The following is a 57671-nucleotide window of genomic DNA, read 5'->3' on the forward strand; positions in this document are numbered from 1 at the left end:
GCCGTGCAAGGACTTGACGTTGGCCGAGTAGCCACCGATGGTCCGCGCCGGGGTGTCCCACACGGCATTGTCCAGCACACCGGCCAGGCTCGGGGTTTCGTCGATGAAGCCGCGCAGGCAGGCGTCGAGGTCATCGGTGCGGCCCTCGAAGTGTTCCGCGGCCGCGACCACGCCCACCGAGCAACGCCCGCCGCTGAAGGGGATGGTCCAGAACCATACGTCGCGCTTCGTCGGATGGGTGGTGATGAGGATCTTCTCGCGATCGAAGGTCGGGCTGTCGATGCGATCCTCGATGTGGGTGAACACCGCTTGGCGCACCGGGAAATTCGACGGCGCCTCAAGGTCCAGCAGGCGCGGCAAGACCCGGCCGTAGCCGCTGGCGTCGAGGACGAAATCCGCCTCGACCCGGTACTCGCTGCCGTCTTCGCGTTGCACGCCCAATTGCGGCTTGGCGAGGGAGAAATCAACCTTGGCGATGGCCTGGCCGTAGCGGATCTCCACGCCTTGCAGGGCCGCCTGGTCGGCGAGCAATTTGTCGAAGTCGGCGCGCTGGACCTGGAACGTGGTGGGCTTGCCTTCGCTGAAGGTGTCACCGAAATCGAAGGCGCTGTAGCGCTCGCCCCAGGCGAACGCGGCGCCGTTCTTGCGCTGGAACCCGGCGGCGTTGACCGCGTCGAGCATGCCGGCTTCTTCGACGAAGTCCAGGCAATGGGACAACAGGCTTTCGCCGATGGAGAACCGCGGGAAATACTGGCGCTCGATGACCAGCACATCGTGGCCCTTGCGCTTGAGCAGCGCGGCGGCGATGGCGCCGGACGGCCCCGCTCCGATGACGACAACCTGTCGACGTTCCATTTCAACTGTTGACACGGGGGCTCCTGGCCGAGACGGCAATCGAGGGTATACGGTGAAAACCGGCCACGGCCGGCAATAATGTGGCGATCAACCCCATCAGCATCAGGGCGAAATACAGTGCCGGGCTGATGAGGTTTTGTTGCAGCAGCAGGTTGAGGAAGACGATTTCACTCAAACCGCGAATATTCAGCAAGACACTTTCTCGCCAGCGACTGGCGCCGGCGAACGAGGCGCCGGCCCAACCCAGCCCCAGCCAGTTGCCCAACAGTTTGCTGGCAATCGGCAACAGCAGCAACGCCACGAGCTGGACCCAGCCGAGGCTGTCCATGGCGCTGTGCACGTTGATCTGCACGATACCGAACGTCAGGATCAAGGGGATGGCCAGGTAGGTTTGCAACCTTTGCATCCATTCGGCGCCGAGGGGCAATACCAGCGGCACCTTGAGCGCGGCCATACACAGCAGGTAGCCGATGCCGGCGATGAGCGCATTGAGCCGGTAATGCTCGGCCACCACCAGCAGGGCAAAGAACAGGCCGCTGTGCAGCAACGGTTGGCGCAGGCCCACCAGTCGCAGCAGCAATGGCACGCAAGCGCCGGCCAGCGGCAGCAACAGGCTGCCCAGGTGCAGGCTGCCCTGGGCCAGGGCGAACAGGCTCCAGCAGATCAGGTCGATCAGGATCGCAGTCTGTACCAATCGGCGAGTGGCGTCGGGTGGGTAGGCGATGTGGCGCAAATACAGGTACAGCACCGGTATCGCCGTGATCGAAAACAACAGCCCCACCGCCAGCGAGCTGATCCATGGCTGGGGTGGCAGCAGCCAGGTCGCGGTGGCCAAGCCGCAGGCGAACGGTACGCCAAAGCTTGGCAAGGCGATCTTGAGGCTTTGGCGGTCCAGGCGCAGGTCGATCACATCGCTGAGGATGTGCCCCAACAATAAGGCGAAGGCGAGGCTGTAGAGATTCTTCAACCATACGGGCGAGACCAGTTGCGCGCCGTTGAGGTGCCAGCCCGGTTCGATCCAGAAATACATCAGCAAGGGCAGGCCGAACGTTGCCAGCAGCAACTGGCTGACAATCGGGATCAGCCCGAAGCGGCGCCCGGCCACCGTCGCCAAGGCAAACAGCGCCAGGGCCATGAGCCAGAACAGCAGCGTCATCATTGCACCGGCTCCGCAGCGCGGTTCGCATGGGCCTGTTGCCCGGCCCATGGCGCGAGCAGGAAGCTGAACGCCAAACCGAGGCTGACCGCCAGGCCGAAATTACTTACCGCCGGCGTGCTCGACAGCGCCAGCAGGCCGAACGACAGCCAGGTGGTGATCGCCGCCAGCAGCGTGCCCAGCAGACTCACAGCGGCTCCGCCAATCTGTTCACGCATCAGGATGGCGTAATCGACACCGATGGCCGTCACCAGCAACAGGCCGAACAGGCTGAACAGCGTCAGCGGCTGGCCCAGCCAGCCCAGGCTCGCCAGGCTGCACAGCGCGGCCAGCAGCGGCAGGGCGACGATGCGCAAGGCGCCGCCGACGCCGAATGGCCAGATCAGCACCAGGACGATCAACACGCAGGAGGCCAGCTTCAGTTCGGCGGCGCTGACCTGCGTGGCGGCAAACACCCGGTTCAGGTCACCCAGGCGATCCACCAATTGGACCCCGGGCAGGTCCACCGCCTGCACCCGCAGCAATGCGGCATCGTTCAAGCCCTGCAGGCTGACCACCGCCGCCACGCCTTGCGCCGTCGGGCCTAGCCAGAGCGTGCGATAGGGTTCTGCCAGCGGGCCGGTCAGCGCAGCGTCGATGTCGGTCACTGGCAGGGCCTGCAATTGCTTAAGCTCCGCTTGCAATGCGGCAACCGGCACGCCGACGTCCAGCAGCGGTTGCCAGAACGCCGGCAGCCGGCCCAGGGCCTCGCGGACCTTTAATTGTTCGGCGGGCGGGCTGACCAATTGATTGAGGGACAGGTAGCCCTGGAGTTTTTCCAGGCCGATCAGTTGGTCGAGCCGCTCATTGAGGGCGGTCTGGCGCTCCAAGAGTTGCGCTTGGTCATCGGCGCGAATCAGGAAGAACTGGCTGGTGGGCTGGAATCCGGTGATGCGGGCGACATCGCGGGCTTCGTCGGTCAGGTGCTGGGGCGTGCCGATCCACTGGCGGATGTCGTTTTTCGTGGTCAGTTGCCAGAGACCGCCCGCGCAGAAGATCAACAACAGCGTCAGCAGGACGGGTGTGCGCACGCGGGCCAGTAGCGCTTCGCGGCACTTGAGCAGATTTTCGCAGAACTGCAGCGGCCACTGGGCGGGGCGCAGGTCTGTCTTACCCAGCAGCGCCGGCAACAGGCAGACCGCCGTCAGGTAGGCGCCCACCAGCCCGGCGGCGGAGAAAATCGCGATCTGGGTCAGGGCCGGGAACGGCGTCCAGGCCAACGCCAGGTAACCGATGCAAGTGGTCGCGAGGCTCAGGCTCAGCCCCGGCAAGGTCACGCGCAGGGCCGGCCAGCTACGCCACGGCTTGAGGCTCCAGCTCTTGGACAGGTAGTGCAGCGGGTAATCCACTGCTACGCCGATCAGGCTCGAACCCAGCACCAGGGTCATGACATGCATGCGTCCGAACAGCGCCACGCAGGCCACCGCGCCGAACAACATGCCCACCAGCACCGGCACGAACGCCAGCCACACGGCAAAGCGTCGGAAGGCCAGCAACAGCAGCAACAGGATACCGACTGTTGCGCCGCCGCCGACCCAGGTGATTTCCCGCGACGCCTGTTGCTGTCCGCTGGCAGCGTAGAGCAAGCCGCTGGCCGCCAAGAGTTGGCCCTGGGCCTGGCTCGCGTGTTCGCGGCTGCGTTGTACCCGTTCGGCCACTTGCAACGGCAGGTTCATGTCGAACGCATTGCCCTGGGTACGCGCCCGCAGCATGACCCAGTGCTTGCCGTCGGCTTCGGCGACCAGCGCACTGCTACCGACGTCCAGTTGTATGGCGCCGCGTTGGGGCTGGCTGTTCTGGATACGCCCGGTCAGGCCGAGCCAGTCGTCCTGGCTTGGCACCAGGCTGAAGCCGCTGAACGGGTCGAACAGGGCCTGTACCCGTTGCTGGATAAAGGCCTGTGGTTGTTCGATCAACTGTTGCCGGTCCGTTGCCGACAGCATGGCCAGTCGGCCATCGAGCAATTGCTTGCGCAGCGCCGGCAGGTCGGCCTGGAGCGTCCATTGGACCTTGTCGAACAGGCCGCTGGCCTGCCATTGCTCGCCGAGGGTTTGCGCCAGGGCGATGGCTTGCTGGCGATCGGCGTGGCCGACCAGGACCAGCACTTCGCGGTTCAGCGGTTCTTGCATGCGTTGTTCAGCGATGAGTTCCAGCGCATCCGGCGATGTGCCCGGCACCAGTTCCATCAGGTTCGCCGACAGCGGTGCACCGTTGCGCCATTGCCATCCGGCAAGCGCCAGCACCGCCAGCAGCAGGATCAGGAACAGCCGCGGCAGCCTCTGTTCACTCGGCAAAGTCATGTTGCTCCGCTTCGCTCAAGGGTTGCGTGCTGGTGGTGTCCTGCATGCGCAGCACGGTGCTGTCGCCCTGGGTTTCCAGCAGTTCGATGCGCTGGACCAGCTCGCCACCGTCAATGTTGATCTGGTTGAAGACCTGCTTGAGCAGCACCGAACGCGGGGTCAGGGTGAGTTTCCACTGTTGCGCCTCGCCCGACAGGCTCAGTTCGAAGTCGCGCTGCAGGCCGCTGCTGTCACCCTGCAGTACCGCCAGGAACAACCGGTTCTGCTCGGCGCCGGCACTCTTGTTCGGCAGCATCTGCCAGGCATTGCCGTCCCGTCGCGCGATGCCTTGGGCGGTGATGCGGTAATCCTGTTGCAACGGCGTCTGCAGCAACCACAGCAGGCCGTGGTTTTTCGCCAACACGAAGCGGCCCTTGCTGGTGAGGGGCTGGGGCAAGGCGCGCAGGTGTTTTTCCTGGATGAACTGGCCGTGGATCACGTCCGGGCGGGCCAGTTGGTCGCTCAACTGCTGTAGATCGAACGCCTGGGCCAGCGGCGACAGGCTGCATAGCAGCAGCCAGGTGAACAGGCGCTTCATGACAGTTTCCTCTCGACCGCTTCGACAAACACCCGTGGCGAAGCCAGCAGCATCTCGCGAGTGGCCATGTCCACCGCCACTTGCACGGAGCTTGCACGGGTGAAGCGTTCGCCGGTTGCGGCGTCACTGATCAGGTAATTGATCTTCAGCCGGTTTTCCCACTCCACCAGACTGGCACGCACGGTCAGGGCCTGGCCGAACACGGCACCGCGTACGTAGCGCAACTGCAAGTCGATCACCGGCCACGCATGCCCCGATTCGAGCATGTCGTTGTAGTTATGGCCGATCAGGTCAAGCAAGGCGCAGCGCGCCACTTCGAGGTATTTGACGTAGTGGCCATGCCAGACCACGTTCATCGAATCGACATCGAAAAACGGCACCACGATCTGGGTGTCGACGTGCAGAACGCCTTGGCTACGCATGCAGCCTCCAGTGTTGTTCGGCGATGCGTTGCAGGCACAGGCGCAGTTCGCCTTCCAGGGCGCGGTCTTCGATGACCGGCGGGAAGTCCTCGGCCAGTTGTTGGTGCATGGCGGCGAGGGCCGGCGGCAGCGGTCGCGCGTCTTCGGCGCGGCTGCGCAGCCACACGCCCTGGTTGGCGGCCAGCAAGGTGGCGGCGGCGACTTGCTCGGTCAGTTCCAGCACACGGATGGCGTCCCGGGCGGCGATGGTGCCCATGCTCACCTTGTCCTGGTTATGGCACTCGGTGGAGCGCGAGAACACGCTGGCCGGCATGGTGTTTTTCAGGGCTTCGGCGGTCCAGGCGCTGGTGCCGATCTGCACGGCCTTGAAACCATGATTGAGCATCGCCCGCTCGGCACTGGCGCCGGACAAGTTGCTCGGCAGGCCGTGGTTGTAACGCTCGTCCACCAGCAGGGCGAGCTGACGGTCCAGCAGGTCGGCGACGTTGGCCACCAGGTTTTTCAGGCTGTCCATGGCGAAGGCGATATGCCCGCCGTAGAAGTGTCCGCCATGAAGCACGCGCTCGGCTTCGGCGTCGATGATCGGGTTGTCGTTGGCGCTGTTGAGTTCGGTTTCGATGAACCCGCGCAGCCAGCCCAGGCTGTCAGCCAAGACCCCGAGCACATGGGGCGCGCAGCGCAGCGAATAGCGATCCTGCAGGCGGTGCAACGGCGCGGTCGGCGCGTCGATCGCCAGGTCCTTGCGCAGCCACGCGGCGACTTGCATTTGCCCCGGGTGTGGCTTGGCGGCGAACAGGCGCTCGTCGAAGTGTTCCGGATTGCCTTGCAGGGCGACGACGTTCAGCGCGGTGATGCGGGTCGCCAGTTGCAGCAGGTAGTCGGCGCGGGCGAAGGCCAGGCAGGCGAGGCCGGTCATCACGGCGGTGCCGTTCATCAACGCCAAGGCTTCCTTGGGCCGCAGCACCAGCGGTGTCCAGCCCAGTTCGCGATGCACATCGGCGGCCAGGCGGCGTTCGCCACGGAACATGACTTCCCGTTCACCGGACAACGTGGCGGCGACGTAGGACAGCGGCGTCAAATCGCCGCTGGCGCCCACCGAGCCTTCTTCCGGAATCAGCGGCAGGATGTCGTGTTCGAGAAAGGCCTGGAGCCGCTCCAGCAGCTCCACTCGCACCCCCGATACGCCGTGGCACAGCGACTGCAAACGCGCCGCCAGCACGGCCCGGGTCGCCTGGGCGTCGAGCAGTTTGCCGAGGCCGCAGCCGTGGAAGGTGTACAGGTGACGAGGCAGGGCTTCGACGTGGTGCAACGGCACGGCCACCACGCAGGAATCACCGTAGCCGGTGGTCACGCCGTAGATGACGCCTTCCTTGTCCAGCAGGGAATCGAGGAATTGCGCACCCTTGGCGATGCGCTGGCGGAACGCCGGGTCATCCTGCAACTGCGTCGGTGCCTGACGGTTGGCCAGGGCCAATACATCTTCAATGCGCAGGGGGCGTTCGCCGAAGGTTACCGGCTCAAGAGTGGGCATCGTCATCGGTCTTCCAGAAAGGGTAAAAGTTGAACCACTGTTGCGGGCCTTGGAGGCAGTACTGCGCCAGGCGCTCGGCATAGCGAGCGGCCCAGTGGGCGATCACTTGTTCGCGGTCGTTGCGCTTCCATGCCACCGCATCGGCGAAGGGTTCGAGGGTGACGCGATAACGTCCCTCGTGCTTGAGACACATCAGCAGGTTGACCGGGCATTTCAGCAGCCCGGCCAGCAGCCAGGGGCCTTGCGGGAAGGCGGCCGGGTAGCCCATGAAGTCCACGGTCACGCTGCGCCCGCCATGCAGCGGGACGCGGTCGCCCGCGATCGCCAGCCACTCGCCGCGCTCCAGGCGTTCGCTCAGTTGCAGCATGATCACCGGGTCCAGCTCGCTGACCTGGATCAGCCGCAAGTGCGTAGCGCCGGCCTCGCCCAACAGACGGTTGAACTGCTCGGCGTGCTTGGTGTGCACCAGCACGTTCATGGTGACCTTTTCGCCCAGCTCGGCCAGGGCCCGGCACATTTCCAGGTTGCCCAGGTGCGCGCCCACCAGCATCTGCCCGCGTGCGTCGCGCAGGTGATTGCGCAGCAAGGCCGTGTCGACGATTTCGATCTGCTCGATGCTCAGCTTGCCATTCCAGACGTCAAGCTTGTCCAGCAGGGAATCGGCAAAAGCCATGAACTGGCCGAAGACGCGCCGGTGGGACGGACGCAGTTCGGGGCGGCCGCTCCAGTCGGCGAGGCGCTGCTGGTATTGCCAGGCTGCGTGCCGGGCGCTGCGACCGAACACGAAGAAGTACAAGACGATGCCGTACAAGACCGGGGTCAGCAGCCGACGGCCCAACACCTTGGCGGCAACCGCCGTGAGTTTCATCAGCCAGAAACTGCCGCGTTCCTGGCGGTCCGCCCAGTGCTGTTTGTCTGTGCTCATCGGCGCCACCGTTGCCAGAGAATCATTGGCAAGCGCACCAGCATGCCGAAGAACAACCGGGTGTGCATGCGGGAGATCAGCACGTTGTCGTGGAACAGGCGAAAGTGCGAAACGCCGTCCAACGGGTAATGCACACGAGTCTGCAGCCAGCGCATCGGCTGGTTGCGCCAGGCCAGGCGCACGAGGATGTCGGAATCGAAATCCATGCGCTTGCCGATGTTTGCCGAGTCGATCAGTGCCAGCGTCGGCGCCAGGGGATAGACGCGGAAACCGCACATTGAGTCGCGGATTTGCAGGGACAGGCTGTTGATCCAGACCATGACGTGGGTCAGGTAGCGCGCGTACAGGCGACCTTTCGGTACGCTGGCGTCGTACAGCGGGTAGCCGCAGATCAGCGCGTCCGGGTGGGCTCGGGATTGTTCGATGAAGGTGCGCACATCGCCAAGGTCGTGCTGCCCGTCGGCGTCGACCTGCAAGGCATGGCTGAAACCCAGGCGCGAAGCTTCCCGCAGCCCGGTCATCACCGCGCCGCCCTTGCCCTGGTTGACTGCCAGCCGGACCAGGTGAACCCGTTCGTTTTCAGCCAATTGTTCGAGCACCGCCGCGCAGGCCGGGCTGCTGGCGTCGTCCACCAGCACGCAGGGCAAGCCGTTGCCGAGCAGCGTCTGGACCACCGTCGCGATGGCGGTTTCGTGGTTGTAGACCGGGATGACGGCGCAGGGGTTATGCATATTCTGCTCCCTCCACGGTTTCACTGTGCACAACCTTCCTGTGGCGAGGGGATTTATCCCCGCTGGGTTGCGCAGCGACCCCAAATTCTGTGCTGCGCCACAGATTGATGGCGAGCGCTTCGCACTGGAGCGGGGCGGTGCGACGTTTCGCTAAATCCCCTCGCCACAGGGGAGTGGCGGCTACACGTGCATTATTCATCGGCCATCCCCAACACAATCCGCCCACTCGAACAGGCCGCCGTGTCATTGCGGTAAGCGAAATACAACTTGCCGCGCTCACGGTCGAAGCGCAGGTGCAGCTGGATTTCATCGCCGGGGCGCACCAGTTGCTGGAACTTGAGCACTTCCATGCCAACGAAGCGTGGCGGCAGGTCCAGCAATTGGCGGCCCAGGTTCATGGCCCAGTCCACTTGCACCACGCCGGGCAAGACCGGCGCCGTGGGAAAGTGACCGCTGAAATAGGCAAGGTCGGGCGGCACCGTCAGGCGCAGGTTCCATTCGCCGTCGGTTTCAATCTGTTCAAGCACCTCGGGGGTTTTCGGACGCGGCGCCATCAGCACGGCTTCGACTTCGGCCTGGGGCAACTTGCCTTGTGCGTTCAACGGCAGTTGCCGCAGCCAGCGCCAGCGTCGGGGCAGGGCCAAGGTTTCACAATGCCCGCTCAGGTGTTGGCGCAGGGCTTGGGTCACGGCCCGCCGACCCAGATTGCGCAGGGCGAGCAGGCCGGTTTCGCTGAGCACCAGCAGGGCACCGAGGGAGGCACGATTTTCCTGCACGACGCCTAGCCGGGCTTCGCTGACCCATTCGTGGGCCGTCAGCGCCTGTTCCAGCATCGGCAGTGAGATGCGTTTCTCTTCGAGCTTGACGATGCGATCCAAGCGACCGAGCAATTCAAAACGCCCGTCTGCGGCGATCCGCACCGCGTCGGCGGTATGTTCCACATGACCGGCCGGCAGATAAGGCGAGGCAATCAGCAAGGCGCCGTCGCTGTCCTGGCTCAGCTCGACGTCGGCGAAGGGGTGCCACAAGTCGCCGCCCTGGCGCCAGGCGATGCCACCGGTTTCCGAGCTGCCGAAAATTTCCGTCGGCCATTGTCCCAGGCGCTGTTCGAGGCTCTGCGCCGCCTCGGCAGGCAAGGCACCGCCGGAGGAAAAGACCCGGCGCACACTGCTCAGGGCCGGCCAGTCGAGATTGTCACCCATGCGCTTGAGCAACGCGGGGCTGGCGACCCAGGCGAACGCCGGGTGCTCGCGACTGGCGCGCTGCATGTCTTCCGGGAAGGGCAACTGACGACGAACAAAAGGGCGTCCGGCGCACAGCGGCCAGAGGACCCGGAACAACAACCCGTAGATGTGTTGGGCGGCGACGCTGCCGATCATGCAGGCCGGATCAAGGTCCGCACCCCATAGCCGTTCCAGTGCCTGGACTTCGTTGCTCAACTGACGCAGGGTTTTCTCGATGCGCTTGGGCTCGCCGCTGGAGCCGGAAGTGCACAGGCTCAGCCAGCAGTGATCAAGGTCCAGCTCGGCCGCTTCCAGCGGAGCCTGCCGGAGGTCACCTGCTTGGGTGTCGCCGGGCAGGTCGGTCAGCCACAGGTCGACGTCAGCCGACCAGCGCTGGCGCGTCTGCGCCTGCAGGTCGGCGGGCAGCAGCACGCGCACCCCGGCGCGCCAGGCAGCGAGCAGCGCGGTCGCCAGGTCGGCGGCATCTTCGAGGTGCACCGCAATATGCCGCACGCCTCGGGCCCGCAGGCCGGCGGCCAGGCACAGCGCGTCATCGCGCAGTTGTGCGTGATTCAACGCCGGTTCCACGGCTACAGCGCGGTCCGGCAGGGCCTCGAGCAACATCTGCTCAAGTGTCATCCAATTCATGGGCGGCCTCTTACCCGTTGTCGTATGAGCCATTCAATGGCAAACATCAGCCCCATCAATCCGTAGGAAATCAGGCCGGTGTACAACATCCACCAGCTCAGCGGCGCCCAGAGGGTCAGGGCGGCAGCGAGCAAACCGTTACACAGGAAAAACACACACCAGGCCACCGTGACCTGGCGGGTATACACCACTGCCTTGGCCGGCAACTGCGGTTCGCGCAGGCGGGCCAGGCGTTCGACCATCGGTGGGCCATATTTCAGGCTCAGGATGAACAGACCCAGCATGAACACGCTGATCAACACCGGATACCAGCGCAGCAGGAGCGGGCTATCGAACACTGCAAGCAATATGCAAAAAATGATCGCCGTGACCGCCATCCAGCGACTGCCGGTCCCGCCCTTGCCGAGCAGTGCCCGGGCCAGCCACAGGCCGCCCAATAGCAGCCCGAATTGCCATGGCGCGAAGTGCTCCATGCCGAAATACACTGCAAAGGGGTACAACAGGCCCGCGAGCAGCAGGCCAAGGCCAATCAGCCGGCTCATGCGGCCGGTTGGACCAGTCGATAGACCGCCTCGACCACGTCGTTGACCGTGCGCACCGACTTGAATTCTTCGGCGGCGATTTTCTTGCCGGTCTGGCGCTTGATGTGGTCGATCAGGTCCACCGCATCAATGCTGTCGATTTCCAGGTCCTGGTACAGGTTCGATTCCAGCGTTACACGCTCAGGGTCCAGTTCGAAGAGCTCGACCAGGGCATCGCGCAGGGTGTTGAAAATATCGTCACGAGTTTGCATGGTCGGTCTCAGGCGCTTTTTGCAGTGACGAAGGCCGCAAGGCTTGCCACGTTGCTGAAATGGTTACGGGTGTCCTTGGCATCGGCGTCGATCTTGATGCCATATTTTTTCTGGATCGCCAGGCCGAGCTCCAGGGCATCCACTGAGTCCAGGCCCAGACCTTCGCCGAACAGGGTCTGATCGTCGCCGATGTCGTCGATACCGATGTCCTCCAGGCCGAGGGCGTCGATGATCAGCTGTTTGATGTCACGGTGCAGATCGCTCATCTTCGGCGAGCTCCTTGATGAAATAGTGATGCAGAAAATCGTTGAGCCGGCGTGACGCCTGCGGTGCAGGGCCCAGCGCGGCGAAAGCCTGTGGGTCTATATCGGCCCCAACGTGAAAACTGAAGTGCACGCGGCGATGAGGGATGCGATACCAGGGTTCGGCCTTGGTCAGTGTGGTGGGGCTGACCTTGATCGTGACCGGCGTCAGCACCTTCGCCCCTCGCAGGGCAATGGCCGCGGCGCCGCGATGAAAGGCCGGCGCATGGCCTGGCTGGGTGCGCGTGCCCTCGGGGAAGACAATCAGGCATTGGCCGTCCCGCAGGGCGTCGCTGGCGGCGTCGAGCATGTCCATGCTGCCGTCGTTGCTGATGTATTGGGTCGAGCGCAGCGGGCCATGGGTGAAAGGGTTGTCCCACAGGCTTTGCTTGACCACGCAGTTGGCGTCGCGAACCAGCCCGATCAGGAAGACCACGTCGATCAACGAGGGATGATTGGCGATGATCATTTGCCCCGGGCGGCCGAGTTTCTCCGCGCCGTCGATCTGATAGGTGAGCACACCGGTACGGGCCATGAACCGGATAAAGAACCAGAACAGGCGTCCAACCGTGCGGCGAGCCCGCTGGCGACGAGTCTGTGGATCGGCGGGCAACGCATTGAGCAGGGGAAACACCAGCAACCGCAGGCACAGCCCGCCCAACCCGAAGAGGGCGAAGCTTGCAGCGGTCGCGAACAGGCGCCAGTAGTAGGCGTCGCGATGTTTACCGGTCACCGGTTGCGTTGCCAGGTCCATAGACGATTCTTCCAGGCATGTTGGCAGGTGGTGTCGTTGCTCAGCAGCGTACGCAATAGATCCAGGGCGTGGGGCCAGTCGCTGCCGGCCATTGGTGCTGGTGCGCTGGACAGGTCCAGTTGCCAGTCGTCACCGCAAGTCAGCAACAGTCCCACCGCATAGGGAAACGGTACGTCGTCGACCCAGGGGGCATAGACCTGGGGTGGTTGTTCTTCGGTGATGACCAGCAGCACCGCTGGCGCACCTTCATTCAATAGCGCGACGGCTTCCAGCATGCCGTGCTCCAGGCCGTCACCCGTGGCTGCCAGGGCGGTCATCTCGCTGGTTTCGCCGCGCATGATCGACCACAGGCCAATGACTGCGTTGTGCACCGACAAACTGAATTGGGTCGGGGACAAGGGCTGGTCGGCGGCCAGGTCCTTGAGAATCTCAAAAGTGCGCGGGGTTTCGCCGTGACGAGAAATAAAGACCAACGGTAGGTCCGGTCGCCCCTCGGCCAGTGGCCAGGCGACACTGAAGGCCATGCGCGCCAGGCGGCTCAGGCGGCGGCGCTGCATGGCGGGCAGGAACGACACGTCAGGGGCCGCGTCGCTGGCGGCCAGCGCGACCGGTTGTCGGCTCCATGCCTGCCAATCGTCCACGCTTTCGAGCCCAGGGGCCCATGCGCGCCATTGGGCGATATTGAAATTGATCACAAACTCATCCCACCCCTGCGGGCTTTTATTGTCACGGTTCAGTGGTTTGACCCGCGTCCAACCCTGCATGGCCTTGCGACCCAAGTGGCGCGCATTATCCCGGTGCGGTTGGCTTGTAGCAAATACTGGTTACATTTTGTCCGGGGTAATCCGTCGGTTGGTCAGGTTCGGCTCCGGCACGCACATTGTTGCGATTGTGTCTGTCAGTTCCTTCCGGCAATCGCTGGGGTAATTGACGCTTGGTTGTCTGAAAAAGCCACCAATGCGGTAATCCATCCGTGTGCAAGGTAGCGAAGCGGTGTCTTGGGCAACTACACTCGGTCATCTTTGATGCACGGAGGTTTTGACATGCGGCGTGTGGTGTTCAATCAGAAGGGTGGCGTGGGCAAGTCCAGCATCGCCTGCAATCTGGCGGCCGTGAGCGCCAGCGAGGGTTATCGCACGCTATTGGTCGACCTGGACGCCCAGGCCAACTCCACTCAATACCTGACCGGCCTGACGGGCGATGATATTCCCATGGGCATCGCCGACTTTTTCAAGCAGACCCTCTCATCGGGGCCCTTTTCGAAAAAGAACAAGGTCGATATCTACGAAACGCCTTTCGACAACCTGCACGTCATCACCGCCACGGCGGAGCTGACGGACCTGCAGCCCAAGCTCGAGGCGAAACACAAGATCAACAAGCTGCGCAAGCTGCTCGAAGAGCTGGACGAGGATTACGACCGGATTTACCTGGACACCCCGCCAGCGTTGAATTTCTATGCAGTTTCAGCGTTGATTGCCGCTGATCGCGTATTGATCCCCTTCGACTGCGACAGTTTTTCGCGCCAGGCGCTGTATGGCCTGATGGCGGAAATCGAGGAACTCAAGGACGACCATAACGAAGCGTTGGAAGTGGAAGGAATTGTCGTCAACCAGTTCCAGGCCCGCGCCAGCCTGCCGCAACAGATTCTCGATGAGTTGATCGCCGAAGGCTTGCCGGTGTTGCCCGTGTACCTGAGCAGTTCAGTGCGCATGCGTGAATCGCACCAGGCCAGCCTGCCACTGATCCACCTGGACCCGCGGCATAAACTGACCCAGCAGTTCGTGGAGTTGCATAGCCTGCTGGAAAGCGCCTGACTGATCATGCAAATCCCATGTGGGAGCGGGCTTGCTCGCGAATGCGGTGTTTCAGGCACATAAATGTCGACTGACACGCCGCATTCGCGAGCAAGCCCGCTCCCACGCTTATCCCATGGCTTCAAATCCCCTGGCTGCGCAGCCAACTCATCAACTGCGGCAACGGAAACGCCCCGCTCTGGCGCGCAACCTCCCGGCCATCCTTGAACAGAATCAAGCTGGGAATCGAACGGATCCCCAGCTGCGCCGACAACTGCTGATTGGCCTCGCTGTCGAGCTTGGCCAACCGGCATTTGCCCGCCAACTGCGCGGCGGCCTGTTCGAACACCGGCGCGAAGGATTTGCACGGTCCGCACCAGTCCGCCCAGACGTCCACCAGCAACGGCAGGTCGCCCTTGATCTGGCTGGCGTAGTCGCCTTGCTTGAGTTCGAAGGGTGTGTTCAACAGCAATTGCGCCTTGCAGCGACCGCATTTGGGCTGGTCGCCGAGGCGTTCGGCGGGGATGCGGTTGAGTCCGTTGCAGTGGGGGCAGGGGATCAGCATCGGTCAGTCTCCACGGAAAATCATTAGGCATGGATTGAACACTATATAGAAGCCGCCACGAAACCTTGTGGGAGCGAGCTTGCTCGCGATGGCGGTGTGTCAGCCAATATTGCATCGACTGTCAGGGCGCTATCGCGAGCAAGCTCGCTCCCACAGGGGTATTGGTGTTGCTGATTATTTGCCGTTGGTCAGCGTGTTGTAGCTGGTCATCAGGTTGCGGTAGTCCGGGATGTGGTTGGAGAACAAGGTCGCCAGACCTTCCACGTCGTTGCGCCAGTCGCGGTGCAGTTCGCAGGCCAGGCCGAACCAGGTCATCAGTTGTGCACCCGACGACGACATGCGGTCCCAGGCCGATTGACGGGTCAGTTCGTTGAACGTGCCGGAAGCGTCGGTGACCACGAATACTTCGAAACCTTCGGCCAGGGCCGACAGGGCCGGGAAGGCGACGCAGACTTCAGTCACGACGCCAGCGATGATCAGTTGTTTCTTGCCGGTGGCCTTGATTGCCTTGACGAAGTCTTCGTTGTCCCAAGCGTTGATCTGACCAGGGCGAGCGATGTACGGAGCGTCCGGGAACAAGGTCTTGAGTTCTGGCATCAGCGGGCCGTTGGGGCCGGTTTCGAAGCTGGTGGTGAGGATGGTTGGCAGTTGGAAGTATTTTGCCAGGTCAGCCAGGGCCAGCACGTTGTTCTTGAAACGGTCCGGGTCGATGTCGCGTACCAGCGACAGCAGGCCAGCCTGGTGATCGACCAGCAGAACGGCGGCGTTATCTTTGTCGAGACGGTTGTAGGAAGTAGTCATGGCGTAGCCCTCATTAAGTTTTGGTTGCCGAAGGTTTCGGCGTGGTTAAGGTTTTTAATGCCGGTGCAGCGATTGATCGGTGACTCATCTGGCCGAAGCGCCGGTTTCAATCCGTGTTGCGTTTCGATGTGTGTAGATTAAAACTGGCACCTTTGATGCGCTAGACTGCGAAAATCAGCCTTAGCGTTCTATTTGGAGAACGATCATCGAAGATCTCAACACGCTGTACTACTTCACCCAGGTGGTTGAGCACCGTGGATTCGCTGCGGCCGGTCGGGCGCTGGACATGCCCAAATCCAAGCTGAGCCGGCGTATTGCTCTGTTGGAGGAGCGGCTCGGGGTGCGTTTGCTTCATCGCACCAGCCGGCATTGCACGTTGACCGAGATCGGCCAGGCCTATTACCAGCGTTGCCTGGCGATGCGGGTCGAGGCCGAGAGCGCCGCCGAAGTGATCGAGCGCAACCGCTCCGAACCCCAGGGGCTGGTGCGCATCAGCTGTCCGACAGCGCTGCTCAACAGCTGGGTCGGGCCGATGCTGACTCGCTACATGCTCAAATATCCGCGGGTGGAGCTGTTCATCGAGAGCACCAACCGCCGGGTCGACCTGATCCATGAAGGTTTCGATATCGCCCTGCGGGTGCGCTTTCCGCCGCTGGAAAACACCGACATGGTCATGAAAGTGCTGAGCAACAGCACTCAATGCCTGGTGGGCAGCCCGGCATTTGTGCAGCATCTGTCCTCACCGGCGTCCCCGGCGGACCTCAACGGCTTGCCGAGCGTGCATTGGGGCGGTGCGCAGCGGGAATACCAGTGGGAACTGTTCGGCCCGGACGGCGCCCGCGCATTGATTCGCCATGAGCCGCGCATGGTCACTGATGACCTGTTGGCCCTGCGGCATGCCGTGCTGGCGGGTATTGGCGTCGCCCATTTGCCCAGCGTGGTGGTGCGCGAGGACATTGCTGCCGGACGGCTGGTGGAGCTGGTACCGGGCTGGACGCCGAAGTGCGGGATTGTCCATGCGATCTTTGCTTCACGGCGCGGGTTGCTGCCGTCGGTGCGTACGTTGATTGATTTCCTGGCCGAGGAATTCAGTCACAGCGATATGGCGTAGGGCGCTGGACGTTGCCTTCTCCGGGTTGCCATTCATCAGATGCGCCGCACTGTAGGCGCGCGGCGCCCTCAAAAGTCATACCTGTTCACAACCAGGAGGTCCCATGAGCAACCCTCAAGACCCAACCACCCCCCAGGCACTGGACAACCCCAATGACGACGGCTTTGTCCTCGGCACCGCCGGCCGCGACGAAGACCCCAACGCGGCCCCGGCCTATGCCACCGACAGTCGCCATGATCGCGATGAATTGACCCCGGAAGACGCCCGCGGCATGCCCGGTTATCCGGAGGAGAAGCCGCCGAAAGAGCCGGCTGGCGAAGAAGCGGAATCAGGGATCGAGACGCCCGAACAGGGGAATGATAAGGCGGGGTAAGCACATGGCTCATACCTGCTCACATTTCTTCCAAATGATCAGAGCCTTCGGCGACTAGGCTGAAATTCTGCAAATCAACCCGTCTATCTGACTGGCGTTATCGCAATTTGCGATGCGCCAGTTTTGTGTTTAACTCCCCTATAGCAAAATGCGATAAGGATGTTGCATGCATGTGATCACTGAGAAGCGCATTTGGGAGGCCAAGGAGAAATGGCCGCATTCTGCCAATGCGCTGGATCAATGGTATCGGCTGATCAAGCGCAACAGCCCGGCGGATTACGCGGCGATGAAATCCATATTTCCGGCAACTGATAAGGTCGGTCCGCTACACGTGTTTGACATCGGAGGAAACAAGTTGCGGCTGATAGCGGTGATTCGATATCGACCCCAACGCCTCTATATCAAATGCGTGCTCGACCATCGGGAATACGATAGAGGCAAATGGAAGGAGGAGAAGGGATGAGTGCACTGATTGAACAAGTCGCCGCTCATTGGGAGTTTGTGTCGCCCCTGTTGCGCAAGCCCAGGGACGAAGACGATTACGACCGCTTGGTCGGAGCGCTCGATGAACTGTTGGAATTGGTTGGCGAAGATGAAGCCCATCCACTGATGAGCCTGGTTGACATCATCGGTGAATGGATCGAGGCCTGGGACCATCAACACCGGCCGATGCCCAAGGCAACTGGCGTTGAAACCCTTCGTTATCTGATGCGTGAGCACGGTTTGAGCCAGAGCGATTTGCCGGGTATAGGCGCCCAGTCGGTGGTGTCGGAGATATTGAGTGGCAAACGCCAGCTGAATTTAAGGCAGATTCGCTGGTTGTCGGAGCGCTTTGGCGTATCGGTTGAGACCTTTATTTGAAAGCTTGGCGCACTCACTGTGGCAAGGGAGCAAGCTCCCTCGCCACAGGGTTACGACGAGCAACTGATCTCCAGATGCTTGCCCCATTCCGGCGGCCGCTCGGCGTAGCTGTCCATCCCCGGTTGTTCTTCAAACGGGTTGCTCAGCACGGTGTGCAGGCGGCGGACTTCTTCGTAGTCGCCTGACTCGGCGGCGTCGATGGCTTTTTGTGCCAGGTAATTGCGCAGCACGTACAGCGGATTGACCGCGTGCATGCGAGCGCGACGCTGGTCTTGATCGACGGGGCCTTCCCGGTTGACCCGGGCGACATACAACTCGGCCCAGGCATCGAAACCCTTCAGGTCGACGAAGTCATCGCGCAAGGTGGCGACGGCTTGCTCCGGCGATTGCTCGCCCAGGCGGCGGAAGAACAGGCTGTAGTCGACGCCGCTGTTCTGCATCAGTTGCAGCAGGCGTTCCACCAGTTTCTGGTCCTCCTCTTCGGCGACGGTCAGGCCGAGGCGGCGGCGCATCAGGTCCAGGTAATGGGCCTGGTACAGCGGCAAGTACAAGCCGAGGGTCTCGCGCAGGGCTTCGACGCTGATGAAAGGCGTCAGGGCCTGGGCCAGGGCGCTGAGGTTCCACTGGCCGATGGGCACCTGGTTGCTGAACGAGTAGCGACCCTGGTCATCGGAGTGGTTGCAGATGAAGTTGGCGTCGAAATCGTCGAGGAAGGCGAACGGCCCGAAGTCGAAGGTGATGCCCAGGATCGACATGTTGTCGGTGTTCATCACGCCGTGGCAGAAACCATAGGCCTGCCACTTGGCAATCAGCTCGGCGTTGCGCTCGACGATTTCACGGTACATCGCCAGGTACGGTTCCGGCTGCTCCCTGCATTCGGCGAAGTGCAGGTTCAGTACATGCTCGGCCAGGGTGGCCTGCAGCTCCGGCTTCTTGGTGTAGTAGAAATATTCGAAATGCCCGAAGCGCACATGGCTCGGCGCCAGGCGCAGCACCATGGCGGCACGCTCCTGTTTTTCCCGCCACACCGGCGTGTCCGAGCCGATCACGCACAACGCGCGCGTCGTAGGGATCCCCAGTGCATGCAGGGCTTCGGAGGCGAGGAATTCGCGGATCGAGGAGCGCAGCACCGCGCGTCCGTCGCCCATTCGCGAAAACGGCGTCTGGCCGGCGCCCTTGAGGTGCAGGTCCCAATGCTCGCCGGCCTCGTTGTACACCTCGCCCAGCAGCAACCCACGGCCATCGCCCAATTGCGGGTTGTAGTGACCGAACTGATGCCCCGAATACACCATCGCCCGCGGCTCGGTTTCAGCCCAGAGCTTATGGCCGCCGAAGATCTCTGCGAACAGCGGTGTCTCGGCTTCTACCGGCTCCAGGTCCAGCAACGCCATGGCCGCCGGGCTGGCAACCACCAGGCGCGGGTTGTCGATGGGTTCGGGCAGCACGTGGGCCGAGAAACCGTCGCCCAGGCAGGCGAAACGGTTATCGAAGGTCAGCGTTTCCAGCGTTTTCATGGCCGTCTCCGGCGGGACGCCCGCAGGCTCCCCGTTATCAGTCGAGCGCGTCCTGCGGCGGCTCGGGCACCGGCTTGATGCTGGCGACCGCCGAAGGCACGGGTGTAATGGTCTTTTTGTCGGGCTCGGCAGGCACCAGTTTGTATTCCTGGCCTTGCAGATTCTTCAGATAGATTTCCATCTGCCGGAAGGAGATGTTGATGTGCTCCTTCTTGAATTCCCGATTGATGAAACGGTTGATCTCGTCGAGCACCGGGTTACGGTCGCCGAGGTCGCGCACGTGCATGCGCAGCTCATGGTCCAGGGTGCTTTCACCGAAGTTCAGGAAATACACGATCGGCTCCGGCTCCTTCAAGACGCGCGGATTGTCACGCGCGGCCTTGAGCAGCAGCTCGCGGACCCGGTCCAGGTCCGATCCGTAGTCCACGCCGAGTTTCAAGGTGACCCGGGTGACGGTGTCGGTGAGCGACCAGTTGATCAGCTGCCCGGTGATGAACGTCTTGTTCGGGACGATGATGTCCTTGCGGTCGAAGTCGGTGATGGTCGTCGCACGGATGCGGATCTTGCTCACCGTGCCCGACAGGTTGCCGATGGTGATGGTGTCGCCGATACGCACCGGACGCTCGAACAGGATCATGATGCCGGAGATGAAATTCGCGAAAATCTCCTGCATGCCGAAGCCCAGGCCCACCGACAGCGCGGCCACCAGCCATTGCAACTTGTCCCAGCTCACGCCGAGGGTGGACAGCGTGGTGACGAAACCGACGCCGGCGATCACGTAGGACAGCAGCGTGGTGGTTGCGTAGGCGCTGCCCTGGGCCAGGTTCAGCTTCGACAGCACGAACACTTCCAGCAGGCCCGGCAGGTTGCGCGCCAGGGCGAAGGTGATGCCGATGATGATCAGCGCGCCGAGCATGTCGCCGATGCTGATGGGCACCATGCTCATGTTGACGCCGGTGCCGCTGGTGTATTCGTAGAGGGTGATGTTGTCCAGGTACGAGAACACACTGATCAGGTCCGACCAGACCCAGTACAGCGCGGCCATGAAGCCGCCCAGCAAGGCAAGGCGGATCAGGCGCAGGGATTGCTCGTTGACCTTTTCGATGTCCAGGGTCGGCTCCTCGACCACCGCTTCGCCATCGCCGGCCTCCTTGGCCGCCTGGCGCTTGGCCAGGGCGCGCTGGTAGGCCAGGCGCCGCGCCGCAACCGAGAGACCGCGCACGAAGGTGGCCTCGATCACCAGCCAGAACATCAGCAAGTACAGCGTATTGATCAAGCGATCACTGAGTTTCAGCGCGGTGTAGTAATAGCCGAAGCAGACGGCGACGAACAACGCGATCGGCAACGCGGTGAACAGCACGCCGACGGCCTTGCGGAACAGCGAGGTGTTCTGGTGCGTCGGGCTGCTGAGCAGCAGTCGGCTGAGCAGCCAGGCCATCGAGGCGTAGCAGGTCAGCACCACCGGCATGCCGAGCACGTCATCGGCCAGGGCCGAGGGCTGCAATTCCGCCACCGCCACCACGGCCACCAAGGCCAGGACCACCAGCCCGAGCCGACGGATCCAGCTCTGGAGGAATTCGACCTGGGGTTTTTCCCAGCGGAAATGCAGTTCCGCCACGCCGCCCGGGGAGAGGATTCGATAGGCGGTGTAGAACACCAGCCAAGCCTGCCCGATCTGCAGCAGGGCCGCGCCGAGGTTGGTGTTCTGGCCGCGGGCGTCGATCTGCAAGGCGTAGCCGCACAAAGCCAGCGCCAGCGCCACCGGCATCGCCAACAGGATGTTGATCAGGATCGCCTGGGGCGTGTGCCACTGGCTGTCGCGCTTGAAGTGGCCGACATCCTGGTGGACCTTGTTCAGGCGCGCATACAGATTCTTGCGCCGCCACAGCAGCACGCCGATCAACAGCACCAGGGGCAGGAACAGCAAGGGCCGCTGGGTCAGGCCATCGGCCAGTTCACTCAGGCTCGAGGCCCAGGGCAGCGAGTCGACCTGTTTTTCCAGGCGAGCCGGCACGCCGCGCATCCATTCGAAATCAAGTGGTTTGTTGCTGGGGATCCAGAACATCTGTTCTTCAAGGGTGGCCCGCAGGCTCTGGGCAGTGCTGAGTAATTGTTTCTGGTTGAGCTGCAGCGTGATGGATTCGTTGAGCACCGCGCTCAATTCGCGGTTCAGGCGGTCCAGCAGGTCGACCCGGGTCAGGGCCAGTTCAAGCAAGGCCTTGCGCAGTTGCGGAGTGGCTTGCTCGGACGGTTGGGACGCCAGCAGGCTGTCGACGTAAGCCCCAGGGTTGTTCAGCAGCTCCCGTTGCTGGCTGACTTCGAACTGGTACAGGCGAATGTCGGCGATCTGGTCGGCCAGGTTCTGGTCGAGCTTCAGGCGCGGCAAGGTCTGGCGCTGTTTGTAGAGAATCTTGGAGAGCAGCAGGCTGCCCTTGAGCACGCTGATCTGCTCGTCCAGCGCGGCATCGGTCTGGGTGACGCTGTCCAGCAATTGCTTGGTCTGCAGGTTCTGCTGGGTAACTTCATTGAGCCGATCGGTGCTTTTGAGCAGGTAGTCGGAGAGTTTCAGGTTGTTTGTGCTTTCGGTCGCCAGCAGGCTGCTGCCGCCGGCCTTCTGCGCTTCGATGGATTGCTGCGTCACCGTCTCCTGGGACTGGGCCAGGCGTTTCTGGTTGATCAGGTTTTGCAGGTCCTGGATTTCCTGCTCCATGCGATCGATCTTTTCGCTCAGCAGGTCGTGCTGGCTGTTGCCCAGATCTTGCAACTGGCTGTTGCCGGCCAGTTCCTGGCGACGCAAGGGGATCAGCGCGTTGAGTGCCGCCAGCTCGGCGTTGAGTTGGTCGCGCTGCTCGGCGCTCAAGGCTTTGCCTGCATCCCTGCCGCTCTTGAGGGTGGCGTTGATCTGCTGGATTCGGGTCTGGCTGCTGGCGATTTCCGCCTGGGCGCGCTCGGGACGGGTCTGGGCGGTGATGACCAGGCTGTTGGCATCGGCCAGGGCTTTTTGCAGGTCGCTCTGCTGGGTGGAGCGCTCCGTCAGCATCTGTTCGAGCTGGGGAATCGGCAGGTTGGCGTAGCGCTGCGCCACCGGCACCGCATTAGAGCTCTTGAGCCGTGCCAGCTCGCGCTGGTTCTCGATGTTCTGCTTGGGTGCGTTGGCCAACTGTTGCTTGAGGGCAACCAGTTTCTGTTCGTAGTCGGCTTTGTTGCTGAGCTGGGCCAGGGTGTTCTGCAAGACGGCCTGCAGGGCCTTCTGGTCGGCCTCCGGCAGTTTGCGATCGGCGATCTTGTCCAGGCTCGCCTGGACTGAGGCGCTGGTGGGCGGTTCAGCGGCGTGCGCCGTGCAGATGGAAAGACTCAGGCCCAGCAGGGCGACGGCAAGAAAGGAGCGCAGGGTAGGCATAGAGACCGGTCAAGCAAGTGAGAATGGGGAGCAGTTTAGAGGAACAAGCCGGGACCCGGGCGACTTCCTTCGGGGAATCTGACGCCCACTTTGCCGATCTTGTTCCCGTCCATGACCGCGACGGTCCACAGGGTGTTGTTCCAGTCCACCTGGTCGCCGACTACTGGCGCACCGCCCACTTTCTGGGCAATGAAACGGCCCAGGGTCATGTCCGGATCGATGCCGTCCAGCTTCAACCCGTAGAGGGCTGCGACCGCGGCCAACTGGGCGTCTCCTTCGAGCACGAAGTCGCCGAAGAAGCGCAAATCCAGACCTCGTTGCGGTGCCTGGCTGAACAGTTTTCCAAGGGCTGGCAAGTCGTGTTCATGGCCGATAACACACAGCAAATCATCGACTTCCAACACCGTACTACCCGACGGATGGAGCAGTTGCTGGCCACGAAAAAGGGCCGCGATGCGCGTTCCGTCGGGCATTTTCAGGTCGCGCAAAGGTGAACCGATGCACCATTTCTCGGCACCGAGGCGATAAATGAACAGTTCCCACTCGCTGGTGACATGGACTTCCAGCGCCGCCCGGGAAATCGGCAAGGGCTCCGGCGGGACGGTCACATGCAACAGCTTGGCGACCCACGGCAGGCTCGTCCCCTGCACCAGCAGCGAGACCAGCACGATAAAGAAGGCCAGGTTGAAATAAAGCTGCGCGTGGGGCAAACCGGCCATCAGCGGGAACACCGCAAGAATGATCGGCACCGCGCCACGCAGGCCGACCCAGGAAATGAAGGCTTTTTCACGACCGTGGAACGCCTTGAACGGCAACAGACCGACCATGACCGACAGCGGGCGAGCGAACAGGATCATCCACAAGGCCAGGCCGAGGGCGGGCAGGGCGATGGGCAGCAGGTCATGGGGCGTGACCAGCAGGCCCAGGACCAGGAACATGCCGATCTGCGCCAGCCAGGCCATGCCATCGAGCATGTGAAGGATGCCGTGGCGGCTGCGCACCGGGCGATTGCCCAGCACCAGGCCGCAGAGGTACACCGCCAGGAAGCCACTGCCGTGCAGGGCGTTGGTCAGGGCGAACACGGCCAGGCCGCCGCTGATGACCAGGATCGGGTAGAGGCCGTTGGCCAGGTTGATACGGTTGACCAACTGCAACATCAACCAACCGCCGCCCAGGCCGAGCAGCGCACCGATACCGAACTCGCGCACCAGATGCCCGAGCAGGCTCCAATGCAGGCCGGTTTCCCCGCTGGCAAGCATGCCGATCAGCGTCACGGTCAGGAACACCGCCATGGGGTCGTTGCTGCCGGACTCGATTTCCAGCGTGGCGCTGACCCGCTCGTTCAAGCCTTTGCCGCCGAGCAGCGAGAACACCGCCGCGGCGTCGGTGGAGCCGACAATCGCGCCGATCAGCAAGCCCTGGATCAAGTTGAGGTTGAACAGCCACGCCGCCGCCATGCCGGTCAGCCCCGTGGTGATCAACACACCCACCGTCGCCAGCGACAACGCCGGCCACAATGCCACGCGAAAACTCGAGACCCGCGTGCGCAAGCCACCGTCCAGCAGGATGACCGCCAGTGCCAGGTTGCCGACCAGATAGGCCGTTGCGTAGTTGTCGAAAAGAATACCAGCGCCGTCGACACCGGCGACCATGCCCACGGCCAGGATGATCACCAGGATCGGGATGCCCAGGCGGGACGAAAGAGAACTCACCAGGATGCTCGCACCCACCAGCAACGCGCCGATCAAGAACAGGCTGTTGATGGTCGTCGCGGTCAAAGGCAGTACTCCGGGAATCAAGGGACAGGCACAAACTGACCATGCAGTCTGCGTGCCAGCGATTCTAACCTGTTGAAATGTGATGCTGTCAAAAAAGGTTTGGGGCTAGGGGGCTGGGCACAGCCTTGTGGGGGGGGGGGTTTTAAACCCACGGGGGGGGCTAACCCCCCCAACATTGAAGAAAAACAAGGGGGAGGGGATTTATCCCCGCTGGGCTGCGAAGCAGCCCCACTACTGTACTGCCATGCAGTCGGAAGGCGAGCGCTTTGCACTCGAGCGGGGATAAATCCCCTCGCCACAAGGGTTGTCGGCGATGAAAGACAAGGGCCGCTACGCGGCCCAACGGGAGCAAGCTCCCTCGCCACAAAAGCCAGGCGGATGATTGCTCACTATCATCCCTTACGCGGGTTAAAGGCTGAACCGCCCAACCATGCTGTTCAAATCCACCGCCAGGCGCGACAGTTCGGCGCTCGCGGCGCTGGTCTGGTTTGCGCCGGTGGCCGATTGCACCGACAGGTCGCGGATGTTCACCAGGTTGCGGTCCACTTCGCGGGCCACTTGGGCCTGTTCTTCGGCGGCGCTGGCGATCACCAGGTTGCGTTCGTTGATCTCGACGATGGCGCTGTTGATGGTGTCGAGGGACATGCCGGCACCGCGGGCGATGTTCAGCGTCGATTCGGCGCGTTCGGTGCTGTTGCGCATCGAATCCACGGCCTGTTCGGTGCCGCTCTGGATGCTGCCGATCATGCGTTCGATCTCGCTGGTCGACTGCTGGGTGCGGTGGGCCAGGGCGCGGACTTCGTCGGCGACCACGGCGAAACCACGACCGGCTTCACCGGCACGGGCGGCTTCGATGGCGGCGTTCAGGGCCAGCAGGTTGGTCTGGTCGGCCAGGCCACGGATCACATCGAGCACCTTGCCGATGTCGCGGGATTCATCGGCCAGGTTGCCGATCAGCGTGGCGGTGCTTTGTACGTCGACGCTCATGCGTTCGATGGCACCGACGGTTTCCTGTACCAGATCACGGCCGTCGCCTGCCGAAGTCGTGGCGTTCCTCGACGCTTCCGAGGTGCTGACCGCGTTGCGGGCAACTTCTTCCACGGCGCTGGTCATTTCGTTGACCGCGGTGGCGGCTTGTTCGATTTCGTTGTTCTGCTGGGTCAGGCCACGGGCGCTTTCGTCGGTGACGCTGTTGAGCTCTTCGGCGGCGGAAGCCAATTGCGTGGCCGAGCCGGAAATGCGCTGCAAGGTGTCACGCAGCTTGTCCTGCATGGTCGCCATGGCGCGCAGCAGGCGGCCGGCTTCGTCGCTGCCGTCGACGGTGATCGGCCGAGTCAGGTTGCCCTTGGCGATTTCCTCGGCGGCGTCCAACGCGTTGGCGATCGGCTTGGTGATGCTGTTGGTCAGCAGCCAGGCGAAGAGCAGGGTCAGGCCAGTGGCGACGATCAACATTGTCACGACCCAGGTGAAAGCCGTCGAGTACTGCTGCGCCGCGCTTTTATTGAAGGCTTCTGCTTGCAGGTCGTTGATCTCGGTCAGGCGAGCCAGGACCGCGTTGACGGCTTCCGAATTGGTCTGCAGGTCGTTACCGAGCAGGGTCCGCAGTTCGTCGACCTGGTTATTGCGTGAAAGGGTCTTCATGCGTTCTTCAAGTTGACGGTACTGATTCAGCAACTGCACGTATTGATCATAGGCGGCCCGTTCTTCCGGAGCGCTGATGAGCTTTTCATAGTTACTTTGAGCCGTGCGGATCTGCTGGTTGCGTTGCTCGAACAAATCGAAGGTTTTTTGCTGGGTGTCCGCTTCGCGGTTGGTCAGCAAGCGATACGACAGCACGCGCAGGCGCAGGGTCAGTTGGGTGAATTCGTTCAGGGCCTTGATGCTCGGCACGCTGTTTTCGACGATGTTTTCGCCGGACGTGCGGATCTTGCTCATCTGGCTCAAGGCAAACACGCCCAGGGCCAGCATCAGGGCGCCGATCAAGGCAAACCCCAGGAACGCCCGCGGCGCGATGTTCATATTACGTAAGGACATTGGAGGTACCGTGAAGATGCGCGTCCGTGCGGGACTGTGACTGGTTTCACTGAATTATCGGTCTGGCTATCCAAGTCTTGAGGGCGGTGCGTGTTTTTGTCGCACGGCTGCGCGACGGGGCGACGAAGGGTAGGAACCAGATTCCTGGCTCATAGTCTCTAAAACTCGCGAGCGAAGCACCGCAGCCTAAGTCGTGGCATCCGCGGTGACTTTTCTTTATCGTACGCGCCCCTTGAAAAAGCCTGGAAATCAATATGTTGGAAGCATCCCTGAGCCAACTGGAGCAACTGGTCACCGACCTGGTGCAACAGAACCGTCACCTCACCGGCCTGAACGAAACCCTGAGCGCCGAACTGGCCAAGGCCAAGGATGAAAACGAAAGCCTGCAACTGAACCTGATGGAGCAGGAAGAATTGCATGGCAGCACCGCTGCCCGCATCCAGACCCTGATCGAACGCGCCAGCAGCGCAACGGTTGGCGCATGAAGCACGTCGCCGACGGAGTGACGGTCGTCTCGATCCTGGGGGAGGACTATTCGATCAAGGCGCCGGCCGGGCAGGAGCAGGCGTTGCTGGACGCCGCTTCGATGCTCAAGGCAGCCCTGGCCGACACCAAGCGCAAATACCCGACATTGATCGGCGACCGCCTGCTGGTGCTGGCGGCCATGAACCTGTGTTCGCAGCAGATCGAAATGCAGAAGCAGCACCGAGCGGAGCTTGATCGGTGCCAGGAGCAGGTCAGCGCGACGGTCGAGGTAATTGCCAAGACCATTCAGCAGGCCTGAAGGCCGAGGGTTGGCAGCGATCAAACTGTGGGAGCGGCGGTGCGGCGATCCGACTTGCTCGCGAAAGCGGTGGGTCAGGCAAATCATTGGCAACTGACGTACCGCTTTCGCGAGCAAGCTCGCTCCCACAGTGAATCGGCGGGGTACGCCGATTTTGTGTTCAGTCGCAGCCTCTGTGGGAGCGAGCTTGCTCGCGATTGGATATCAGCCGCGCCACAAGACCCGGCTCAGAACCACTCATCCCGCATCCCCAGACACGTATCATCCCGCGCCTCAAGAATTGCCAGTTCATGTTGGCAACCCGGCACTTCCCAAGTCAGGAAGTACCGCGCCGCTTGCAGTTTGCCTTGATAGAAGTCGACATCCGCCGCGTTCCCCTTGGCCAAGCCATCCTCGGCACGAATCGCCTGTTCCAGCCAGCGCCAGCCGATCACCATGTGCCCGAACACCTTCAAGTACAGCGCCGAATTGGCGAGACTGCTGTTGACCTTGCCTTGGGCCAGGTCGGTCAGCAGGCCGAGGGTGACTGTTTGCAGGCGCGCTACCAAGGCTTCCAGCGGCTGACGCAAGGGCGTTAACGATTCATACGCTTGGGCGCGCTCGGTGGTGTCGGCCACCAGCCGAATCAGTTGCTTGAGCCCGGCGCCGCCGTTCTGCGCCAGTTTGCGTCCCAGCAAGTCCAGGGACTGGATGCCGTGGGTGCCCTCATGGATCGGGTTCAGGCGGTTGTCGCGGTAATACTGCTCCACCGGGTATTCGCGGGTGTAGCCATGGCCGCCGAGGATCTGGATCGCCAGTTCGTTGGCCTTCAGGCAGAACTCCGACGGCCATGACTTGACGATCGGCGTGAGCAGGTCGAGCAATTCATGGGCGCGCCGGCGCTCGGCTTCGCTTTCCAGCGTGGTGGTGTCGTCGAACAGCCGGGCCGCGTACAGGCCGAGGTCGAACGAACCTTCCACATACGCCTTTTGCGTCAGCAACATGCGGCGCACGTCGGCGTGCTGGATGATCGGCACCGGCGCGGTGGTCGGGTCCTTGCTGTCGGGCACCCGGCCTTGCGGGCGTTCGCGGGCGTACTCAAGGGAATATAAATAGCCGGCGTAACCCAGCATCACCGCGCCCATGCCGACGCCAATCCGCGCCTCGTTCATCATCTGGAACATGTAGCTCAGGCCGTGGTGCGGTTTTCCTACGAGGTAACCGACACATTCGCCGTTGTCGCCGAAGTTCAGCGCTGTGGACGTGGTGCCACGCCAGCCCATCTTGTGAAACAGTCCGGCCAAGAGCACGTCGTTACGCCGGCCGAGGCTGCCGTCGGCGTTGACCAGGAACTTGGGCACGATAAACAGCGAGATGCCCTTCACGCCCGGTGGCGCATCGGGCAGTTTCGCCAAGACCATGTGGACGATGTTTTCCGATAGCGGATGGTCGCCGCCGGAGATAAAAATCTTGTTGCCCTTGAGCCGATAGGTGCCGTCGGACGCCGGTTCTGCGCGTGTACGAATATCCGACAGCGATGAGCCCGCGTGAGGTTCGGTCAGGGCCATGGTGCCGAAGAAGCGACCGTCGATCATCGGCTGCAGGAAGCGTTGTTTCTGCTCCTCGCTGCCGAAGCTTTCGATCAGGTTCGCGGCGCCCATGGTCAGGAACGGATAAGACGTCGAAGCGGCGTTGGCCGCCTGGAAATGCGCAAAGCAAGCCTGGGACAACAACGTCGGCAATTGCATGCCGCCGGCCTCGAAGCTGCGCGCGGCATTGAGGAAACCTGCCTCGAGGAAGGCATCCACCGCTGGCTTCACTTCCGGGATCAGGATGGCCTGGCCGTTTTCGTAGCGTGGTTCGTTTTCGTCGTTCTTGCGGTTGTGGGGTGCGAAGTATTTTTCGGCGATGCTGCGCGCCGTGCCGATGGCCGCGTCGAAGGTTTCGCGGTTGTGCTCGGCAAACCGTTCGCGCTGGGTCAGGCCCTCGGCATCAAGGACTTCATACAGCTCGAAAGCCAGATTGCGGGAACTGAGCAGCGTCTCGGACATGGCGGCCTACCTTTTCTTGGAATGGGCCGAGTCTAGGTCTGGGAATGGAGGCTGAACAGGATGATTGATGCTAGTGATGCAGAGGTGCGGGCGACACTAATCCCAAGTGGGAGCGAGCTTGCTCGCGATAGCGGTGTACCAGTCCAACAAAAAAGACTGTACCCCCCCAAAAGCCAGGCACCCAGCACCCACAGGGGATTCGGTTACCAGGCACCTATTGCAGGTGCCTGGCTTACAGCGTTTAGCCGATGGTCATCAGGCTGGCGTTACCACCCGCCGCAGCAGTGTTGACGCTCAGCGCGCGTTCGATCACCAGGCGCTCCAACGCGATGTTGGTTTCACCTTGAGACAAGCCATGCACCCCGACGATCGCCCCGGCGCGCTTGGCGACCTGCTGGCAGACACCGCGCAGTTGATCCGAATCGCCGTGATGCAGGACTGCGTCGAACAGCACGTCGTCCTTGGTCCAATCGGCAACGCGCTGGATGCGTGCCTGAATCTCCTTCGGCAAGCGTGCGAACAAAGCCTTGCTGGTGTCGGTTTCCGGCCATACGGCCGAGCCGCCCACGGCCAGGACGGCCGCCAGTTGCGTGAGCAGGTCGCCTTCCACGTCCGCCAGGCACAGCACATGCTCGCGCGGCAGGATGGCGTAGCTGTTGCGTTCGCCGGTCGGGCCGGTGAGCTGGCGGGTGATGCCGCTTTGCGATTGGGCGGCGAACTGCACGCACAGGGCGCTCAGTTCGGCGAGCTTCTGGCTGTCAGCCCAGGTTTGCAGGGCGGTCAGCGGCTTGCTCATGGCGTCGCGCAAACGCAGGTCCGGCGCGGCCAAAGCATCGCCACGGACGAAGGATTGCTGAATCGCATCGGTAGGACGGGTCGACAGCAGGCGGTACAGGTACAGCGGACCGCCGGCCTTCGGACCGGTGCCCGACAGGCCTTCGCCACCGAACGGCTGCACACCGACCACGGCGCCGACGATGTTGCGGTTCACGTAGACGTTACCGGCATGCACATTGTCGATGACCTTGGCGATGGTCTCGTCGATGCGAGTGTGCACGCCCAGGGTCAAGCCGTAGCCGGAGGCGTTGATCTGATTGATCAACTGATCCAGCTCCTTGCGCTTGTAGCGAACCACGTGCAGCACCGGGCCGAAGATCTCGCGTTGCAGCTCATCGAAGCTTTCCAGCTCGATCAGCGTCGGCATCACGAAGGTGCCGCGCTTGCATTCGTCGCTGTCGGCAATCGCCATCTGGTACACGGTGCGACCTTTGTCGCGCATGGCCTGGATGTGTTTCTCGATGCCGGCCTTGGCCTCGGCGTCGATTACCGGGCCGATATCAACGGACAGGCGCTCCGGGTTGCCGAGGCGCGATTCGGCCATGGCGCCCTTGAGCATTTCGATGACGCGGTCGGCGGAATCTTCCTGCAGGCACAGCACGCGCAGGGCCGAGCAACGTTGGCCGGCGCTGTCGAAGGCCGAGGACACCACGTCGATGACCACTTGTTCGGTCAGGGCCGAGGAGTCGACGATCATGGCGTTCTGGCCGCCGGTCTCGGCGATCAGCGGGATCGGGCGGCCCTGGTTGTCCAGGCGTCCGGCGATGTTGCGTTGTAGCAGGCGAGCGACTTCGGTGGAGCCGGTGAACATCACGCCTTTGACGCGATCATCACCCACCAGGCGGGCACCGACGGTTTCGCCGCGGCCCGGCAGCAGTTGCAGGACGCCTTCCGGAATACCGGCTTCGAGCATCAGGCGCACAGCCTGGGCCGCGACCAATGGGGTCTGTTCGGCGGGCTTGGCCAGGACCGGGTTGCCGGCGGCCAGTGCGGCGGCGACTTGGCCGCTGAAAATTGCCAGCGGGAAGTTCCACGGGCTGATGCAGACCACCGGGCCCAGTGGGCGGTGGGCATCGTTGGTGAAATCGTTGCGGGCCTGCACCGCGTAGTAGCGCAGGAAGTCCACGGCTTCGCGCACTTCGGCAATGGCGTTGGCGAAGGTCTTGCCAGCCTCGCGGGCCAGCAGGCCCATCAGCGGCTGGATCTCGCCTTCCATCAGGTCGGCGGCACGCTCTAGGATCGCGGCACGTTCGGCCGGCGGCGTGGCCTGCCAGATCGGTGCGGCGTTGAGGGCGCACTGGATCGCGTTGTCCACGTCCTCGACCGTGGCTTCCTGCACATGGCCGACCACATCGCGGTGATCGGACGGGTTCAGCACCGCTGCCGGGGTTTCTTCGCTGGCGGCGCAACCGAGTATCGGCGCGGCTTTCCAGTCGTTATGGGCGGTGGCGAGCAGGGCGCAGGACAACGAGGCCAGGCGATGTTCGTTGGCCAGGTCGATGCCGCTGGAGTTGGCGCGTTCGCTGCCGTACAGGTCGCGCGGCAACGGGATGCGCGGATGCGGCAGGCCGAAGCCGCCTTCCAGTGTTGCCATCTGTTCGATGCTTGCCACCGGATCGGCCACCAGTTCCTGGATGGAAATCGACTGGTCGGCGATGCGGTTGACGAACGAGGTGTTGGCGCCATTTTCCAGCAGGCGACGCACCAGGTAGGCCAGCAGTGTTTCGTGGGTGCCGACCGGAGCATACACGCGGCACGGACGGTTCAGCTTGCCTTCGGAGACTTTGCCTACGACTTGCTCGTACAGCGGTTCACCCATGCCGTGCAGGCACTGGAATTCGTACTGGCCCGGGTAATAGTTCTGACCCGCGATGTGGTAGATGGCTGCCAGGGTATGGGCGTTGTGCGTGGCGAACTGCGGGTAGATGACTTCTGGCACCGACAGCAACTTGCGGGCGCAAGCGATGTAGGAAACGTCGGTGTACACCTTGCGGGTGTAGACCGGGTAGCCTTCCAGGCCTTCGACCTGGGCGCGCTTGATCTCGCTGTCCCAGTACGCGCCTTTTACCAGGCGGATCATCAGGCGGTGACGGCTGCGACGAGCGAGGTCGATCACATAATCGATCACGTACGGGCAACGCTTCTGGTACGCCTGGATCACGAAGCCGATGCCGTTCCAGCCGGTCAGTTGCGGCTCGAAGCACAGGCGCTCCAGCAGGTCCAGGGACAGTTCGAGGCGGTCGGCCTCTTCGGCGTCGATGTTGAGGCCGATGTCGTATTGCTTGGCCAGCAGGGTCAGCGACAGCAGGCGCGGGTACAGCTCGTCCATCACACGTTCGTACTGGGCGCGGCTGTAGCGCGGGTGCAGGGCCGAGAGCTTGATGGAAATGCCCGGGCCTTCATAAATCCCACGGCCATGGGACGCCTTGCCGATCGAATGGATGGCTTGTTCGTACGAGGCCAGGTACTTCTGGGCGTCATGTTCGGTGAGCGCGGCTTCACCCAGCATGTCGTAGGAATAGCGGAAGCCCTTGGCTTCGAACTTGCTCGCGTTGGCCAGGGCCTCGGCGATGGTTTCGCCGGTGACGAACTGCTCGCCCATCAGGCGCATGGCCATGTCGACGCCCTTGCGGATCATCGGCTCGCCACTCTTGCCGATGATGCGGCTCAGGGAAGAGGTCAGGCCCGCTTCATTATGGGTGGCGACCAGCTTGCCGGTCAGCAGCAGGCCCCAGGTGGCGGCGTTGACGAACAGCGATGGGCTGTTACCCAAGTGCGGCTGCCAATTGCCGGTACTGATCTTGTCGCGAATCAGCGCATCGCGGGTGCCTTTGTCCGGAATGCGCAGCAGCGCCTCGGCCAGGCACATCAGGGCCACGCCTTCCTGGGACGACAGGGAAAATTCCTGCAGCAAGCCCTGAACAATACCGGCACGACCGCCGGCACTTTTCTGGTTACGCAGTTTTTCTGCAATGGAAGCCGCCAGCTTGTTGGTGGCTTCGGCCATCTCGGCCGGCAGGCGGGCCTGCTCGATCAGCATCGGCACCACTTCCGGCTCCGGGCGACGGTAAGCGGCGGTGATGGAAGCGCGCAAGACCGATTGCGGCAGGATGCTCTCGGCAAATTCGAGGAAGCATTGGTGAGCGTGGTCGACCTGCACGTCGCCAGCGTCATCGCTGTCGGCGCGAGGGGAACCGTTCAGCTCGGTCAGGGTTGCACCACCCTCGAGTTTTTCCAGGTAATTGAAAATCGCCTGTTTGATCAGCCAGTGTGGGGTGCGATCAATCGAGGTTGCGGCCGCCTTGAGGCGTTCGCGGGTCGGGTCGTCGAGTTTGACCCCAAGGGTGGTGGTAGCCATATTTTTATCCTCATGTTTGCCACGTACCGCGTGGCATCAGCTGGCGGCAAGATTAGCTGCGCGATGATTGAGGTGCAACCGGGTGCAACCGGTTTTTTGTCGAAATAATGAACAGCTCATCTGGAAGGGTAGGGCACGATTCCATGCTCGCACTCACATGGTGCGTCTCAGCCAGGAAAAAGGAAGGTTCTTGCACCAAAAGAGAGCAAAATATGGCATTTGTAGGGAGATTCCGACTGGGTGCAACTTATTTCAACGAAACTGGTTGCACCTAATTTGATTTGTTGAATAGCATTCGCGGCCAAGGTGCAACCGGCTCGGGTCGGGGTGCATCGGCTGATGGCTTTCCTGGGGAAACATCAGTCATAAATTCGCGGGTCCACAAAACGTCAGTACAACGTTCGCGTTGTCGACGCTTTCAACTGCCACCGCACCATAAAAACAAAGCCAGGGCGTAACTCATGAGTGTTAGCAATCCCACCCTGATCACCTTCGTGATCTATATCGCAGCCATGGTCCTGATCGGCCTGATGGCTTATCGCTCCACCAACAACCTTTCCGATTACATCCTCGGCGGTCGCAGCCTCGGCAGTGTCGTGACGGCGCTTTCTGCCGGCGCTTCCGACATGAGCGGCTGGTTGTTGATGGGTTTGCCTGGCGCAATCTACATGTCCGGCCTGTCGGAAAGCTGGATCGCCATCGGCCTGATCATCGGTGCCTACTTGAACTGGCTGTTCGTCGCCGGTCGCCTGCGGGTCCAGACCGAACACAACGGTGATGCATTGACGCTGCCGGACTATTTCTCCAGCCGTTTTGAAGATACCAGCGGCCTGCTGCGGATCATCTCTGCGGTGGTGATCCTGGTGTTCTTCACCATCTATTGCGCGTCCGGCATCGTGGCCGGTGCCCGTTTGTTCGAAAGCACCTTCGGCATGTCCTACGAGACCGCGCTGTGGGCCGGTGCCGCCGCGACCATCGCCTACACCTTCATCGGTGGTTTCCTGGCGGTGAGCTGGACCGATACCGTACAAGCGACGTTGATGATCTTTGCCTTGATCCTCACGCCGATCATCGTGCTGCTGGCTACTGGCGGCGTCGATACCACGTTCCTGGCCATCGAAGCGAAAGATCCGACTTCGTTCGACATGCTGAAAAACACCACCTTCATCGGCATCATCTCGCTGATGGGCTGGGGCCTGGGCTACTTCGGCCAACCGCACATCCTGGCGCGCTTCATGGCGGCAGACTCGGTCAAGTCGATCGCCAAGGCGCGTCGCATCTCCATGGCCTGGATGATCCTGTGCCTGGGCGGCACCGTGGCCGTTGGCTTTTTCGGTATCGCGTACTTCTCTGCACATCCTGACCTGGCCGGTCCGGTGACTGAGAACCCTGAGCGCGTGTTCATCGAACTGGCGAAGATCCTGTTCAACCCATGGGTTGCCGGCGTGCTGCTGTCCGCCATCCTGGCTGCCGTCATGAGCACCCTGAGCTGCCAGTTGCTGGTGTGCTCCAGCGCCCTGACCGAAGACTTCTACAAGACCTTCTTGCGCAAGAGTGCATCCCAGGTGGAGCTGGTCTGGGTCGGCCGTGCCATGGTGCTGCTGGTGGCGCTGATCGCCATCGCCTTGGCCGCGAACCCGCAAAACCGCGTTCTGGGCCTGGTGAGCTATGCCTGGGCCGGTTTCGGTGCCGCCTTCGGTCCGGTGGTCCTGATCTCGGTGGTCTGGAAGAACATGACTCGCAACGGTGCCCTGGCCGGTATCCTGGTCGGTGCGATCACCGTCGTCGTCTGGAAGCATTTCGAGCTGCTGGGCCTGTACGAAATTATCCCGGGCTTTATCTTCGCCAGCCTGGCCATCTATTTCGTCAGCAAGATGGGCACGCCTACCACCGGCATGCTGCAGCGCTTCGAAGCGGCCGAGAAAGATTTCCGCTTGAATCAGTAAGGCTCTTGGCGAGCCTGTGATGGCTTGCGCAAAGAACTAGAAAACGGCCCGTCTCCATTGGAAACGGGCCGTTTTTTATGGCTGATGGTCCAGGGTGTCGGGTTGGTTGAGAAAGATCAGCACGCCCAACAGCGCCATGTAGAACCTGAACGCAGCATCCTGGCCATTCCAGGTCTCGGATTGCCACATCAGGAACCACTCGCCGCCGACGACCATGAAGCCGAAAAACCAGACGAAGAATCCCACCGTGAGCCCGACGACGGCGCACCCCTTGGCTTGATTGAAAGCCAGGCCATCCGCCCTGCGTGCCCGCCAGAGTTTCAGCGCGCCGTAGGCCAGCAACACCGTGGTCATCGCTTCGCCGAGGATGATCAGCCAATAAGCACCGTGCCACATCCAGGGCTCGTCGATGGTGCGATACCGGGCGGCATTGTCGGGAAAGGTGGTGTCCATGCTCAGCACATGCTGGACGAAATTGAAGTTGGAGCTGTAGTCCGTGACATTGTTGAACACAGTCAGGAAGGCGAAAGCGGCAAGTGCCAGGATCATTGCGATTTTCGTGTAGCGGATTGTCATGGGGTGCGTCCTTGGCTTTTTACGACGGAGGGACGTTATCACGGCTTTGCGCGATACAAGGCCCGCTGTCTTGTAAGAAGCCGCTGATTCTTTCGTACGAAGACTTTAGGCAGGCGTGTCTATCAGAAATTGCAACGCGCTCCGCAGCTTTTAGCCTCTTGGATGTAGGGGAAATCTGTTTTTCATGACATCCGGTCAACTCGCTCAATGAGTCATGCACAATCGCCCGCCTTTATTTCGCAGAGGCACATCGGATGTTCGCGCCTGCCAACCTACCGCGTTTCACGCTGACGCTCGACAGCGGGCCAAACGACCTCAAGGTGCTTGAGTTCAAAGGCAAGGAAGCCATCAGCCAGCCTTACTGCTTCGAGTTGGAGCTGGTCAGCGAGCGGCCTGACCTGCCGCTGGAGGAACTGCTTCATCGCCAGGCCTTCCTGGGTTTCGATGACCGGGGCGGTGGCATTCACGGCCAGGTCTACGCTGTGGCCCAAGGCGACTCGGGCAAGCGGCTGACCCGCTATCAAATCACGCTGGTGCCTCGCCTGGCGTACTTGCGTCATCGCATCAACCAACGGATTTTCCAGCACCTGAGCGTGCCGGATATCGTGGCCCTCGTCTTGAAGGACCACGGCATCCTGGCCGATGCCTTCCAGTTCAGCCTTGGCGGACAATATCCCGAGCGTGAATATTGCGTGCAGTACGGCGAAAGCGACCTGGTTTTCATTGAGCGTCTTTGCGCCGAAGTCGGCATTCATTACCACTTCCGCCACAGCCCTGACGGCCATCTGCTGGTGTTCGGTGATGACCAGACGGTGTTCTCGCGCTTGCCCGAATCCACGTTGTATCTGCCTGGCAGTGGCATGGCCGCCGTCGAGCCGGCCATCAAGCGCTTGGCGGTGCGGCTCCAGACCGGCACCACGGCCGTGACATTGCGCGGCTATGACTTTCGCAAGCCTGGCCTGCTATTGCAGGCCAATCTCGACAGCCAGAGACTTCCGACGCTGGAAAACTATCACTACCCAGGTCCGTTCACCGACCGCGACGATGGCAAGCATTCGGTCCGGCGGACCCTCGAACGGCATGGCGCCGACGGGCACCTGGCAGAGGGCGACTGCGATGACAGCGCTTTTGTCAGCGGGCATTTCATGCGCATCAAAGAGCACCCGCGCACGCAATGGAACGACCTGTGGTTGCTGACGCAGGTCGATCACCATGGTCGACAACCGCAAGTGCTGGAAGAAACCGCCTCCGCCGGCCGGGATGAGTTCCAAGGCTACCGCAACGCCTTCCTCGCAACGCCGTGGGAGGTTTTCTTTCGTCCGCCGTTGCAGCACAAGAAGCCGTCCGTCAACGGTTTCCAGCCGGCGGTGGTGACGGGGCCGATGGACAGCGAGATCCATTGCGATGAGTTCGGGCGGGTCAAGGTGCAACTGGTCTGGGACCGTGACGGCGAGCGCGACGAGCATTCCAGTTGTTGGCTACGCGTGGCGACCGGTTGGGCGCACGATCGCTATGGCAGTGTGATGATCCCTCGGGTAGGGATGGAGGTCCTTGTCGGGTTCATGGACGGCGACGTCGACAAACCGTTGGTGGTGGGCTGCTTGCCGAACGGTGCCAACCCGGTGCCCCTCGACCTGCCGGCGGACAAGACTCGCAGTATCCTGCGCAGCCAGAGCAGCCCCGGCGGCGGTGGCTACAACGAATTGCGCATCGAAGACCGCAAGGGCGCCGAGGAAATCTACCTGCGGGCGCAGCGCAACTGGACCCAGCATGTGCTGCATGACCAGCGTGTGCAGGTCGATCATGAGCGCAGCATCGTTGTCAGTGGTTTGTCCCGGCACGAACTCAAGGGCGGCGAGCAGCGCATCACTGAAGGTCGACGCCAGGTTGAAGTTCGCCAGGACGATCACCTGATGGTGACCGGCGATCGGCACATCCGCGTCGCCAACCAGGCCCTCAACGCCGCCGGGGGATTCAGTGTCAGCGCTGGTCAGCAAGTCGTGCTGGAGGCGGGTGCCAGCGCGACCGTCCAGGCCGGCGGGCACTGGATCAACATCGGCCCGGGCGGAATCTTCAGCAGCGTGCCGATCCAGGTCGGCGGAGCGCCGATGGTCGCAACGAGCGCCGACCCCGTTGCGCCGGGTGCCCTGGAAAAACTCGCCGCGGCCCCAGCCCCGCGCCTCTCTCACGCCCAGATCCAAAGCTTGAAAAGCCCCGCACCGTTCTGCAAGGAGTGCGAGTGCTGCAAGGATGGCGCCTGCGACCTGTCGCCGCCCGGTGGGCAGTCCAAGCGCCAGGCCCCAGCGCCGGACTCGGCAAAAAGCGTAGAACCGGGTTTCCACATCGTCGAACGGGCCATGCCCCGCTCGGAACTGGAGCGGTGGTTGTTCATGGAGTCAGGTGTCTCGCTCCCGTCCAACTTCAACCGCTTGAATCCGCAACTGGGCGACGCGGTCAAACCCGGTCAGCTCATCGTCCTGAGCGACCCACAAAACACCCAATGCACCCGTGAAGAAGCGCTGCTGATGGAGGCCGCCCAGAAGGTCAACGAAGCGCTGGCGCCCATGAGCGACGCCGAAGCGGATTTCATGGCGCAGCACCACGGTGAAATCGAATCGTTCCTCGCCAAAGGGTCCACCTCGGTGGGCATCGGCGCAGCCATGTTCGGCCAGCACCTGGGCAGCTTGAAAAGCAACATGGTGGAGCTGGAACAACTGCACCAGCGCACCTTTGACAAACACGGGAAGTTGCAAGGCGCCGACTTCTTCGCCGAACGCAAACGCCTGATGGGCCAAATCGACAACAGCCTCGGGCCGTTGGTGCGCAAGGGCACGGGCATTCCCAGCCATCCAAAGCTCAAGAGTGCGCTGGGAATTTCCAATCGCAGCCTGGTGCATCACTGGAGCAAGGCTGGGGTGGCGGGTGGGATTCCGGGGTATGCAACGCATATCGAGGGGGTGAGTCGGGCCAGTAAGTACATCAAGGCTGGGGGGTGGATTGGAATTGGGTTGGGGGCGGCGGCTTGGGGGTTGAAGGTGAAGGAGACGTGTCGGGTGGGCAGTGCGGAGGAATGTGAGCGGGTTAAGTTTACTGAGGCTGGGAAGTTTAGTGGTGCGCTTGGGGGTGGCGCTGTAGGCACTCTAGGTGGAGCCGGCGTTTGTGTTGCTATTGGGGCCGGCTCGCTTGGATGGGGAGGAGTTATTTGTGCCATCGTTGTTGGATCGTCAACATTAGTGGGCGGAGAAATAGGGGCGATGGCAGGAGAAGGAATTGGCGAAATAATATACGAGGCTAATAAGTAATGGCTCTTTGGGTTGATGCTTATAAGGTTGCACTCGTTTTGGTGGGTTTTATTATTCTGTTTGTTGCAGGTGTCTATTTTTATTTGGCTGCATTTCGACTGGCTGTTTTTATGTGTTTTTTTAAGCGGTCTAAAGCGATTAGTTCCATGCGCTGGCTTTTGGGGACGTTCTGGGGGGGCTTTTTAATACTGGCTATTATGTCTGCAATGGTGACGTTTCCGAGCGGACAGATAAAAAAGGGACTGTTAGACCAACAAGATTTCAATGAGTTGCCCAGAAAAATTGTTTGGCTGTTTAGGGGGGGTACGTTGGGTGCAATTTTCCTGTTGGGATTGATGTATCTATTAGTTGAGGTCGGGAAAAATATGGGTTGGATATTAAAGCCATAAACGTCCGCTGTTCAGTTATGGAAGCTGGAAAAAACTTGGAGACGTAGCGGGTGGAGGCTGGATGAGTGCGCAAAAAGAAATTTATGCATTGTTCTGGGTGTTTGTTTTGGCTTCAACTTTAGTCGTTGTGTTCTGTGGCTTGTATCTGATATTTTTTCGAATGAATGAGTTGCTAAGGAATTTAAGTCGTAGTTTGTATATTCAAAAAATCAAGTGGATGGCCGATGTCGGGGAAGGCGCCGGAGAGATTATTTACGATGGAATAACCAAATGAGAAGTGAGCAGGAAACTAATTTTTTGCTTGTCGCGGGAGGAGGGATTTTTTGCTGGGTGCGGTATTTTTCGTTGGGCAAATATATTTGGTTTTCTTTCGAAAGGATGAGGTGTTTGGGGCGCTGCACAGCTCAAGCGGTCTAAGGCGGAGGCGGACGGCGGTGGGTGAAGGAGTGCTTGGTGACTACTTTACGATGTTAAGTGTCGGTGCTTTCTTGCTGTTTCCTGAGCGAGCGATCAAACAAGGCGAGTTGAGTCGAGAGGATTTTATATTTTTTCCAAAAAGCCTGCTCAGGGTGGTTAGGTTTCTTTACTCAGTGGGGTTGGTGGGAGCCGTATTTTTATTGGGTGTAGGTGTGGTTGGGGTAGTGGCAGGTTGGCTGAAATAATCCGATGCCAAGCGCGAGTAATGGAATAACGACATTGGGCCAGCCGGTGTGACTGGTATCTCAGGGTGAGGAAGGGGCTCGATGATGAAGCAGGCAGATCCCAGGGAGGTACTTACTGGTGAGAAGCGATATTGAATTACTGTATTTCCTGAGCGTCGGAATAATTATGTTGGTAGAGCTTATAGTCGTCGTCCTGTTATTGTATTTTTCATATTTTCGAATGGATGAGATCGTTTCTGGTTTTAGCCGGAGCAGGTTCTTTTTGTCGCGAAGGATATTTAATGGTAGAGATCCTTGCTCCCGGTTTTTTTTGATGATCAGCGTGGGTGCTACTCTTCTGTTCTCATCGCGCGCTTTGAAGAGTGGTGAGTTGGATTGCGAGGATTACAAGGAGTTTTCAGCGCGATTGAGACGAAAGATACAGTTTATTTATTTAGTTGGGCTGGTTAATGGTTTTTTCCTGTTTTCCATGACCGGATTAGGCAAATGGGTAGGTTGGGTTCGGTGATAGTTCGGTTCGGTGGGAGGGGGCTTGCTGCCGTGTCGATCCGATTTCTATATCACGCGCGGGGCTGGGTTTTTGTTGCTCCTGTCCGGGTACGTGTCGATTCACTGAATTCCACTCGCGCCATATAGCTGCCTGGGTTTGTCCATTTGCTATCGAGCAAACCCAGGACCGCAGACCCTATATCGGGTCAACCACATCCAATGCCCGGTTCGCCAGCAACTGGCTCAACTCGATCATCTGTTGCACCCCCAGCGCGATATGTCGTCGGGAACCGTCCAGGTCGAAGGCCAGGTCGCTGACCATGGCGTTGGCCGAGGCCAGGGTTTCGCTGAGGTTGGCGAGCAGGCATTCGGCGTCGATGTCAGGGGCGATGACGAAAAGGGTATCAGGGGTGTTGGACATTTTTTTCTCAGCTTTTGGCTTCAGGTAATAGTCCAGGGCGCGGGTGGCGGCTTCGTCGAGTTTCTTGGCGTTGGTCGATTGAGTGCGGGAAATGTGGTCTTTCGGGGGATTCGGCGTTGGCTTGGACATAGTCTTGGATCCTTAAGTTGGAGCCACTGCCAATCCGCTACTAAACGAGATGGGCGGCAGCTGTACGCAGGTTAGTAGACCGGGGATCCAAGGAACCGGCGCGCCCGAGGGCGCCCTGCGCACAGCCACCATTGAGCACAGGTAAAAAACACCCAGCTGAATGGAGCGGTGAGCACCTTGGAATACCGAGCTACTAAACCCGATCACTGATGGGCAGTGACGGAATCAAAGTACCGGTGGCCTCCAAGGCGCACAAGCCGGCGGATTCTGGCTTAGTTGTAGGCAACGGCGCAAGGCACTGTAGCCTTCCGTTGTAGTTCCGATAGGGGATGAGTGTAGGACGGTGTAGGTTCGGATCGGTAGCGGGCGGCCGGATGGAAAAGGGGCTGCTGCGCAGCCCAGCGGGAGCAAGCTCCCTCGCCACGGCGGGCGGTTCTGCCGCTCGGCCGCGAACCCCTGACGTTCGACGCGCTTCAAGGTAAACTCGTCGCCCTTCGCAGGAGCCGCCATGAATTATCGCCACGCCTTCCACGCCGGCAATCACGCCGATGTGTTCAAACACCTGACCTTGACTCGTCTCATCGCCTTGATGTCGCGCAAGGAGCAGCCCTTCGCCTACCTCGATACCCACGCGGGCATCGGGCTTTACGATTTGCAGGGCGACCAGGCCAATCGCACCGGTGAATACCTGGAAGGCATCGCGCGGTTATGGGATCAGGACGACCTGCCGCCCCTGACCGCCGATTACATGAAGGTGCTGCACGAGATGAACCCGGACGGCCAGTTGCGCTATTACCCTGGCTCACCGGAGCTGGCGCGGCGCCTGACCCGGTCGCAGGATCGGGTGTTGCTCAACGAGAAGCATCCGGAGGACGGCGTGCTGCTCAAGGACAACATGAAGGGTGATCGTCGCGTGGCGGTGCATCTGGGCGAAGGCTGGCACGTTCCTCGTGCGTTGCTGCCGGTGGCAGAGAAGCGCGCGCTGATGCTGATCGATCCGCCGTTCGAACAGCTTGACGAGATGCAGCGTTGCGCCGCCTCGCTCAAGGAGGCCATCGGCCGGATGCGCCAGACGGTGGCGGCGATCTGGTATCCCGTGAAAGACCAACGCATGTTGCGTCGTTTCTATCAGGACCTGGCGGGCACAGGCGCGCCGAAGTTGTTGCGGGTGGAGTTGCTCGTGCATCCGTTGGCCACGCCCAACAGCCTGAACGGCTCCGGCCTGGCCATCGCCAACCCGCCATGGGGGCTTGAGGAAGAGTTGCGTGAGTTGCTGCCGTGGTTGTCGAAGAAGCTTGGGCAGACCCAGGGTGGCTGGCAGATGGATTGGTTGATCGCTGAAAGCTGATCGCTGAGCCGATGCATTCAGGTCGACAGGCAGGACGCCTTCGCGAGCAAGCCCGCTCCCACATGGGGTGTCGAGGTGTACGCAACATCTGTGTCCGCCCCGGGCCCCTGTGGGAGCGAGCTTGCTCGCGATGGCGGCGGCACATCCAACATCACCGCCCCAGATCCACCGCTATCGCGAGCAAGCTCGCTCCCACATGGGGATCTGAGGCGTACGCAAGAGTTGTGTACGCCACCGGACCTGTGGGAGCGGGCTTGCTCGCGAAGCTTTTCAGGACCAGAACGTCAGATCGGGCAAGTCACGCCCGTGCCGCCAATCCCGCAATACCCCTCAGGGTTCTTGGCCAGGTATTGCTGGTGATACGCCTCGGCAAAGTAGAACGTCGGCGCCTCGTCGATTTCGGTAGTGATTTCACCTTTACCGGCCTTGTTCAGCTCAGCCTGGAACACGTCCTTGCTGTTCTTCGCCGCTTCCAGTTGCTCGGGCGTGGTGCAATAGATCACCGAGCGATATTGGGTGCCAATGTCATTTCCCTGGCGCATGCCCTGGGTCGGGTTGTGCAGTTCCCAGAACATTTTCAGAAGCTGCTCGTAGCTGACCTTCGCCGGCTCGTAGACCACCAGCACCACTTCGCTGTGGCCGGTCAGGCCAGAGCAGACCTCTTCATAGGTCGGGTTCGGCGTAAAGCCGCCCGCATATCCCACCGCCGTACTGACCACGCCTTCACGTTGCCAGAACTTGCGCTCCGCGCCCCAGAAGCAGCCGAGGCCGAAGATGGCGAAATCCACGTCCATGGCAAACGGGCCCAGCAGCGGCGCGTCGTGGACGAAGTGTTTTTCCGGCACGGCCATCGGGGTTTCACGGCCGGGAAGAGCTTGATCGGGAGTAGGGAGCACGTTTTTGTTCACCAGGATTTCCGAGCGCAAGACCATCATCAGTCCTCTCAGTCAGATTGAGTTGAGCGAAATAGACCGTCAGTGTGCCTCAGAAAAGCCGCCGCAAGCTATAAGCGACTGTCAGACCAGCGGGCCGCGCGGGTAGCGCTTGAGCTTCTCGATAAGCTCTGTGCCGGGGATCGGCCGGTCGAAGAGGTAGCCTTGGCCGACGTCGCAGCGATGGCGGCGCAGGAAGGCGAGCTGCTGGGCGGTTTCGATGCCTTCGGCCACGACCTTGAGTTTCAGGTTGTGGGCCATGGCGATCACCGCGGAGGTGATTTCCATGTCGTCCTGGTTGTCCGGGATCTCATGGATGAAGCTGCGATCGATCTTGATGATGTCGATCGGGAATTTCTTCAGATAGCTCAAGGACGAATAACCGGTGCCGAAGTCATCCATCGCCAGGGTCAGGCCCAGGCGCTTGAGCTGGTCGAGCTGCAGGTGGGTGTCTTCGGTCGCTTCGAGCAGCAGGCCTTCGGTCAGTTCCAGCTCCAGCAACCGCGCGGGCAATTGTTCTTCCTTGAGGATGCTGGCAATCGAGGCCACCAGGTCCGGATCGGAAAACTGCTTGGGTGACAAGTTGATCGCCACTTGCAGGTTGCCCAGGCCGGCGGCGGTCAGCTGTTTGCTCATACGGCAGGCCTGGCGGGCGATCCATTTGCCGATGGGGATGATCAGGCCGGTTTCTTCGGCCACGCTGATGAACTGGTCCGGGCGGATCATGCCCTTCTCTGGGTGGTTCCAGCGCAGCAGCGCCTCCATGCCCAGCAGGCGACCGCTGCGCAGGCAGAGCTTGGGCTGGTAGAAGACATCCAGTTCATTCTGAGTCAGGGCCCGGCGCAGGTTGTTTTCCACGAACAGCTTGTAACTGGCCTCGGCGTTCAGGGCCTCGGTGAACACCTGGACCTGATGCTTGCCGTTGGCCTTGGCCTTGTGCAGGGCGAGGCCGGCGTTGCGCATCAGCGTCTGCGGGTCGCGACCGTGCAGCGGCGCGCAGGCCAGGCCCACGGAGCCGGTCACGCTGATCAATTGGTTATCGACGAACATCGGCTTATCGAGTGTCATCAGCAACTGGCTGGCGATCTGTTGCCCGGCCTCGAGGTCGGTGTCGTCCAGCAGTACCGCGAATTCGTTACTGGCGAAGCGCGCCAGGCTGCCGCTGGGGCTCAGGCTGTTGCGCAGGCGCCGGGCCAGGCTGATCAGCAGTTTGTCGCCGGTCTGGTGGCCGAGGCTGTCGTTGATGCGCTTGAAGTTGTCGATGTCCACCAGCAGCAGGCTGATGGGCGAGTCGCTGTCCCGGGCGAAGCGTTCATCGAGGTTGCGAATGAACGCCGGTCGGTTGCCCAGGTTGGTCAGGTTGTCGGTATAGGCCAGGCGCTCGATGCGCTGCTGGGCCAGTTTGGTCTGGGTGATGTCTTCGTAGATGCCGATGTAGTGCGTCAGTTCGCGGTTGTCGCCATAGACCTTGGAAATCGACAGCTGGCCCCAGTAGGGTTCGAGGTTCTTGCGCCGACTCTTGAATTCGCCCTGCCAGCTGTTGCTCTGGGCCAGGGCTGAGGGCGCATCGAACAGCAGCTCGCTGAGGTTCTCCAGGGCTGGCAGCTCGGACAGCCGTTGGCCGTGCACTTCCTCGGTGGTGTACTGGGTGATGGCGGTGAAGCTCGGGTTGACGTATTCCACCACGCCGTCGCAGTTGACCAGCAGGAACGCGTTGGCGCTCTGTTCCACGGCGCGCTGGAACAGATGCAGGGCGCTGGTGGCGGTGCGGCGGTTGTGGTTGTTGATGACTTGGGCGAATTGGTCCGCCAGTTCACCGGCGAAGGCGATTTCGTCCGACTGCCAGGCGCGGGTGACGCCCACTTGTTCCAGGCATAGGACGCCGACCACCTGGCCATCGATCCGGATGCTGGCGTCGAGAATGGCGTTGACGTCGCGGGCCCGCAGGTTCTCGGCCATTTCCCGGGTGCGCGGGTCGCGCATCGCATTGTGCGCATCGATGGCTCGGCAGGTCTGCAGTGCCTCCATGTAATTTGGAAAGTCGTTGGCGTTGATGACATCCGGAAGGAAGTAGTCCTGGGAGGCGCGGTTATAGGCCGAGATCGGCACCAGTTTGCCGTCTTCCAGGTTCCAGATGCTTGCGCAGTCGATCTGGTAGATATCGCAGGCGCTGCGGGTAATCAGCTCGGCGGCCTCTTGCAGCGAGTTGTTGGCGCTGTAGCGCTGGCGGGTCAGCAGCAGGATCAAGTCTTGTTGGGCGCGGACCCGGTCCAGGTGCTGGAGCTGTTCCTGCTGGGCGCGCTGGTTCAGTTCCAGGGCAATCTGCAGTCGTGAGTTCTGGGTTTCCAGATCGACGGCCGGCAAGGACGGCTCGTCTTGCAGCAGGTCGTCGACGACCAACAGATAACCGCGCAGCAGGTGACGATTGTGCTGCCTGTAGGCCTCACCGGTCTCCAGCAGGTTCATCGGCCCCTTGGCGGTGTGCAGCGTATAGCGGATCAGGTAGTGGGACGCCTGGGCCAGTTGCTGCTGGATTGCGTCATGCAACTGATAGCGCGCTTCCGGCTCCATCAGGCTGGCGTATGGCGAACTGACCAGTGAGCACAGTTCCACGGCCGGCAAGCCGAAGTAGCGTTCGCAGTTGGGGTCGAGGAACAGCAGCGCCCAGCTTGCTTCATTCAGCCGTTCGAAACGCAGCATACCGAGCCGCGAGGGCACCGGTAACTGCGTCACTACCTCGGCCGCCATACGGCTGGCGGCATCGGGTTGGCTTTTCATGGGGAAACTCGCTTCGAAAATGCTGATCGCGCCGGGCTGACGCCCTCGTCATTACGGATTGCCGCAAGGTTGCATCATTGCGGCCCTGGCTGACAAGAGACATGAAGGCCAAGTGCTATAAACCTTTTATCGGCCGACAAAGGGATTTCTCCAGTTGCCAACCGATCAGAGGTATTCATTGGCCTGCCGCCGATCAGCGCAGCGGTATATCGACGACCTCCAACGGAGCGCCGTCACGGTCATGAAACGTTACCTGAACGCTCTGGGCCGTGACTTTCAGCTGAGCGAAGTTGTCCTGGCTGATCACCTTGCTGGTCAGTTCATATTGGTACTCACCGCTTGGAGCCCGGGCCATGGGTTTACCAAAAATAAAAGTCGAGGCCTTGGCGTAGGGCAGTAGCTTGCTGTTGCAAAACGGCGACGAAACGATGGTATGAACCTGGAAGTCAGGATCCTGGCTATGCGCCAACAGGCTCGTCAGGGAGCCATGCACGTCACCAGACACGAAAATCACGTTCTTGATTCGATGGCTGCGGATGGCCTCCAGCAGTCGCAGGCGCTGCGCCGGAAAGGTCTGCCAGGCGTCCCCGCCATTGAGTCGACGGTCGGGGTAGAACATGACGCTGGTGACGACGAACTTGACGCGGGCGGTGCTGTTGATCAGCCAGTCGAGCAGCGATTGTTCCTGTTCGGCATCCAGGATGCGCCGGTCTTCCATCGACAGGTTGCGGCGAGTCCGACTGTCGGTCACGAACCATTCGATATCGCCGTGGGCAAATAAATACCAATAACGGGGCAGGGCTTGGCTTAGCGTGCCGTCGCTTAAAAGTTCATGGGCCGGGCTATGGCTGGCTTGATAAGTCTCATAGGCGTCCAGGGCATTTGCATAAAGTGATTCATCGTTCTTGTTTCTGTTGGTCGGCCAGTTGTCTTCTATTTCATGATCGTCGAGCATCATGTAAGTGGGAACGCTGGACATCAACTTCTTTATGTGGGGTTGGGAAAACGCCGTGCGGTATTTGAATAACATGTCCTTGTGGCTGCGGTCCGGGGCAATGATGTTCAAGTCGTCGAGATAAACCTGGTCTCCGGTCATCAGCACGGCGCTGATTGGCGGATCGGCCTGTTCGACGATTCGGTTGATGCCGGCGAACGTGCGGTCCCCCAGCGCTGGTCGCGATGGGACGCCAGCGGTGATCCGAAGGTATCGGCAAGAGCCGACGATATAGCTGCGCGCTGCGTCGCTCTTGTCGGGTGGTGTGCGCAGTTGATAAACGTCCTTGGGCCATTGCAATGGTAATTCCAGGATGGTTTCGACGGTATGGGCCGGGCTCAAGGTGGATTTCCAGCCGGCCTGGTATTCATAAGCGGTATTGGACTGGAGACCTTTCAATACGATGACGGCGGAAAAGTCGCGGTAGGAAAACAGTCGGACAAACTTTCCTCTTGACCAGGCGATGTCGCCTTTTCGCCTGTAGCGAATGCCGGCGAAGACGGGATTGTTATTGTCTTTATCGCCTCGTAGAAATACACGCGCGTGATCGGTTGTTGTATGGCCAAGAAGAGGGCCGACAGTAGGCTTTAACATGTTCGAATCCATTCGAAGTTATAAGAAGTGTTTGGTGGTTGAGGGCTGTTAGTAGGCGGTCGGAACTATGCTAAAGCGTTGCGCGCGATAAAGAGTTAGAGGGGAGGGGGCGTCTGTTGTGGGCAATGGCTAATAGAAGAAGTAGGTCTTGTTGCGTAACGGAGTAGGAAAAGTCGTGGTTGGATAAGACAGTTTTATCCAACCCAAAAAAAGCCCCGCCAAATGGGCGGGGTTGAGGTACGAGCGTGGCGCTCGGAAAACGACTGCCGAACGGCCCTCCGCGAAGAGGGCCTTTCGGTGTTACAGCAGGATGGTACGGATATCGCCCAGCAAGTCGCTCAAGCGCTTGGTGAAGCGCGCGGCGGCGGCGCCGTTGATCACACGGTGATCGTAGGACAGCGACAGTGGCAGCATCAGCTTCGGCTGGAAGGCCTTGCCGTCCCAGACTGGCTGGATAGTTGCCTTGGAAACGCCCAGGATCGCCACTTCCGGCGCGTTGACGATCGGCGTGAAGCCGGTGCCGCCAATGTGGCCGAGGCTGGAGATGGTGAAGCAGGCGCCCTGCATGTCGTCGGCGGTGAGCTTCTTGCTCCGGGCTTTTTCGGCCAGGGCAGCGGCTTCGGCAGCCAGTTGCAGCAGGCTCTTCTGGTCGACGTTGCGGATGACCGGTACCAGCAGGCCTTCCGGGGTGTCGACGGCAAAGCCGATGTGCACGTATTTCTTGCGGATCACCGCCTTGCCGCTTGGGGCCAGGGAGGCGTTGAAGTCCGGCAGTTCCTTGAGCAGGTGCGCACAGGCCTTGAGCAGCAGCGGCAGTACGGTCAGCTTGACGCCGGCCTTTTCCGCCACGGCTTTCTGCGCGACGCGGAAAGCTTCCAGCTCGGTGATGTCAGCCTGGTCGAACTGAGTCACGTGCGGGATGTTCAGCCAGCTGCGATGCAGGCTCGACGCGCCGATCTGCATCAGGCGAGTCATGGCCACTTCTTCGGTTTCGCCGAAGCGGCTGAAGTCCACCGCCGGGATCGGCGGGATGCCCGCGCCGCCGGTGGCGCCTTCGGCTGGAGCGTTCTTGGCCTTCTGCATCATGGCCTTGACGTAGGCCTGCACGTCTTCCTTCAGCACGCGACCGTGAGGACCGCTTGGGCCGACGGCCGACAACTCGACACCGAATTCACGGGCCAGCTGACGCACCGCAGGGCCGGCGTGCACCTTGGCACCGCTAGGCGCAGGCGCGGCGGCGACAGGGGCAGGCGCAGGCGCTGCTTCGGCCTTGGCCGCAGGCGCGGCGGCTGGCGCTGGTGCTGCTTCAGCCTTGGCGGCCGGCGCAGCGGCCTGGGCTGGTGCGGCAGGTGCCGAGGCACCCGCTACTTTCAGCTTCAGGATCAGGTCGCCAGTGCCGACTTCGTCTTCCAGCTTGACCTCGACGCTTTCCACCACGCCGGCGGCTGGCGAAGGGATTTCCATGCTGGCCTTGTCGGATTCCAGGGTGATCAGCGACTGGTCGGCTTCGACGGTGTCGCCGGCCTTGACCAGGACTTCGATGATCTTGGCCTTGCCCGACGAACCGATGTCCGGGACGTGAATGTCCTGGACCGTGGCAGCGGCAGGCGCGGCGGCCGGAGCGGGAGCCGCTTCGGCAGCCGGCGCGGCGGCAGGCTTTTCAGCCGCTGCCGGGGCAGCAGCAGGGGCGGCCGCTTCAGGCGCCGCAGCGGCGCCCTCGACTTCCAGCTCCAGCAGTTCGTCGCCTTCTTTCAGGCGATCGCCCAGCTTCACTTTCAGGCTCTTGATCACACCGGCCTTCGGCGCAGGCACTTCCATGCTGGCCTTGTCCGACTCAAGCGTCAGGATGCTCTGGTCGGCTTCGATACGGTCGCCGACCTTCACAAACAGTTCAATTACTTCACCTTCACCGCTGCCGATGTCAGGTACGCGAATGAGTTCGCTCACGAAAATTCTCCTCAGCAGTCCAGTGGGTTGCGTTTTTCTGGATCGATGCCGAACTTGGCGATGGCTTCGGCCACCACTTTAGGTTCGATATCGCCACGGTCAGCCAGGGCTTCCAGGGCTGCCAACACAACGAACTTACGGTCGACTTCGAAGAAGTGACGCAGCTTCTTGCGGCTGTCGCTACGGCCGAAACCGTCGGTGCCCAGCACTTTGAATTCCTTGGAAGGAACCCACTGGCGGATCTGCTCGGCGAACAGCTTCATGTAGTCGGTGGAGGCGATGACCGGACCTTTGCGGCCGTTCAGGCATTCTTCGACGTAGCTCAACTTTGGCTTCTGGCCAGGGTGCAGGCGGTTGCTGCGCTCTACGGCCAAGCCGTCGCGACGCAGCTCGTTGAAGCTGGTGACGCTCCAGACGTCGGCGCCAACGTTGAACTCTTCACGCAGGATCTTCGCTGCTTCACGCACTTCGCGCAGGATGGTGCCGGAGCCCATCAGCTGGACGTGGTGCGCCGCTTCGCGGGTGTCTTCCTCGAGCAGGTACATGCCCTTGACGATGCCTGCTTCCACGCCGGCCGGCATGGCTGGCTGCTGGTAGGACTCGTTCATCACGGTGATGTAGTAGAAGACGTCCTGCTGCTCTTCGGTCATCTTCTTCATGCCGTCCTGGATGATCACCGCCAGCTCGTAGCCGTAGGTCGGATCATAGGTGCGGCAGTTCGGGATGGTCCCGGCCAGCATGTGGCTGTGGCCGTCTTCGTGCTGCAGGCCTTCACCGTTGAGGGTGGTGCGGCCGGCAGTGCCGCCGATGAGGAAGCCACGGGTACGGCTGTCGCCAGCGGCCCAGGCCAGGTCGCCGATGCGCTGGAAGCCGAACATCGAGTAGAAGATGTAGAACGGCAGCATCGGCTGGTTGTGGCTGGAGTACGAAGTACCGGCCGCAATGAAGGAGCTCATGGCGCCCGCTTCGTTGATGCCTTCCTCGAGGATCTGGCCCTTCTTGTCTTCCTTGTAGAACATCACCTGGTCTTTATCGACTGGCTCGTAGAGCTGGCCGACGGACGAGTAGATGCCCAACTGGCGAAACATGCCTTCCATACCGAAGGTACGGGCTTCGTCCGGGATGATCGGGACGATGCGCTGGCCGATTTCCTTGTCCTTGACCAGTTGCGCGAGGATCCGCACGAAGGCCATGGTGGTGGAGATTTCACGGTCGCCCGAGCCGTCCAGGATCGCCTTGAGGGTTTCCAGTGGCGGGGTCGGGATGCTGAAGCTCTTGGCGCGGCGCTGTGGCACGAAACCGCCCAGGGCTGCGCGGCGCTCGGCCAGGTAGCGGGCTTCGGCGCTGCCTTCTTCGGGCTTGAAGAACGGCAGGTTTTCCAGCTCGCTGTCCTTGACCGGAATGTCGAAGCGGTCGCGGAACAGCTTCAGGCTCTCGACATCGACCTTCTTGGTGTTATGCGCGGTGTTCTTCGCTTCGCCGGCACCGGTGCCATAACCCTTGATGGTCTTGGCCAGGATGACAGTCGGTTGTTCTTTGTGGTTGACCGCCTGGTGGTACGCCGCGTAGACCTTGTACGGGTCGTGGCCACCACGGTTGAGCTTCCAGATCTCGTCGTCGGACAGGTCCGCAACCATGGCCTTGAGTTCAGGCGAGTTGAAGAAGTGCTCACGGACGAACGCGCCGTCCTTGGCCTTGTAGTTCTGGTATTCGCCGTCGATGACTTCGTCCATGCGGCGTTGCAGGATGCCGTCGACGTCCTTGGCCAACAGTGGGTCCCAGAAACGGCCCCAGATGACTTTGTTGACGTTCCACTGGGCACCACGGAACACGCCTTCGAGTTCCTGGATGATCTTGGCGTTGCCGCGAACCGGGCCGTCGAGGCGCTGCAGGTTGCAGTTGATGACGAAGATCAGGTTGTCCAGCTTCTCGCGGCCGGCCAGGGAGATCGCGCCCAGGGATTCCGGCTCGTCGCACTCGCCGTCGCCCATGAAGCACCAGACTTTCTGCTTGCCTGGCTGGATGAAGCCACGGGCTTCCAGGTACTTCATGAAGCGCGCCTGGTAGATCGCCTGGATCGGGCCCAGGCCCATGGAAACGGTCGGGAACTGCCAGAAATCAGGCATCAGCCAAGGGTGCGGGTACGAGGACAGGCCGTTGCCGTCCACTTCCTGGCGGAAGTTGTTCATCTGGTCTTCGGTGATGCGGCCTTCCATGAACGCACGGGCGTAGACGCCTGGCGATGCGTGACCCTGGAAGTAGATCAGGTCGCCGCCGTGCTCGTCGGTCGGGGCCTGGAAGAAATAGTTGAAGCCGATGTCATACAGCGTCGCGCTGGAGGCGAAGCTGGAGATGTGACCGCCCAGGTCAGAATCTTTCAGGTTGGTACGCATGACCATGGCCAACGCGTTCCAGCGCACCAGCGAGCGAATGCGGCGTTCCATGAACAGGTCGCCAGGCATGCGTGCTTCGTGGGTAACGGGGATCGTGTTGCGGTACGGCGTGGTGATGGCGTAGGGCAGTTGCGAACCGCTGCGGGTTGCGAGTTCACCCATACGGGTCATCAGATAATGAGCACGGTCTTCGCCTTCTTTGTCGAGAACCGATTCCAGGGCGTCCAGCCATTCCTGGGTTTCGACGGGATCGAGGTCTTGCATGGCTTGCTCCAGGGCGGAAAGGCTACCAGAATCGGTTGCCTGAGTTTGCGACTGGCCTTGTGGGCAGACGATATAAATTCTTGGATTGCCGAAGGTTGTTTCGGCGGCGTGTAGTTTTACTACAAATCGTCGGCCGTTTCAGCCTTTCGAATGTATAGACGAGTAGTAAAACTACACATGAGCGGCTGATGGCCCCTCGTTTCGTTGTGAGAATAATCGTTACTGTTGGTCATTTGCCAACTCGAACAGGTAAAAACTTGATGCCGGCTGCCAATAAAATCAGAAAATCAGCTATTTATCATCTTTGTTCGACAGTCGATCAGGTAGTGTCTTCTGTAAAAACACTACATCCAGCCTTTCCCGCGCCGATCAAGGATAGACCATGAGCCTGCCCTCGCTTGCCGAAATGCCGGCAATTCTCCAGTCATTGGTCAGTCGCGCCGAGCAGTCGTTCCGCGCGGCGGTCGCGCTCCTTGACGACGATCATGGATTGTCGACCTGGACGCCGCAGCGTTGGGCCGAGTTCAACCGCGTTACCGCCGCCAGTGACTTCGTCATCGAGCAAAGTGTACGAGATCCTTTGATGCTGTTGGCACTGGTGCGCAGCGGCGAACTGGACCGCAGCCTGGCGCCCGGTGAAATGTGCGCGCAGATTGGTGCCGCCGTACAGGCCGCCGAAACCGAAGACGAACTGGGCCGCGTCCTCCGTCGCCAGCGTACCCGCCAGCAGGTGCGGATCATCTGGCGTGACCTGACCCGCCAGGCCGATCTGGTCCAGACCTGCCGGGACCTCTCGGACATGGCCGACACCTGCATCGACCAAGCCTATCAATGGTTGTATCAGCGTCTCAGCCAACAGTTCGGCACACCCACCGGTCGACGCAGTGGCGAGCCGCAGCAGATGGTCATCCTGGGCATGGGCAAGCTCGGCGCGGTGGAGCTGAACCTGTCGTCGGACATCGACCTGATCTTCGCCTACCCCGAGGGCGGCGAAACCGTCGGCGCCAAGCGGCCGCTGGATAACCAGGAGTTTTTCATCCGCGTCGGCCAGCGCCTGATCAAGGCCCTCGACCCGATGACCGTCGATGGCTTTGTGTTCCGCGTCGACATGCGCCTGCGTCCCTACGGCTCGGCCGGTGCGCTGGTGCTGAGCTTCAACGCGCTGGAGCAGTATTACCAGGACCAGGGGCGCGACTGGGAACGCTACGCCATGATCAAGGCGCGGGTGGTGGCGGGCGACCAGGTGGCCGGCGCGCAACTGCTCGACATGCTGCGCCCGTTCGTCTATCGCCGTTACCTGGATTTTTCCGCCATCGAAGCGCTGCGCACCATGAAGCAGTTGATCCAGCAAGAAGTGCGGCGCAAGGGCATGGCCGACAACATCAAGCTGGGTTCGGGCGGCATTCGCGAGGTGGAGTTCATTGCCCAGGCGTTCCAGTTGATCCACGGCGGTCGCGACTTGAGCTTGCAGCAGCGGCCGCTGCTCAAAGTGTTAAGCACGCTGGAGGGGCAGGGGTACTTGCCGGCCAAGGTGATTGATGAGCTGCGCCAAGGTTATGAGTTCCTGCGTTATACCGAACATGCGATCCAGGCCATCGCCGACCGCCAGACCCAGATGCTGCCGGACAGTGCCCAGGATCAGGCGCGCATTGCGTTCATGCTGGGCTTTGCTGATTGGAGTGCGTTTCACGAACAACTGATGTACTGGCGCGGGCGCGTGGCCTGGCATTTTGGCCAGGTCATCGCCGATCCCGATGAAGAAGAGGGCAGCGAAGGCGAAGTGGCGGTGGGGGGCGAATGGTTGCCGCTGTGGGAAGACAGCCAGGATGAGGAAGCGGCGTGTCGCCAGTTGGAAGAAGGCGGTTTCGCCGATGCGTCCAAGGCACTGAAGGCCCTTGCGGCGCTGCGCTCGAGTCCGCAGTTACGCGCCATGCAGCGCCTGGGACGTGAGCGCCTGGACGCCTTCATTCCGCGCCTGCTGGCCCAGGCGGTGGAACATGCTGATCCGGACCTGGTGCTGGAGCGGGTATTGCCGTTGGTGGAGGCCGTGGCTCGTCGCTCGGCTTATCTGGTGTTGCTGACAGAAAACCCCGGTGCACTGCGTCGCTTGCTGACGCTGTGCGCGGCGAGTCCGTGGATCGCTGAACAAATCACCCGTTTCCCCTTGCTGCTCGATGAATTGCTCAACGAAGGTCGCTTGTTCAAGCCGCCCTTGGCGCCAGAGTTGGCGGCGGAGCTTCGTGAACGCCTGACGCGTATTCCCGAGGATGATCTGGAGCAACAGATGGAGGCGTTGCGGCACTTCAAGCTGGCCCACCGTCTGCGGGTGGCGGCTTCGGAAATCGCCGGCAGCCTGCCTTTGATGAAAGTCAGCGATTACCTGACCTGGCTGGCCGAGGCGATTCTCGAACAAGTGCTGGCGCTCGCCTGGCGCCAGACCGCGGCCAAGCATGGCGTGCCGTTGCGTACCGACGGCAGCTTGTGCGATCCGGGGTTCATTATTGTCGGTTATGGGAAGGTCGGCGGTTTGGAGTTGGGGCATGGTTCCGACCTGGACCTGGTGTTTATCCACGATGGCGATCCGCAGGCGGAAACCGATGGCCCGAAACCCATCGACGGTGCCCAGTTCTTTACCCGGCTCGGCCAGCGGATCATCCACCTGCTGACGGCCCAGACCAACTCCGGGCAGCTATATGAAGTGGACATGCGTTTGCGACCATCCGGCGCATCGGGTTTGCTGGTCAGCTCCTTGGGGGCGTTTGCCCGCTACCAGGAGAACGAAGCCTGGACTTGGGAGCATCAGGCGTTGGTGCGCGCGCGGGTGCTGGTGGGTAGCCAGGATGTGGGCCAGGCCTTCGAGAAAGTTCGCGTCCAGGTGTTGGGACGCAAGCGGGACCTGCCGACGCTGCGCCAGGAGGTGAGCGAAATGCGCGCCAAGATGCGCGACAACCTTGGCAGCAAGGCCACCGCCGCCGGGACCGCGCCGAATGCCTTCGAAGCCACGGCACCCTTCGACCTCAAGCAAGATGCCGGAGGTATCGTCGATATTGAATTTATGGTGCAATACGCGGCTCTGGCGTGGTCCGAGGAGCATCCTTCGCTGGTGCGCTACACCGATAACATCCGCATCCTGGACGGGCTGCAGGAGGTCGGGTTGATGCCTGCCGAAGATGCCACGCTGTTGCGCGAGGCTTACAAGGCCTACCGCTCCGCCGCCCATCGCCAGGCCTTGCAGAAAGACGCCGGGGTGATCGCAGGCGACCAGTTCGTGGACGAGCGCCGGCAGGTGATGCGGATCTGGCGGGAGCTGGGACTGAGCTGAGTATTGAATAAATGTGGGAGCGAGCTTGCTCGCGATAGCGGAGCGTCAGGCAACATTGATGTTGGATGTACAGGCCTCATCGCGAGCAAGCTCGCTCCCACAGTGGATTGGCGGTGTTGCACCGTGCTGAGGACAGATGCAGGTCCCTTGTGGGAGCGAGCTTGCCCGCGATAGCGGTGGGTCAGGCGACATAGGTGTTGAATGGGCTGGCTCCGTCGCAAGTAAGTCGCCCCCCACAGTTGATTGGCGGTGTGTTGTAGATTAGGGCCACAGGCAACGACCTAAGCCACAGTGATTCTCGAGGCGGGGAGGCGTAGGCCTCCCCGTATCGTTTTTGGAAGCCACATGAATATTCTGATCGTTGGGCCCAGTTGGGTCGGTGACATGGTGATGGCGCAGACACTGTTCCAGTGCCTCAAGCAGCGTCACCCGCAGTGCGAAATCGACGTCCTGGCCCCGGAGTGGAGCCGGCCGATCCTTGAGCGCATGCCCGAGGTGCGCAAGGCCTTGAGCTTCCCGCTCGGCCATGGCGTGCTGGAGCTGGCGACCCGCCGGCGTATCGGCAAATCCCTGGTCGGCCAGTACGACCAGGCGATCCTGCTGCCCAATTCGTTGAAATCGGCGCTGGTGCCGTTTTTTGCCGATATTCCCAAGCGCACCGGCTGGCGTGGCGAATTTCGCTACGGCCTGCTCAATGACGTGCGCGCCCTGGACAAAGACCGCTACCCGCTGATGATCGAGCGCTTCATGGCCCTGGCCTACGAGCCGGGCGCCGAGTTGCCCAAGCCGTATCCTCGGCCGAGTCTGCAGATCGACCCGGTGACGCGTGAAGCGGCCCTGGCCAAGTTCGGCCTGACCCTGGATCGCCCGGTATTGGCCCTGTGCCCTGGCGCCGAGTTCGGCGAGTCGAAGCGTTGGCCGGCGGAGCATTACGCCCAAGTCGCCGAGGCGAAGATTCGCGAAGGCTGGCAAGTCTGGCTGTTCGGTTCGAAAAACGACCACTCGGTGGGCGAAGACATCCGCTCGCGGCTGATCCCCGGCCTGCGGGAAGAGTCGGTCAATCTCAGCGGTGACACTTCCCTGGCCGAGGCCATCGACCTGCTGTCCTGCGCTGATTCGGTGGTGTCCAACGACTCCGGCCTGATGCACGTGGCCGCCGCGCTGAACCGTCCGTTGGTGGCGGTCTACGGCTCCACTTCCCCAGGCTTCACCCCGCCGTTGGCGGACAAGGTCGAAGTCGTGCGCCTGGGCATCGAATGCAGTCCATGCTTCGATCGCACCTGCCGCTTCGGTCACTACAACTGCCTGCGCCAGCTCATGCCGCCATCGGTGAATGAAGCCCTGGAGCGTTTGCAGGGCACACCCGTGGAGGTCCGGTAACTTGCGGGTATTGCTGATCAAGACTTCTTCGTTGGGGGACGTGGTCCATACGTTGCCAGCGCTGAGCGATGCGGCGCGGGCTATTCCGGGCATCAAGTTCGATTGGGTGGTGGAAGAAGGCTTCGCCGAAATTCCCACCTGGCACCCGGCCGTGGGCAAGGTCATTCCAGTGGCGATACGGCGCTGGCGCAAGAACCTCTGGCAAACCATCAAGAGTGGCGAATGGCGGCGTTTCAAGCAGAGCATGCGCGCCGACAAATACGACCTGGTGATCGATGCCCAGGGCCTGTTGAAAAGCGCCTGGCTGACT

At 61.4% G+C, this 57671-nt stretch carries 44 protein-coding genes and 2 pseudogenes (2 of these 46 cut by a window edge); 16 read left to right on the forward strand and 30 right to left on the reverse strand.

The features are described 5' to 3' along the window. The 14 genes from JMN22_RS06190 to JMN22_RS06255 form a co-directional block, all read right to left on the reverse strand. A protein-coding gene (locus JMN22_RS06190) for a tryptophan 7-halogenase (protein ID WP_198797418.1) crosses the window boundary here: on the reverse strand, positions 1 to 870 show its 5' portion. The gene continues 390 nt to the left of window position 1, outside the view; only the first 870 of its 1260 coding nucleotides appear in the window; its start codon is at positions 868 to 870; its stop codon lies beyond the left edge, outside the window. Then, on the reverse strand, positions 857 to 2014 hold the full coding sequence (locus tag JMN22_RS06195) for a sodium:proton antiporter (RefSeq protein ID WP_030140960.1): 1158 nt from the start codon (positions 2012 to 2014) through the stop codon (positions 857 to 859). Before JMN22_RS06195 ends, JMN22_RS06190 begins: the two co-directional genes overlap by 14 nt. Then, positions 2011 to 4350 (reverse strand): MMPL family transporter, encoded by a 2340-nt coding sequence (locus JMN22_RS06200; RefSeq protein ID WP_198797419.1) that lies wholly within the window; start codon positions 4348 to 4350, stop codon positions 2011 to 2013. The genes JMN22_RS06195 and JMN22_RS06200 overlap by 4 nt, the downstream gene beginning before the upstream one ends. After that, positions 4334 to 4927: an outer membrane lipoprotein carrier protein LolA gene (locus JMN22_RS06205; RefSeq protein WP_198797420.1), complete on the reverse strand. Its 594-nt coding sequence runs from the start codon at positions 4925 to 4927 to the stop codon at positions 4334 to 4336. The genes JMN22_RS06200 and JMN22_RS06205 overlap by 17 nt, the downstream gene beginning before the upstream one ends. Then, positions 4924 to 5349, reverse strand: coding sequence for an acyl-CoA thioesterase (locus JMN22_RS06210; protein WP_186706050.1), 426 nt, complete (start codon positions 5347 to 5349; stop codon positions 4924 to 4926). The genes JMN22_RS06205 and JMN22_RS06210 overlap by 4 nt, the downstream gene beginning before the upstream one ends. Continuing rightward, the gene (locus JMN22_RS06215) at positions 5342 to 6886 is read right to left on the reverse strand and encodes an HAL/PAL/TAL family ammonia-lyase (RefSeq protein ID WP_030140956.1); all 1545 of its coding nucleotides are present in this window, start codon (positions 6884 to 6886) and stop codon (positions 5342 to 5344) included. The genes JMN22_RS06210 and JMN22_RS06215 overlap by 8 nt, the downstream gene beginning before the upstream one ends. Further along, positions 6867 to 7805: an LpxL/LpxP family acyltransferase gene (locus JMN22_RS06220; RefSeq protein WP_198797421.1), complete on the reverse strand. Its 939-nt coding sequence runs from the start codon at positions 7803 to 7805 to the stop codon at positions 6867 to 6869. Before JMN22_RS06220 ends, JMN22_RS06215 begins: the two co-directional genes overlap by 20 nt. Continuing rightward, positions 7802 to 8536 (reverse strand): glycosyltransferase family 2 protein, encoded by a 735-nt coding sequence (locus JMN22_RS06225; RefSeq protein ID WP_030140954.1) that lies wholly within the window; start codon positions 8534 to 8536, stop codon positions 7802 to 7804. Before JMN22_RS06225 ends, JMN22_RS06220 begins: the two co-directional genes overlap by 4 nt. Positions 8537 to 8727: 191 nt before the next feature. Continuing rightward, positions 8728 to 10407, reverse strand: coding sequence for an acyl-CoA synthetase family protein (locus tag JMN22_RS06230; protein ID WP_198797422.1), 1680 nt, complete (start codon positions 10405 to 10407; stop codon positions 8728 to 8730). Then, a complete protein-coding gene (locus JMN22_RS06235) occupies positions 10404 to 10949 on the reverse strand; it encodes a membrane protein (RefSeq protein WP_030140952.1) in 546 nt (181 codons plus the stop codon). Before JMN22_RS06235 ends, JMN22_RS06230 begins: the two co-directional genes overlap by 4 nt. After that, positions 10946 to 11200: an acyl carrier protein gene (locus JMN22_RS06240; RefSeq protein WP_030140951.1), complete on the reverse strand. Its 255-nt coding sequence runs from the start codon at positions 11198 to 11200 to the stop codon at positions 10946 to 10948. Before JMN22_RS06240 ends, JMN22_RS06235 begins: the two co-directional genes overlap by 4 nt. 8 nt (positions 11201 to 11208) lie before the next feature. Continuing rightward, positions 11209 to 11466 carry a phosphopantetheine-binding protein gene (locus tag JMN22_RS06245; protein WP_030140950.1) on the reverse strand — a complete coding sequence of 86 codons (258 nt, stop codon included), beginning with the start codon at positions 11464 to 11466 and terminating at the stop codon, positions 11209 to 11211. Next, entirely contained in the window at positions 11447 to 12256 is an 810-nt protein-coding gene (locus tag JMN22_RS06250) for a lysophospholipid acyltransferase family protein (protein ID WP_030140949.1), read from the reverse strand. Before JMN22_RS06250 ends, JMN22_RS06245 begins: the two co-directional genes overlap by 20 nt. Further along, positions 12232 to 12951, reverse strand: a complete 720-nt coding sequence (locus tag JMN22_RS06255) for a beta-ketoacyl synthase chain length factor (protein WP_030140948.1) — start codon at positions 12949 to 12951, stop codon at positions 12232 to 12234. The genes JMN22_RS06250 and JMN22_RS06255 overlap by 25 nt, the downstream gene beginning before the upstream one ends. Before the next feature lie 348 nt (positions 12952 to 13299). On the opposite strand from JMN22_RS06255, the gene JMN22_RS06260 reads away from it, so the two are divergent. Beyond that, the gene (locus JMN22_RS06260) at positions 13300 to 14070 is read left to right on the forward strand and encodes a ParA family protein (RefSeq protein WP_030140947.1); all 771 of its coding nucleotides are present in this window, start codon (positions 13300 to 13302) and stop codon (positions 14068 to 14070) included. A gap of 121 nt (positions 14071 to 14191) precedes the next feature. Here the strand turns inward: JMN22_RS06260 and trxC are convergent, their stop codons facing one another. After that, positions 14192 to 14614, reverse strand: a complete 423-nt coding sequence (gene trxC, locus JMN22_RS06265; protein WP_198797423.1) for a thioredoxin TrxC — start codon at positions 14612 to 14614, stop codon at positions 14192 to 14194. A 174-nt stretch (positions 14615 to 14788) separates the two neighbouring features. Then, positions 14789 to 15415: an isochorismate family cysteine hydrolase YcaC gene (gene ycaC / locus JMN22_RS06270; RefSeq protein ID WP_030140945.1), complete on the reverse strand. Its 627-nt coding sequence runs from the start codon at positions 15413 to 15415 to the stop codon at positions 14789 to 14791. A gap of 202 nt (positions 15416 to 15617) precedes the next feature. Between ycaC and JMN22_RS06275 the strand changes: the two genes are divergently transcribed. From JMN22_RS06275 to JMN22_RS06290, 4 genes are all read left to right on the forward strand, one after another. Further along, a complete protein-coding gene (locus tag JMN22_RS06275; protein ID WP_198797428.1) occupies positions 15618 to 16526 on the forward strand; it encodes a LysR substrate-binding domain-containing protein in 909 nt (302 codons plus the stop codon). A 103-nt stretch (positions 16527 to 16629) separates the two neighbouring features. Beyond that, complete coding sequence (locus tag JMN22_RS06280) at positions 16630 to 16899, forward strand: hypothetical protein (RefSeq protein WP_030140943.1); 270 nt, start codon at positions 16630 to 16632, stop codon at positions 16897 to 16899. Positions 16900 to 17065: 166 nt separating this feature from the next. Continuing rightward, positions 17066 to 17362 (forward strand): type II toxin-antitoxin system HigB family toxin, encoded by a 297-nt coding sequence (locus JMN22_RS06285; protein ID WP_030140942.1) that lies wholly within the window; start codon positions 17066 to 17068, stop codon positions 17360 to 17362. After that, positions 17359 to 17760: a helix-turn-helix domain-containing protein gene (locus tag JMN22_RS06290; RefSeq protein WP_030140941.1), complete on the forward strand. Its 402-nt coding sequence runs from the start codon at positions 17359 to 17361 to the stop codon at positions 17758 to 17760. The genes JMN22_RS06285 and JMN22_RS06290 overlap by 4 nt, the downstream gene beginning before the upstream one ends. A 50-nt stretch (positions 17761 to 17810) precedes the next feature. On the opposite strand, the gene selO is transcribed toward JMN22_RS06290, so the two are convergent. The 5 genes and pseudogenes from selO to JMN22_RS26790 all read right to left on the reverse strand — a co-directional run. Continuing rightward, positions 17811 to 19274 (reverse strand): protein adenylyltransferase SelO, encoded by a 1464-nt coding sequence (gene selO / locus JMN22_RS06295; RefSeq protein WP_198797424.1) that lies wholly within the window; start codon positions 19272 to 19274, stop codon positions 17811 to 17813. Between the two features lie 37 nt (positions 19275 to 19311). After that, positions 19312 to 22674, reverse strand: a complete 3363-nt coding sequence (gene mscK / locus JMN22_RS06300) for a mechanosensitive channel MscK (RefSeq protein ID WP_198797425.1) — start codon at positions 22672 to 22674, stop codon at positions 19312 to 19314. 35 nt (positions 22675 to 22709) lie between these two features. Further along, the gene (locus tag JMN22_RS06305; protein WP_030140938.1) at positions 22710 to 24452 is read right to left on the reverse strand and encodes a potassium/proton antiporter; all 1743 of its coding nucleotides are present in this window, start codon (positions 24450 to 24452) and stop codon (positions 22710 to 22712) included. A 408-nt stretch (positions 24453 to 24860) separates the two neighbouring features. Next, positions 24861 to 25733, reverse strand: coding sequence for a methyl-accepting chemotaxis protein (locus JMN22_RS26785; protein WP_437128350.1), 873 nt, complete (start codon positions 25731 to 25733; stop codon positions 24861 to 24863). A gap of 30 nt (positions 25734 to 25763) precedes the next feature. Continuing rightward, positions 25764 to 26486, reverse strand: a pseudogene (locus JMN22_RS26790) (MCP four helix bundle domain-containing protein); the annotation flags it as partial. 254 nt (positions 26487 to 26740) lie between these two features. On the opposite strand from JMN22_RS26790, the gene JMN22_RS06315 reads away from it, so the two are divergent. Both JMN22_RS06315 and JMN22_RS06320 read left to right on the forward strand, forming a co-directional pair. Further along, positions 26741 to 26971 (forward strand): hypothetical protein, encoded by a 231-nt coding sequence (locus JMN22_RS06315; RefSeq protein WP_030140935.1) that lies wholly within the window; start codon positions 26741 to 26743, stop codon positions 26969 to 26971. Further along, entirely contained in the window at positions 26968 to 27270 is a 303-nt protein-coding gene (locus JMN22_RS06320; RefSeq protein WP_030140934.1) for a cell division protein ZapA, read from the forward strand. The genes JMN22_RS06315 and JMN22_RS06320 overlap by 4 nt, the downstream gene beginning before the upstream one ends. Before the next feature lie 227 nt (positions 27271 to 27497). Here JMN22_RS06320 and JMN22_RS06325 read toward each other — a convergent pair whose 3' ends face one another. Continuing rightward, a complete protein-coding gene (locus JMN22_RS06325; RefSeq protein WP_198797245.1) occupies positions 27498 to 29300 on the reverse strand; it encodes an acyl-CoA dehydrogenase in 1803 nt (600 codons plus the stop codon). 241 nt (positions 29301 to 29541) lie between these two features. Then, positions 29542 to 33495, reverse strand: a complete 3954-nt coding sequence (gene putA / locus JMN22_RS06330) for a trifunctional transcriptional regulator/proline dehydrogenase/L-glutamate gamma-semialdehyde dehydrogenase (RefSeq protein ID WP_198797244.1) — start codon at positions 33493 to 33495, stop codon at positions 29542 to 29544. A gap of 461 nt (positions 33496 to 33956) precedes the next feature. On the opposite strand from putA, the gene putP reads away from it, so the two are divergent. Further along, positions 33957 to 35441 carry a sodium/proline symporter PutP gene (gene putP, locus JMN22_RS06335; protein WP_198797243.1) on the forward strand — a complete coding sequence of 495 codons (1485 nt, stop codon included), beginning with the start codon at positions 33957 to 33959 and terminating at the stop codon, positions 35439 to 35441. A 75-nt stretch (positions 35442 to 35516) separates the two neighbouring features. Here putP and JMN22_RS06340 read toward each other — a convergent pair whose 3' ends face one another. Further along, on the reverse strand, positions 35517 to 36017 hold the full coding sequence (locus JMN22_RS06340; protein ID WP_198797242.1) for a DUF2165 family protein: 501 nt from the start codon (positions 36015 to 36017) through the stop codon (positions 35517 to 35519). 254 nt (positions 36018 to 36271) lie between these two features. Here JMN22_RS06340 and JMN22_RS06345 point away from each other — a divergent pair. The 4 genes and pseudogenes from JMN22_RS06345 to JMN22_RS06360 all read left to right on the forward strand — a co-directional run. Further along, positions 36272 to 38278, forward strand: a pseudogene (locus JMN22_RS06345) (type VI secretion system Vgr family protein); the annotation flags it as partial. A gap of 1040 nt (positions 38279 to 39318) precedes the next feature. Beyond that, positions 39319 to 39708: a hypothetical protein gene (locus JMN22_RS06350; protein ID WP_030140928.1), complete on the forward strand. Its 390-nt coding sequence runs from the start codon at positions 39319 to 39321 to the stop codon at positions 39706 to 39708. 61 nt (positions 39709 to 39769) lie between these two features. Then, a complete protein-coding gene (locus JMN22_RS06355) occupies positions 39770 to 39982 on the forward strand; it encodes a hypothetical protein (protein WP_198797241.1) in 213 nt (70 codons plus the stop codon). A 49-nt stretch (positions 39983 to 40031) separates the two neighbouring features. Next, the gene (locus JMN22_RS06360; protein WP_198797240.1) at positions 40032 to 40370 is read left to right on the forward strand and encodes a hypothetical protein; all 339 of its coding nucleotides are present in this window, start codon (positions 40032 to 40034) and stop codon (positions 40368 to 40370) included. A 685-nt stretch (positions 40371 to 41055) separates the two neighbouring features. Here JMN22_RS06360 and JMN22_RS06365 read toward each other — a convergent pair. Next, positions 41056 to 41409, reverse strand: coding sequence for a DUF6124 family protein (locus tag JMN22_RS06365; RefSeq protein ID WP_198797239.1), 354 nt, complete (start codon positions 41407 to 41409; stop codon positions 41056 to 41058). Positions 41410 to 41917: 508 nt separating this feature from the next. Between JMN22_RS06365 and JMN22_RS06370 the strand changes: the two genes are divergently transcribed. Continuing rightward, on the forward strand, positions 41918 to 42757 hold the full coding sequence (locus tag JMN22_RS06370; RefSeq protein WP_030140924.1) for a 23S rRNA (adenine(2030)-N(6))-methyltransferase RlmJ: 840 nt from the start codon (positions 41918 to 41920) through the stop codon (positions 42755 to 42757). A 284-nt stretch (positions 42758 to 43041) separates the two neighbouring features. On the opposite strand, the gene msrA is transcribed toward JMN22_RS06370, so the two are convergent. The 5 genes from msrA to aceE all read right to left on the reverse strand — a co-directional run bounded on the left by msrA (position 43042) and on the right by aceE (position 52659). Continuing rightward, positions 43042 to 43689, reverse strand: coding sequence for a peptide-methionine (S)-S-oxide reductase MsrA (gene msrA, locus JMN22_RS06375; protein ID WP_030140923.1), 648 nt, complete (start codon positions 43687 to 43689; stop codon positions 43042 to 43044). A gap of 84 nt (positions 43690 to 43773) precedes the next feature. Continuing rightward, on the reverse strand, positions 43774 to 46467 hold the full coding sequence (locus JMN22_RS06380; RefSeq protein WP_030140922.1) for a putative bifunctional diguanylate cyclase/phosphodiesterase: 2694 nt from the start codon (positions 46465 to 46467) through the stop codon (positions 43774 to 43776). Between the two features lie 193 nt (positions 46468 to 46660). After that, on the reverse strand, positions 46661 to 48055 hold the full coding sequence (locus tag JMN22_RS06385; RefSeq protein WP_030140921.1) for an alkaline phosphatase D family protein: 1395 nt from the start codon (positions 48053 to 48055) through the stop codon (positions 46661 to 46663). A 300-nt stretch (positions 48056 to 48355) separates the two neighbouring features. Beyond that, a complete protein-coding gene (aceF, locus tag JMN22_RS06390; RefSeq protein WP_198797238.1) occupies positions 48356 to 50002 on the reverse strand; it encodes a dihydrolipoyllysine-residue acetyltransferase in 1647 nt (548 codons plus the stop codon). 11 nt (positions 50003 to 50013) lie between these two features. Further along, a complete protein-coding gene (gene aceE / locus JMN22_RS06395) occupies positions 50014 to 52659 on the reverse strand; it encodes a pyruvate dehydrogenase (acetyl-transferring), homodimeric type (protein WP_030140218.1) in 2646 nt (881 codons plus the stop codon). A gap of 382 nt (positions 52660 to 53041) precedes the next feature. On the opposite strand from aceE, the gene glnE reads away from it, so the two are divergent. The 3 genes from glnE to waaC all read left to right on the forward strand — a co-directional run. Beyond that, positions 53042 to 55981, forward strand: a complete 2940-nt coding sequence (glnE, locus tag JMN22_RS06400; protein WP_198797237.1) for a bifunctional [glutamate--ammonia ligase]-adenylyl-L-tyrosine phosphorylase/[glutamate--ammonia-ligase] adenylyltransferase — start codon at positions 53042 to 53044, stop codon at positions 55979 to 55981. Positions 55982 to 56326: 345 nt separating this feature from the next. Next, the gene (waaF, locus tag JMN22_RS06405; protein WP_030140216.1) at positions 56327 to 57361 is read left to right on the forward strand and encodes a lipopolysaccharide heptosyltransferase II; all 1035 of its coding nucleotides are present in this window, start codon (positions 56327 to 56329) and stop codon (positions 57359 to 57361) included. Position 57362: 1 nt separating this feature from the next. Further along, positions 57363 to 57671 carry the beginning of a lipopolysaccharide heptosyltransferase I gene (gene waaC / locus JMN22_RS06410; RefSeq protein ID WP_030140215.1) on the forward strand. 750 nt of this gene lie beyond the right edge of the window, so only the first 309 of its 1059 coding nucleotides appear in the window; its start codon is at positions 57363 to 57365; its stop codon lies off the right edge, out of view.

It is taken from the genome of Pseudomonas sp. HB05, assembly GCF_016756915.1.
GTDB lineage: Bacteria > Pseudomonadota > Gammaproteobacteria > Pseudomonadales > Pseudomonadaceae > Aquipseudomonas > Aquipseudomonas alvandae.

Coding starts and splice junctions, on each gene's coding strand:
- ycaC (WP_030140945.1), bottom strand. CDS start 15,415: ATGACTACTTCCTACAACCGTCTCGACAAAGATAACGCCGCCGTTCTG.
- JMN22_RS06340 (WP_198797242.1), bottom strand. CDS start 36,017: ATGACAATCCGCTACACGAAAATCGCAATGATCCTGGCACTTGCCGCT.
- selO (WP_198797424.1), bottom strand. CDS start 19,274: ATGAAAACGCTGGAAACGCTGACCTTCGATAACCGTTTCGCCTGCCTG.
- JMN22_RS06210 (WP_186706050.1), bottom strand. CDS start 5,349: ATGCGTAGCCAAGGCGTTCTGCACGTCGACACCCAGATCGTGGTGCCG.
- JMN22_RS06320 (WP_030140934.1), top strand. CDS start 26,968: ATGAAGCACGTCGCCGACGGAGTGACGGTCGTCTCGATCCTGGGGGAG.
- JMN22_RS06225 (WP_030140954.1), bottom strand. CDS start 8,536: ATGCATAACCCCTGCGCCGTCATCCCGGTCTACAACCACGAAACCGCC.
- JMN22_RS06235 (WP_030140952.1), bottom strand. CDS start 10,949: ATGAGCCGGCTGATTGGCCTTGGCCTGCTGCTCGCGGGCCTGTTGTAC.
- JMN22_RS06380 (WP_030140922.1), bottom strand. CDS start 46,467: ATGAAAAGCCAACCCGATGCCGCCAGCCGTATGGCGGCCGAGGTAGTG.
- JMN22_RS06240 (WP_030140951.1), bottom strand. CDS start 11,200: ATGCAAACTCGTGACGATATTTTCAACACCCTGCGCGATGCCCTGGTC.
- JMN22_RS06365 (WP_198797239.1), bottom strand. CDS start 41,409: ATGTCCAAGCCAACGCCGAATCCCCCGAAAGACCACATTTCCCGCACT.
- msrA (WP_030140923.1), bottom strand. CDS start 43,689: ATGGTCTTGCGCTCGGAAATCCTGGTGAACAAAAACGTGCTCCCTACT.
- JMN22_RS06290 (WP_030140941.1), top strand. CDS start 17,359: ATGAGTGCACTGATTGAACAAGTCGCCGCTCATTGGGAGTTTGTGTCG.
- waaF (WP_030140216.1), top strand. CDS start 56,327: ATGAATATTCTGATCGTTGGGCCCAGTTGGGTCGGTGACATGGTGATG.
- JMN22_RS26785 (WP_437128350.1), bottom strand. CDS start 25,733: ATGGCGACCATGCAGGACAAGCTGCGTGACACCTTGCAGCGCATTTCC.
- aceE (WP_030140218.1), bottom strand. CDS start 52,659: ATGCAAGACCTCGATCCCGTCGAAACCCAGGAATGGCTGGACGCCCTG.
- mscK (WP_198797425.1), bottom strand. CDS start 22,674: ATGCCTACCCTGCGCTCCTTTCTTGCCGTCGCCCTGCTGGGCCTGAGT.
- JMN22_RS06260 (WP_030140947.1), top strand. CDS start 13,300: ATGCGGCGTGTGGTGTTCAATCAGAAGGGTGGCGTGGGCAAGTCCAGC.
- JMN22_RS06280 (WP_030140943.1), top strand. CDS start 16,630: ATGAGCAACCCTCAAGACCCAACCACCCCCCAGGCACTGGACAACCCC.
- JMN22_RS06220 (WP_198797421.1), bottom strand. CDS start 7,805: ATGAGCACAGACAAACAGCACTGGGCGGACCGCCAGGAACGCGGCAGT.
- putP (WP_198797243.1), top strand. CDS start 33,957: ATGAGTGTTAGCAATCCCACCCTGATCACCTTCGTGATCTATATCGCA.
- glnE (WP_198797237.1), top strand. CDS start 53,042: ATGAGCCTGCCCTCGCTTGCCGAAATGCCGGCAATTCTCCAGTCATTG.
- JMN22_RS06230 (WP_198797422.1), bottom strand. CDS start 10,407: ATGAATTGGATGACACTTGAGCAGATGTTGCTCGAGGCCCTGCCGGAC.
- trxC (WP_198797423.1), bottom strand. CDS start 14,614: ATGCTGATCCCCTGCCCCCACTGCAACGGACTCAACCGCATCCCCGCC.
- JMN22_RS06250 (WP_030140949.1), bottom strand. CDS start 12,256: ATGGACCTGGCAACGCAACCGGTGACCGGTAAACATCGCGACGCCTAC.
- JMN22_RS06385 (WP_030140921.1), bottom strand. CDS start 48,055: ATGTTAAAGCCTACTGTCGGCCCTCTTCTTGGCCATACAACAACCGAT.
- JMN22_RS06205 (WP_198797420.1), bottom strand. CDS start 4,927: ATGAAGCGCCTGTTCACCTGGCTGCTGCTATGCAGCCTGTCGCCGCTG.
- JMN22_RS06195 (WP_030140960.1), bottom strand. CDS start 2,014: ATGATGACGCTGCTGTTCTGGCTCATGGCCCTGGCGCTGTTTGCCTTG.
- JMN22_RS06315 (WP_030140935.1), top strand. CDS start 26,741: ATGTTGGAAGCATCCCTGAGCCAACTGGAGCAACTGGTCACCGACCTG.
- JMN22_RS06215 (WP_030140956.1), bottom strand. CDS start 6,886: ATGACGATGCCCACTCTTGAGCCGGTAACCTTCGGCGAACGCCCCCTG.
- JMN22_RS06285 (WP_030140942.1), top strand. CDS start 17,066: ATGCATGTGATCACTGAGAAGCGCATTTGGGAGGCCAAGGAGAAATGG.
- JMN22_RS06350 (WP_030140928.1), top strand. CDS start 39,319: ATGGCTCTTTGGGTTGATGCTTATAAGGTTGCACTCGTTTTGGTGGGT.
- JMN22_RS06355 (WP_198797241.1), top strand. CDS start 39,770: ATGAGTGCGCAAAAAGAAATTTATGCATTGTTCTGGGTGTTTGTTTTG.
- JMN22_RS06200 (WP_198797419.1), bottom strand. CDS start 4,350: ATGACTTTGCCGAGTGAACAGAGGCTGCCGCGGCTGTTCCTGATCCTG.
- JMN22_RS06245 (WP_030140950.1), bottom strand. CDS start 11,466: ATGAGCGATCTGCACCGTGACATCAAACAGCTGATCATCGACGCCCTC.
- putA (WP_198797244.1), bottom strand. CDS start 33,495: ATGGCTACCACCACCCTTGGGGTCAAACTCGACGACCCGACCCGCGAA.
- JMN22_RS06370 (WP_030140924.1), top strand. CDS start 41,918: ATGAATTATCGCCACGCCTTCCACGCCGGCAATCACGCCGATGTGTTC.
- JMN22_RS06325 (WP_198797245.1), bottom strand. CDS start 29,300: ATGTCCGAGACGCTGCTCAGTTCCCGCAATCTGGCTTTCGAGCTGTAT.